Source organism: Mesorhizobium sp. WSM4828, assembly GCF_055811175.1.
Genome location: NZ_JBVVQK010000007.1, coordinates 197,308 through 245,922, shown reverse-complemented (window position 1 = coordinate 245,922; position 48,615 = coordinate 197,308). Strand labels below are relative to the sequence as shown.

Genomic DNA, 48,615 nt, shown 5'->3' with positions numbered 1-48,615 from the left:
TTGGCCAGCGGTCAAAACCGCATCAACAGGCCGGACATATGGATGCAAGCGATCCGATCAGACCTGAGCCACACCTTGCAAGCAGGGGGCCGTCCACATATGGATCCCGGGGTCTGCGCCGCGTCGCTGCGCTCCTTGCTCCGCCCCAGGATGACGATGTGAAGGGAACTAGGAGGCGATTTTGATCACGGCCAGCCAGGCATAGCCGCGATAAAGCGTTTGGAAACGGAAGCTTGCGCCAACTCTTGCAGATTCCGAATCCAGAACCGCGCGCAGCGATTGAGGTGGCTCGACATGGAATTTTTTCAGCCAGCTGCGCAACAGCGTGCGGAACCAGCCGGGCAGGGCTTCCTGCTGGCCAAAATCGACGACATGCAGCGAGCCGCCCGGTGACAGGGCAGCAAGTGCGGCGGACACTGTCTTCTCCCAGCCGGGGATCATCGACAGCGAATACGAGACGAATATCCGGTCGAAACTTTCGACGCCGAACAGCGCCTTCGCGTCGAAATCGGTGGCGTCGCCGCGCGCCAGCGTAACGCGGCCGGAGAGGCTTTCGCGGGCAAGGGCGGCGGTGGCCGTCTCCAGCATCTCGGCCGAAATATCGAGGCCGAAGAAGCGCGCGCCGGGATAGCGGCGGGCGGCGAGGATGATGTTGCGGCCGGTGCCGCAGCCGAGCTCGAGCACGGTCCCGCCGGCCGGCACATCCAGTCCGTCGATAAGCCGGTCGCGGCCGAGCAGATAGTATTTGCGGGTCAGGTCGTAGACATGACGCTGCCAGCGATAGACGCCGTCCATCAGCTCGGCATGGCTGGCCGGCAAGTCGGTCGTGCTCATGCGGCCCGCTTCACATAGAGGTGGAAGCCGCCATAGATGGCCGAGCGGTCGCGCGCCGAAAACTCGCGCGAGGCGTCGTTCTCGTAGCGCCACTGGTCGAGCAGCGAATTCGAGACGCGGCCGGGCAGCAGGCTGGGTTCCGCTGCGGTGCGGAAGATGACGCGGGCGCCGGTGGAGGCGGTTCGGGTGATCTCGGCCCACAACCCGTTGAGCTGGTCGTCGGTCATCCAGTCCTGTGCGTCGAGCAGCACGAAGCGGTCGACCGAACCGGCATCCTTGCCGGCAAGGAACTCGATCAGATTGGCGTGGTGGATGGCGACGCGATCGACATTGTTGCGGATCGTCTCGTAGTTGCGCTTTTCGAGATAGGCGGGCAGGGCGGCCTCGCCCGGGTTGGGATAGCGGCGGGCAAAGGCCTGCCAGGCAAAATAGTTGGTCTTCAGCGGAAAATCGCAGGCGAGCTTTTCCAGCCGGGCCTTCAGCACGCTGGCCATGGTGCCGTCGCCCGAGGTGATCAGCGAATCGTACTGGGCCGGCGGAATGCCGAGGCCGAACAGCGAAGCTTTTCGCGAAGTTGCCCATTTCAGCAGCGGCTTTTCGAAGACCGGCGCCAGCTCCTCATCGAAGAAACGGCGTTGATCGGCGATGCTCTTGGCGTCCATGATGCCGGCCGGGTCGACGCCGAAGAGCTTTGCGGTGCGGTGGCCCATGGCGATGAACAGACCAAGCAGGCCGGTCTGGTAGAAATTGCGGTCGAAGACGGCGATGCGGCGACGGCCGCGCCAGTTGCGCCGCTCCCAATAATGACGGCTGACCGGATCGAGATGCGGCGCGATGAAGCGGTCGTAGGCCTGCGAATTGTGCCCGGTCTCTGCCGCGCCGAAGAAACGGAAAAGGTCGCCCTGCGACGGCAGGTGACGCACGGCTTCGAGCTTCATGCGGTTCAGCGCGATATGGGCGGCGTTGAGGTCGACGGCATCGATCCTTTCCGGCGAGCAGGTGAGATAGGCGAGGATGTTGCAGCCGCCGGAGGCAATGGTGACGATGCGGTGGCCCTTGCCGAGTTGCATCGCGTCCATGTCGATTTCGGGGTCTTCCCAGATCTGCGGATAGACGAGGCCGGAGAACAGGAAGGCGAACAAGCGTTCGGAGATGCCAGCCTTCGACAGCGGGCGGTTCTGGTAGACGGCCTTGCCGACCTCCTTGCCGCGGCGAAAAACCAGTTCCCCAGAAATGTCCGTCATGGCAAGGCGATTCCCCGTTTGCTTTGCCGCAAGCGGGTAGCGCAGGGTCATGACAGGCCGGTGACAGGTTCCTATGTCTGGCCAAATCCGCCAGGGGTCGGCGTCGTCACGATGACCGCCTCGCCGGCGTCGAGCACCGTCTGGTCGCAGGCCTTCAGGATTTCGACGCGGCCATCCTTGCGGCGGACCTTAGTCGAGCCGGCCTCGCCGTCGCCGCCGCCGCCGAGGCCTTGCGGCGGGCGGTTGCGATGCGAGGACAGGATCGCGCATTCCATCTTTTCGAGGAAGCGGACGGTGCGCTTGGTGCCGTCGCCGGCATTCCATTTGCCTTTGCCGCCGGAGCCCTCGCGGATATGGAAATCCTCGAGCAGTACCGGGAAACGCAGTTCCAGCACTTCGGGATCGGTCAGGCGCGAATTGGTCATATGGGTGTGGACGCCGGAGGTGCCGGCAAAGCCGCGGCCGTCGTTCATCCGGCCGGCCGGCGAGCCCGAGCAGATCGTCTCGTAATATTGGTACTGCTTGTTGCCGAAGGTGAGGTTGTTCATCGTGCCTTGCGCGTTGGCCATCGCCCTCATCGCCCCGAACAGCGCGTTGGTGACGTGCTGCGAGGTCTCGACATTGCCGGCGACAACCGCCGCGGGATAGGCGGGCTTGAGCATCGAGCCGTCGGGAATGATGATATTGATCGGCCGCAGACATCCGGCATTCATCGGGATGTTGTCTTCGACCATGACGCGGAAGGCATAAAGCACAGCGGCTCGGGCGACTGGCTCCGGCGCATTGAAATTGTTCTTCATCACCGGCGACGTGCCGGTGAAGTCGACGGTCGCTTCGCGCTTCTCCCGGTCGATAGTCATCTTCACCTTGATCTTTTGGCCGGTGTCGGTCGGATATTCGTATTCGGAACTGTCGGGCAGCCGCTCCAGCACACGGCGCACGCTTTCGGCGGCATTGTCCTGGACGTGACCCATATAGGCTTCGACCACATCGAGGCCGAAATGCGCGACCATCTTGCGCAGCTCGGCGACGCCCTTTTCGTTCGCGGCGATCTGCGCCTTGAGGTCGGCGATGTTCTGGTGCGGATTGCGCGCCGGATAGGGATGGTCGGTGAGCAGCGTCTCGAGGTCCTTCTCGCGGAACCGGCCGCGATCGACGATGCGGAAATTATCGAACAGCACGCCTTCTTCGTCGACGGTTGTGGCAAGCGGCGTCATCGAGCCGGGCGCGGTGCCGCCGATGTCGGCATGGTGGCCACGCGAGGCGACGTAAAAGAGGATTTCCTCCCCCCTTGAGGGGGAGGTGCCGCCGAAGGCGGCGGAGGGGGTCGCTGCGGCAGTGCTCGACGTTCTTGCGGTGCCTTCTGAGAGGACCCCACCCGGCCGCTCCGCGGCCACCCTCCCCTCGAGGGGGAGGGAAAAGACAGGCGTCACGACTGTGATATCAGGCAGATGCGTGCCGCCATTGTAAGGCGCGTTCAGCGCAAAGACATCGCCTGGGTGAATGTCGCCGGAATTGAGCCGGATGATGGTCTCCACCGAGCGGTCCATGGAGCCGAGATGCACCGGCATATGCGGCGCGTTGGCGACCAGCGCGCCGTTCCGGTCGAAAACGGCGCAGGAGAAATCGAGCCGTTCCTTGATGTTGACGGAATAGGCGGTGTTTTGCAGCGTTACGCCCATCTGTTCGGCGATCGACATGAACAGGTTGTTGAAGACCTCCAGCATCACCGGATCGGCTTCGGTGCCGAGTGCGGCGTGCCGGTACTTCTTCTCGACGCGCCGCATCAATACGTGCTCCTTGGCGGTGATCTCGGCCTGCCAGCCCGGCTCGACGACAATGGTCTGGTTAGGCTCGATGATCAAAGCGGGGCCGGCGATCTTGTTACCGGGCTTCAGCGTTTCGCGAGGGAAAATGCCGGCGTCGCGCCAGACGCCGTCGACAAAGATTTTCCGGGTCCCGGAAGGACTTGCGGCCACGTCTTCAACAACTGAATCGCTTTCGTCGCGGCCGGTGCCGCCGGTATCGGTACCTTCGACGCCGACCGATTCGACGATCATCGGCTTGTCTTCGTAGACGAAACCGAACTGCGCCTTGTGCGCCAGTTCGAAGTCCGCCTTGGCCTGCGCGATCGAGCCGTGCCCAAAGTTCACAGGCAGTGCGGTATCGGTGCCGTCGTAGCGGATCTGCAGCACCGGTCTCGAGGCGACCGCGTCTTCGCTGATGCCTTGCGCGGCGAGTTCGTCGATGACGGCTTTGCGCAGCGTTGCGATGAGTTCATCGATTGCTGGCCCGGAATTGTCCGCCAGCGGCTTCAGCAGCGCCTGCTGGCGTGACGCAAACACCGAGGATAGTCCTATGCCGTATGCCGACAGCAGGCCGGAGAACGGATGGATCAGCACCGCCTCCACGCCGAGCGCATCGGCGACCAGGCAAGCGTGCTGGCCGCCGGCGCCGCCGAAACAGTTCAGGAGGTATTCGGTGACGTCGTAGCCGCGCTGCACCGAAATCTTCTTGATGGCATTGGCCATGTTTTCGACGGCGATGGTGATGAACCCTTCGGCGACGGTTTCCGGCGGGCGGCCGTCGCCGATCTCGGCGGCAAGTGCGGTGAATTTTTCGCGAACCGTCTGCACGTCGAGCGGTTCGTCCTGGCCCGGCCCAAAAATGGCCGGGAAGAACTCGGGCTGCAGCTTGCCCAGCATGACATTGGCATCGGTGACGGCCAGCGGGCCGCCGCGCCTATAGGCGGCCGGGCCGGGATTGGCGCCGGCCGAATCCGGCCCGGCGCGGAAGCGGCCGGCCTCATAGTGCAGGATCGAGCCACCGCCGGCGGCGACGGTGTGGATGCGCATCATCGGCGCGCGGATGCGCACCCCGGCGACCTCGGTGTCGAAGGCGCGCTCGTAGTCGCCATCGTAATGGGCGACATCGGTGGAGGTGCCGCCCATGTCGAAGCCGATGACCTTGCCGAAACCGGCGAGTTTTGCCGTCTCGACCATGCCGACGACACCGCCGGCCGGGCCGGACAACAGCGCATCCTTGCCCTGGAACATGTCGGCAGCGGTGAGGCCGCCCGACGACATCATGAACATGAGGCGAGGGGATTGGCCAATCTCGCCCCTTGTGGGGGAGATGCCCGGCAGGGCAGAGGGGGGCGTGACAGACTGAGATGTTGGCGGGACAGCGCCCCCCTCTGGCAGCTGCGCAGCCATCTCCCCCTCGAGAGGGGAGATTGGCGCGGCACCCAGTTCCGCCGCCACCTTCTGCACATACCTTGCCAGGATCGGCGACAGATAGGCGTCGACCACCGTGGTGTCGCCGCGGCCGACTAGCTTGATCAGCGGCGAGACCTCGTGACTGACCGAGACCTGCGAAAATCCGAGCTTTCGACAGACTTTGGCGACCGCCTTTTCGTGCTCGGGATGTTTCCAGGCATGCATGAAGACGATCGCGACCGCATCGATGCCGTCCGCCTTGGCTTGCTCAATAGCCGGGCGTACGGAAGCAATGTCGAGCAGGTGCTCGACACTGCCGTCGGCGCGAACCCTTTCGTCGATTTCGACGACACGCTCATAGAGCTGTTCGGGAAGGATGATCTGCTTGGCAAAGATATCGGGCCTGGCCTGATAGGCAATCCTCAGCGCATCGCGGAACCCTTTGGTGATGAGCAGCAGCACACGGTCGCCCTTGCGCTCGAGAAGCGCATTGGTGGCAACCGTGGTGCCCATTTTGACATCGCCGATCAGAGCGGAGGGGATTGGAGCGCCGGGCTGGACGCCGAGCAGCTCGCGAATGCCCTGGATGGCAGCATCGGCATAGGCTTCGGGATTTTCCGAAAGGAGTTTCCTGGGATGCAGCCCGCCTTCCGGGTCATGGCCGATGACGTCGGTGAAGGTACCGCCGCGGTCGATCCAGAAATCCCATTTTGCGGTCATGGCAGCGGCTCCCGGGATTTTCCCTGTTCGATCTGTTAGCTCGCGAGGCCCTGACCGGCAATCGTCAAGTGATTGGAATATGTTACAGGCAGAAATGCAACGTTACGAAACTCATGCGCGGCTTACGCATTGTGTCCTCGACCGCCGCCGGTAACGGAGGCGTGATTAGAGGAGAGATATCATGAAGAAACTCATTCTTGCGTCGGTGTCGGCGCTTGCGTTGCTTGGCCTTGCCGCCTGCAGCAACAGTGGCACCGACAACACCACGACGCAGAGCACCAACCCGCCGGCATCCGACCAGACGATGAAGCCGGCTGCTCCTGACGCCAACAAGCCTGCCGAGCCGGCTCCGGCTCCGGCGCCTGCGCCGGCTGCCCCGGCGCAGTAGTCGCAGTAGTCAATGTGACAGCCAAGGAAGGCCGGCTCACACGCCGGCCTTTCTGCTGCTTGCGATATCCGCGCCTCGCGGCCGAGTGCGACGACGCGGGTTTGCTCGCAGCGGCTTCCATCGGCCGATTTCCATGCGTAAGCACTAGCGGCAGCCGCCTCAGGCATTGCGCCAAATCGATTGGGCCAGCCCCTGCGGCACTGTCTTGGCTTGATAGCGATGGGCGGTTGGCCCTATGAAGCCCTCATGTCGATTTGGGACCGCCTCGGCGACTTCGTCACACGCGTTTCATCTTCAGCGTCGTCAGGCGTCGCCGAAGTGGTCGAGGCCGTGCGCACGGTTTTCTCCGGCGACGCCGATCTGCGCCGGCGCGTCGCCTTCTCGGTGGCGATGATCGCCCTGTCGGCCAAGATGGCCAAGGCAGACGGCATCGTCACGCAAGACGAGGTGCGCGCCTTCCAGGAAATATTCGAGGTGCCGAAGGAACAGAGGCGCAATGTGGCGCGGCTCTACGATTTGGCCAAACGCGACATCGCCGGTTTCGAGACCTATGCCGAGCGGATGGCGCAGCTTTGCGGTTCGGGTCATTCGAATTGCCTGATGCTCGAGGACATACTCGACGGGCTGTTCCACATCGCCAAGGCCGACGGGCTAGTGCATGAGCGCGAGGGCCAGTTCCTGCATCGCATCGCCGAGATCTTCCGCATCGATGAGGCGCATTACCAGAGCATCCTGGCCCGGCATGTCGATCTGGGTGCCGCCGATCCTTACGTCGTGCTCGGCATCGAGCGTGGGAAGCCGTTCGAGGAGGTCCGCAGGCGCTACCGCAAGCTGGTCTCCGACAATCATCCGGACCGGCTGATCGCACGCGGCCTGCCGCAGGAATTCATCAAGATCGCGACGACCAGGCTGGCGGCGATCAACGCGGCCTATGAAATGATCGAGCGAGGCCTGCGGCACGCATGAGCGGCTTTCCGCCCGACGAGCCGAGCGCCGAGGTCAGGGTATCGCCGAATGTCGGGCCACGACGCGGAACGCTCGGACCAGATATGATCGTGCTGCACTACACCGGCATGGCGACCGGCGCCGGTGCCGAGGCATGGTTGTGCGATCCGGCAAGCGAGGTCTCGTCGCACTACATGGTCCATGAGGACGGCCGCATTGTTCAGATGGTAAGGGAAAGCGACCGCGCCTGGCATGCCGGTAAGAGTTCGTGGTTCGGACAGAGCGACATCAACTCCTGTTCGATCGGCATCGAGATCGTCAATCCGGGGCATACGCTCGGCTATCGCAACTTTCCAAAACCGCAGATCGACGCGGTGATCGGCCTCTGCGCGGGCATCGTCGAGCGCCATTCCATTCCGGCGCAGCGGGTGCTCGCGCATTCCGACGTGGCACCGGGGCGCAAGGTCGATCCGGGCGAGAAATTTCCATGGAAGGCCTTGTTTGCCGCCGGTGTCGGCCATGTTGTGCCGGCAGCGCCGATCCGGCGTGGCGCCGTGCTGAAGCCAGGCGATACCGGAGCCGAGGTCGAGGCGCTGCAGTCGATGCTGGCGCTCTATGGTTATGGCGTCGAGATCACCGGCGCTTTCGACCGGCAGACCGAAATCGTGGTCGAGGCATTTCAGCGGCATTTCCGGCAGCGCCTGGTCGATGGCATGGCTGACGGATCGACGATCCGCACGCTGGAAAGGCTGCTCGCTTCCGCAAGGATAGCCTCTCTCAAATAGTCTTTCCCAAGCTTCAAAGTTACAATCTGTTACCCAAAGTGACTTGCGTCGCCTTCTTTGGCGCCAATTCCGTCGTCAAAGGCGATCCGTACAGATTGTCGGACCTCTATCCCCCAGATGTTCCGATGTTGATTGAGGGTATCTGCGCGAAGTTCTTTGTGCAGATCAAACAGAACAGGATCACATGCAGAAATTGACCGTTTTAACGGCAGCCATTGCTGCCGGCGTAATGACTTTTGCCTTCAGTGCGGCGAACAGCGCACCGCTGAGCCAGCGGGCCGATCAAGGCTTCAGTGCTGCAGCCGGCAAAACCGCCGTGCCGAAAGGTGGTGCAAAAGTAGAGAAGACCGCCACCGCAAAAGTGGAAAAAGCGGCCGTGGTAAAGTCGAAAAAGCCAGCCTCCGCCAGAAAGCCAACCGCTGCCAGAAAGACAATCGCCAAACAGCATGTGAAGCGTAACCGCAAACGCATCGACCACATGGTAACGGCGTCAGTCGCTCCGAAGAGCAGGCCAGTGCCCCAGGCGGCGGTTGTCGGCGGCAACGGACAGTACTCGGCGATCATTGCGCGTTACGCCGCCAGCTATGGCGTGCCGATATCGCTCGCCAACGCCGTCATCAAGATCGAGAGCAACTACCAGCCGAACCAGGTCGGCAGCGCCGGCGAGATCGGCCTGATGCAGATCAAGCCGGCGACGGCAAGAATGATGGGCTATAGCGGTTCGGTTCAGGGTCTCTACGATCCCGATACCAACATCAAATACGGCATGAAGTACCTTGCCATGGCGCAGGATCTCGGCGGCGGCACGACCTGTGGCACGATCCTGAAATACAATGCCGGCCACGGCGCCACACGGATGAACCCGGTGTCCGCAGCCTATTGCGGCAAGGTCAAGGTGCAACTGGCAGCACTTGGAGCGCCCGCCTGACAAGGGATAACTTGCTTTTTCGGGCCTGAACCCCTTTATACGCCTTGCCAGCTGGCCGGGCGGCCGCACCCGCGAAGCCGAAAGGCTGCGGGTGAGGAAAGTCCGGGCTCCATGGAGACACGGTGCCGGTTAATGGCCGGCGGGGGCGACCCCAGGGAAAGTGCCACAGAAAGCAAACCGCCACGATCCAATCGTGGCAAGGGTGAAAGGGTGGGGTAAGAGCCCACCGCGCGACTGGCAACAGGAGCGGCACGGTAAACCCCACCGGGAGCAAGACCGAATAGGGGCGGTGCGAGGGGAAACCCTCGAGGGCTGTTTCCGGCTCACCGTCCGGGTAGGTTGCGTGAGGCGCATGGCAACATGCGCCCAAGATGAATGGCCGCCACGTTCTCGCCCCGCAAGGGGCGAGGGCCATACAGAACCCGGCTTACAGGCCAGCTGGCAGTTTCCCATATCGAAGAAAAATCTTTGAAATCAGTAGGCTGCGCCTTCGGGCGCAGCCATTGATTCACTTTTCGACCCGAATCGAGCGCGGCATTTCCTTGAAAATGGTGCGATTAAATCGTACCATTTGGACAAGACTATCAGGAGAGCCTCATGGGACAGGTCGATAAACGCAGCATCACGCTGTCGCCGGAACTGGCCGCGGCGGTCGACGACGTGGTGGCCGCCGGCGAATATGCCTCGGCGAGCGAAGTGATCCGCGACGCGCTGCGGCAATGGAAGGATCGGCGCGACCTGCTCGGCTACACCGTCGAGGAGTTGCGCAGACTGGTGCAGGAGGGGATCGACAGCGGGCCGGGGCGGTTTGCGTCGATCGACGAAATAAAGGCCGAAGCGCGGAGACGATTGAAACCCGACAGCGCGGCATGAATTTGCTGCCCATCATCCGAACTGCACATGCAGAAGAGGATTTGATCGCGATCTGGCTTTACGTTGCGCAAGACAGCGAGGCTGCAGCGGATCGGTTGCTCGATCGGATCGAAGCCCGCTGGCAGCAAGTGGCCACTTATCCCTTCTCAGGTGCACCGCGCGAAGACATCGCGCCGGGCATCCGTCACCTGATCGTCGGCGAATACCTCACTTTGTACCATGTCAGGGAAGAGGCGATCGAAATCGTTCGCGTGCTGCACGGCCGGCGCAAGATCGACGCCGGCGATCTGAATTCGTGATTGCCGATTCAGCCACCGATTGCGTCTAGCGACGCCTCGATCGCCTGCCAAAGCTCTTCCACCGGCTCGCAGCCGACCGACAGGCGAACGAAGCCGGGCGGAACGGCGTCTCCCCTTTTTGATCGCCGTTCGGCCGAGGTGTGTACGCCGCCGAACGATGTCGCTGCCTGCATCAAGTCGCAGTTGTTGATGAAATCCTCGGCCTTGTCCTCCGAGGCGAGCACGAACGAGATGAGAAATCCGAAGCGCTCCATCTGGGCGCAGGCAAGATTGTGCGATGGATCGCTCTCCAGTCCCGGAAAGCGCAAGCCGCTGATCGCGCGATGGTTTTTCAGCCGTCGCGCTATCATTTCGGCGGAGGTGCACATGCGGTCGAAGCGCACGTCCAGCGTTTCGAGGCCGCGATGCACCAGCCATGCCTCGAACGGCCCGGGGATGGCGCCTGACGTCTCGCGCCAGTCGGTCACCCTCGAGATGATGTCCGCGTCGCGGCTGGCGACATGGCCGAACAGCACATCGGAATGGCCATTTGGCGCCTTGGTGTCGGCAGCAATGACGATATCGGCGCCGAGATCGAGCGGGCGCTGGCCGAAAGGTGTCATCGTCGTGTTGTCGACCACAAGCACCGCACCTGCTCTATGCACGGCCTCGGCGACGGCTGCGATGTCACATATATCCAGTCCCGGGTTGGCGGGCGTTTCGACGAAGGCAAGCCGATATCCGTCGAAGCCGCCGTCGAGGAAGCTCGATGTCGGCCGGACATCATAAGCGACGCCGAAGGATTTCAGGAAGCGCTCTGCCAGCGCTCGTGTCGTATGGTAACCGTCGGAGGGCAGCAGGATACGGTCGCCGGCTTTGAGCAGGCCGAAAAATACCGCCGAGATGGCAGCCATCCCCGAGGGAAAGGCGACGCATGGGGCGTCTTCCAGATGCGCCAGCATGTGCTCGACCGCATCCCAGGTCGGATTGCTGAAGCGGCCATATTGATCGAATCCGGTGGCGTCACCCGGCGCGTGGAAAATGGCGGCCATGGTCAGGGGCAAGGGGATCGGGTCGCCCTTGGCAAGCCTGCCGCGACGCAGATGGGGAAGTGCCGCGGCGCGCGACTTGGCTGTTTCGGACATGGTTTCAAACCTCGTTGCTGACCGGAAAAGAAGATGCCGAGGCTAAGCGCGGCAGCGATCCGCAGCAAGCCGCCTCCGGTTGGACCACACGGCCCTAAACGCTTCGTTAGGCTTAATGGAGGATAAAGACCGGAGTGCCGTCAAAGCTGCTCTCCCCAGTCGTGGCAGGCGCGTTTTGAAGACTGTTCCCGTTGACGCCCATAACACCCCATGATATCCCATTCCGATACTCAAGCCTTCGTTCCGTGTCAGGGTGAAGCGTACGCCAATCGGGCAGCCGCGGCGGCTGCGCGTTTGCCTGCGTTCGCCCGTCATGATGAAGCGGGTTTTGGACGTCGACCGGGCCGGGGCGGCGCGGACAGGAAGATGCAGAGGGGTGCGGCGGCGCAAGCGGCCGTAACGCGTAATGGACCGGTTTCTGTCGAACGCGGTGAACAGGATCGATGCGAAGGGACGGGTGTCCGTGCCGGCGCATTTCCGTGCCGTTGTGCAGAAACGCGGCTATTCGGAACTTTATGCGCTACGCTGCCTGGATCGCCCGGCGATGGATGTCGGTGGGCTCGACCTGCTCGATCGCTACGAGCAGCGTATCGCCCAGGAAGACCCGTTCCTGCAGACGGCGGACGACATGTCGTTCTTCTGCCATGGCGATGGAACGTTTCTGAAGCTCGACCAGGACGGCCGTATCACGATGAGCGATTTCATTCGCGAGCATACTGGCATTTCAGCGGAAGTGGCCTTCGTTGGCCGCGGCAATTTCTTTCAGATCTGGGAGCCGGGACGGCTCAGCGCCTATGGGACGGAAGCACGCGCCCGGCTTTTGCAGCTTCGGCAGCGGACGAAGCCCGGGGAGCGGCCGGAATGATGGCGGGCGACGGCGATGAAGTTCATGCCGTTGGCGGACCAGCCCGTCACATTCCGGTCCTCCTTGCCGAAGTTCTGGAGGCGCTGGCGCCGACAAAAGGCGAGGTGATCGTCGACGGCACGTTCGGTGCCGGCGGCTACACCAAGGCCATTCTGGCAAGCGGAGCCTCGGTCGTCGCCATCGACCGCGATCCGGATGCGATCGTGGCGGGGCGGGCCCTTGAACAGCAGTTCGGCGGCAAGCTCAGGCTTGTCCAGGCACCGTTCTCGACGCTCGACGAGCAGGTTGAAAGTGCCGATGGCGTCGTGCTCGACATCGGCATCTCCTCCATGCAGATCGACCAGCCGGAGCGCGGCTTTTCGTTCCGGGCCGATGGACCGCTCGACATGCGCATGGCGCAGGCGGGCCTGAGCGCCGCCGACGTCGTCAACACCTTCAAGGTGGGCGATCTTGCCCGCATCTTCGGCTTTCTCGGCGAGGAACGCCATGCCGGGCGCATCGCCCGAATGATCGAGAGCCGTCGCGAAAAACGCCCCTTCGAGCGCACGCTCGACCTTGCCGATGCCATCGAGACGCATATCGGCCGCGCGCCGAAAGACAAAATCCATCCGGCTACCCGCGTTTTCCAGGCGCTGCGCATCTTCGTCAATGATGAACTCGGCGAACTTGCCAAGGCACTGTTTGCCGCCGAGCGCGTGCTGAAACCGGGCGGCCGGCTTGCCGTGGTGACCTTCCATTCCCTCGAGGACCGCATCGTTAAGCGCTTCATCGCAGACAGGGCCGATTCAGCGACCGGATCGCGGCATCTGCCCGAGGCGCAGGCGCGCGCCGCCACCTTCACCAAGAAGGGCGGCGGCGTGACGCCTGGCGATGCCGAGATATCGGCAAATCCGCGAGCGCGCTCGGCAAGGCTGCGCGCTGCGATCCGTACAGAGGCGCCGGCGCGTGCCGGCGATTTTTCGATTTTCGGCCTGCCAAAACTGCCTGGCCCAAAGCTTCCCGGCGCCGATCGACCGGGAGAGAGGTGAGCACGTGTTTCGTACCAGCGACATAGTCCTGATCGCCGTCATGGTTTCGGCGGCTGCCCTGACCTACAAGACCAAGCGCGAGGCCGAGGAGCAACTGGCGGCAGTGCACAAGATCCAGGCGCAGATCCGTTATGAAGACGACACGATCGACCTGCTCAAGGCGGACTGGAGCCTGCTTACCCAGCCGTCGCGCCTGCAGAAGCTCACCGAAATCTACAAATCGCAACTCGGACTCGAGCCGGTCAATGCGCGGCAGATCGTTGGGCTGGACGATCTGCCGGCGAAACCCGTCAACATCGAGGACCTTTCATCGCAGCGGCTGGGCGGCATGGCCGATGTCGGCGGCAAGGATCCCGTGGTGACCGGAGGCATCGTCCAATGATCACCGGATTTCCAATCGCCGCCAGATTTCCAAAGATTGTGAGGCTGCTGAAGCGCGGCTCGAAGCCGAATGCGGGCGGATCGATCGTGGTCGAAGGCGCCCGCAAGGCGACCGGTGGCAAGGGCCGGACCCGCATCGTCATGACGATGGCGGTGTTCTTCGGCATCTATTCGACCATTGCCGGGCGGCTGGTCTATCTGGGTTTCCAGAATCCCGACCTGTCGGGCGGGCCACAGAGCCGGGTGACGGCGTCGCGACCAGACATCGTCGACCGTAACGGCGAAGTGCTGGCGACCGACATCAAGACGGCGTCGCTGTTTGCCGAGCCGCGCCGTATCGTCGATGCCGACGAGGCGATCGAAAAGCTGTCGACGGTGCTTCCCGAGATCGACTACGAGCAGACATATAACAAGCTGAAGAGCGGCGCTGGCTTCGTCTGGCTGCAGCGGCAACTGACGCCGAAGCAGCAGGCCGACATCATGCAGCTCGGCATCCCCGGCTTCGGCTTCCGCACCGAGAAGCGCCGGTTCTATCCGGCCGGCGAAACCTCGTCCTACATTGTCGGCCTCACCAACATCGACAATCAGGGCATCTCCGGCATGGAGAAATACATCGACGAACAGGGTTTGAGCGACCTTCAGGCGTCGGGCCTGGCGGTGGCCAAGGATTTGAAGCCGGTGCAGCTCTCGATCGACCTGCGCGTCCAGCATATCGTGCGCGACGAGGTCGCCACCGGCATGGAAAAATACCACGCTATCGCCGCGGGCGCCGTCGTGCTCAACGTCAAGACCGGCGAGGTGCTGGCGATGGCCTCGGTTCCGGATTTCGATCCGAACAACCCCTATAACGCGCAGGACAAGGACCGGCTCAACCGCATGTCGGCTGGCCTCTACGAAATGGGGTCGACCTTCAAGAGCTTCACCACCGCAATGGCGCTCGATTCCGGCAAGATAACGCTGCAAAGCCGTTTCGATGCGTCGCGCCCGATCAGGATCGGCCATCAAACGATCCATGATTTCCATGGCAAGGGCCGGGTACTGTCGGTGCCGGAAGTGTTCATCTACTCGTCCAATATCGGCTCAGCCAAGGAAGCCGAAGCGGTTGGCATCGACGGACACCGCGAATTCCTGCATCGCCTGGGAATCCTCGAGAAGATGCAAACCGAACTGCCGGAAGTCGCCCGGCCGACCGAGCCCAAGGTCTGGAAGCAGGTCAATTCGATCACCATCGCCTTCGGCCACGGTGTGTCGACGACGCCGCTGCAGACGGCGGTCGGCTGCGCCGCGCTGATGAATGGCGGCTATCTGATGGACCCGACCTTCCTGCCGCGCACGCAGCAGCAGGCGATGGCGGTGGCCAAGAAAGTGGTCAACGACAAGACTGTCGAGGGCATGCGCTATCTCTATGCACTCAATGCCGAAAAGGGATCCGGCCGCAATGCACGGGTGCCAGGATACCGGGTGGGCGGCAAGACGGGAACGGCGGAGAAGGTCGTCAACGGCCGTTACTCGAAGGAAAAGAATTTCAACGCCTTCGTCGCGGCTTTCCCGATGGACGATCCGCAATACATAGTGCTTACGATCGCCGACGAACCGAAGCCGGAAAAGCCCGGCATGGGTGCTACGGCCGCCTCGAACGCGGGCATCATGGCTGCAAACATCATCCGACGTGCGGCTTCCATGCTTGGCGTGAAGCCAGATTTCAGCCATGAAAATGGTGCAACGCTGGTTTCCTATCAGTGATTCTTGGGGCGCGCCGGCAACTGCGCGCTATTTTGTTGCGATGAACGGGGTTCGATGAAGCTGAAAAATCTAGCCGGTATCCTGCCTGTCGAGGGGACAGCTTCCTTCGACATGGAGGTTACAGGGATTTCGTCGGATTCCCGCCAGGTAACACGGGGGGTCGTCTTTTTCGCGCTGACCGGCTCCAAGGCGGATGGCGCAGCCTACGCAGCCGAGGCCGCGAGCCGCGGCGCTGCAGCGATCGTGGTCGGCAAGGGCAGTACGGTCGCCGGGCTGCCAGTTCCGGTTCTTGTCGTAGACGATCCGCGCCTTGCGCTTGCGCTGAGTGCGGCCCGTTATTTCGGCAAGCAACCGCAAACCATGGTCGCGGTGACCGGAACCAGCGGCAAGACCTCGGTCGCCGCATTCACCCGGCAGATATGGGAGCAGGCGGGCCTCGCCGCCGCTTCGATCGGCACGACCGGCGTGGTGGCGCCGGGCCGCAACGAATATGGCTCGCTGACCACGCCGGATCCGGTGGCACTGCACAGGCTGCTCAAGGAGTTGGCGGAGGCCGGCGTCACCCACGCCTCGATGGAAGCGTCCAGCCATGGCCTCGACCAGCGCCGGCTCGACGGCGTCAAGCTTGCGGCCGGCGGCTTCACCAATCTCGGCCGCGATCATATGGACTATCATCCGACGGTCGAGGACTATCATCGCGCCAAATTGCGTCTGTTCGACGCGCTGCTGCCGAAGGGCGCGCCGGCCATCATCTTTGCCGACGACCCGTGGTCGGAGCCGACGATCAAGGCGGCGCATGCAGCGGGACTGAACGTGCTGACGGTCGGACGCCACGGCGATTTCCTGCGGCTGAAGCGGGTCGAGCACGAGCGCCACCGCCAGCGCGCCGAGGTCGAAGCGGACGGCGTTCTCCATGAAGTCGACTTGCCGCTGGCCGGCGACTTCCAGATTGCAAATGCGCTGGTGTCGGCCGGCCTCGCCATTTCGACTGGAACATCTGTTGCCAAAGCGCTGATGGCGCTGGAGAAATTGAAGGGTGCACCGGGGCGGCTCGACCTCGTTGGGACGGCCGCCAATGGCGCGCCGGTCTATGTCGACTACGCGCACAAGCCGGATGCGCTGGAAAACGTGCTGGCTTCGGTGCGCCCCTTTACCACCGGCCGCGTCATCGTCGTATTCGGTTGCGGCGGCGACCGGGACCGGGGCAAGCGGCCGATCATGGGCGAGATCGCCACAAGACTGGCCGACGTCGTCATCGTCACCGACGACAATCCCCGCTCGGAAGTACCCGAGACGATCCGCGCCGCGATTCTGGCGGCCGCACCGGGTGCGATCGAGGTCGGCGACCGGCGCAAGGCCATTCACGAGGCAGTGGGGATGCTTCACGCTGGCGACACGCTGATCGTGGCCGGCAAGGGCCATGAGGAAGGCCAGACCATCGGCACCGAGACGCTGCATTTTTCCGATCATGAGGAAGTTCGCTCGGCGCTCAGGGAGCAAGCAGCGTGAGCTATCTGTGGACCTCCGAGGCGCTGGTTGCCGCCATGGATGGCCGGCCGCTCGGTCCGATGCCTGAAGGCATCGCCGGCATTTCCATCGACAGCCGCAGCCTGCAGCCGGGAGACGCTTTCTTCGCCATCAAGGGCGAGGCCATGGACGGCCATGATTTCGTCACCGCCGCCATCAAGGCGGGTGCCGGCGTGCTGGTCGTCGCCGAGGGCAAGCTGCCGTCGCTGGGGCGGCTGACGGCACCGATGATCGTCGTGGAGGACGTGCTTGTCGCTCTGGAAAAGCTTGGCGTTGCCGCGCGCGCACGCTCAAAGGCGAGGGTGATTGCCGTGACCGGGTCGGCGGGCAAAACCACCACCAAGGAAGCGCTACGCCACGCTCTGTCCGCAGTCGGTACGGTGCATGCATCGGCCCAGTCGTTCAACAATCACTGGGGCGTGCCGCTGACGCTGGCGCGCATGCCGCAGGATTGCGACTATGCCGTCTTCGAGATCGGCATGAACCATCCGGACGAGATCCGGCCTCTGGTCAAGATGGTCCGGCCGCATGTCGCCATCGTTACGCTGATCGCGGCCGCTCACCTCGGCTTCTTCCGCAACCTGGATGAGATCGCCAAGGCCAAGGCAGAGGTTTTCGAGGGACTGGAGCCCGGTGGCGCCGCCCTTCTCAACCGCGACGACCAGCGCTGGAAGCTGCTGGAGAAGATGGCGAAAGAGGCCGGCGTCGAGCATGTCTACGGGTTCGGCGAGAATGCCCGGGCGACCTTCAAACTGATCAAATGCGAGCTCAATGCCGATCACTCGGTCATCACCGCCAAGATTGGCGGGCACGAGATTGTCGCCAGGATCGGCGCGCCGGGCCGCCATATGGTGCAGAATGTGCTCGCGGTGCTTGGCGCCGCGCATCTGGTCGGCGCCGACGTCACCAGGGTTGCGCAGGCGCTGGCCGATCTTTCGCCCGAACGCGGACGCGGCAAGCGCTATGTGTTGCGTCATCCCAAGGGGCCGATCACGCTGATCGACGAGAGCTACAACGCCAATCCGGCGTCGATGAGCGCAGCAATGGCACTGCTCAACACGACGCCGGTGTCGGGCGAAGGCAGGCGCATTGCCGTGCTCGGCGATATGCTCGAGCTCGGCAGCCATTCGGCGAAATTGCATGCCGCGCTTGCCGACCTGATCGTCGGCACCGACACGCGCACGGTCTTTCTCGGTGGCCCGGAAATGCGGGCGCTGGCCGACGTTTTGCCCGGCGAGATCAGGACGGAGTACCGCGCCGGCGCGGAAGATCTGAAGCCGGTTCTTCTATCGGAATTGAAGCCCGGCGACGTGGTCATGATCAAATCGTCGAAGGGCATAGGCTTTTCAAAGCTGGTCGAGGCGTTGCTCGGCAAGTTTCCGGCGGAAGCCGCAACCAGCAGACAGACCTAGGATCGGTCCGGGGGACGCAAGCGCATGCTAACACTGCTCGTCGAATTTGCGGACAAGATCTCGGTCTTCAACGTCTTCCGCTACATAACTTTCCGCACCGGCGGAGCGCTGATCACAGCGGCGCTGATCGTGTTCATCTTCGGACCGACCATCATCAATTCGCTGAGGCTGCGGCAAGGCAAGGGCCAGCCGATCCGTGCCGACGGGCCGCAGACGCATTTCAAGAAGGCGGGAACGCCGACCATGGGCGGACTGATGATCCTGTCCGGCATTGTCGGTTCGTCGCTGCTGTGGGCGAACCTGTCGAGTATCTACGTCTGGGTGGTGCTGCTGGTGACGCTGGGGTTCGGCTCAATCGGCTTTTACGACGATTATCTCAAAGTAACCAAGCAATCGCATCTCGGCTTTTCCGGCAAGGCGCGGCTGGGGCTCGAATTCGTCATCGCAGGCATCGCCGCCTGGGTGATCATGCATAACGGCCAGGCGCCCTTCTCGTCATCGTTGACATTCCCTTTCGCCAAGGAGTTTCTCGTCAATCTCGGCTGGTTCTTCATCCCATTCTCGTGCTTCGTCATCGTCGGCGCCGGCAATGCGGTGAACCTGACCGACGGCCTTGACGGGCTGGCGATCGTGCCGATCATGATCGCCGCCGCATCCTTCGGCGTCATCGCCTATCTCTCCGGCAATGCGGTGTTCGCCGAATATCTGCAGATCCATTTCGTGCCCGGCACCGGTGAACTTGCAGTGGTCCTTGGAGCGGTGATCGGCGCCGGGCTTGGCTTCCTCTGGTTCAATGCGCCGCCGGCGGCGATCTTCATGGGCGACACCGGCTCGCTGGCACTGGGTGGGCTGATCGGCACGGTCGCGGTGGCAACCAAGCACGAGATCGTGCTGGTCATAGTCGGCGGCCTGTTCGTCGTCGAGATATTCTCGGTCATCATCCAGGTCGGCTACTTCAAGATGACCGGCAAGCGCGTCTTCCTGATGGCGCCGATCCACCATCATTTCGAAAAGCTCGGCTGGACCGAAAGCCAGGTGGTGATCCGCTTCTGGATCATCGCCGTCATCCTGGCGCTGGTCGGCCTGTCGACCCTGAAGCTCAGATAGGAGGCCGCTTGATCCCCGCCGCATCCTTTTCAGGCAAGCGCGTTTCGCTCTTCGGGCTCGGCGGCTCGGGGATCGCTACGGCGCGCGCGCTGATCGAGGGCGGCGCGGATGTGCTGGCCTGGGACGACAATCCCGACAGCGTCGCCAAGGCCGGCGCGGTCGGCATCACGACAGCGGATCTGCGCGGCGCGGACTGGGCGAGGTTTTCCGCCTTCGTGCTGTCGCCCGGCGTGCCGCTGACGCATCCCAAGCCGCACTGGACCGTCGAGCTCGCGCGGGGCTCGGGCGTCGAGATCATCGGCGACGTCGAGCTTTTCTGCCGCGAGCGGACCTTGCTGTCGCCGGCAGCGCCGTTCATCGCCATCACCGGCACCAACGGCAAATCGACGACGACGGCGCTGACCGCGCATATCCTGAAATCGACCGGTCGCGACACGCAGATGGGCGGCAATATCGGCCGCGCGGTGATGACGCTCGATCCGCCGCAGCCGGAGCGGCACTATGTGGTTGAGTGCTCTTCCTACCAGATCGATCTTGCCCCCTCGATCAATCCGACGGCCGGTGTGCTGCTCAATCTGACGCCGGACCATCTCGACCGCCATGGCACGATGCAACACTACGCCTCGATCAAGGAGCGGCTGGTGGCCGGCAGCGAGACGGCAATCATCGGTGTCGACGATTCCTGGTGCGCCCAGATCGCCGATCGGCTGGAGCGAGCCGGCCGGCAGGTCATTCGGATTTCCAAGCGCCTGCCGCTGACCGACGGCTATTTCGCCGACGGCACCAACCTGATGGAAGCCGTGCACGGCCGCTACAGCCGTGTCGCCTTCCTCGAAGGCATCGGCTCGTTGCGCGGCCAGCACAATGCGCAGAATGCACTGGCTGCCGCCGCCGCCTGTCTCAAGGTCGGGCTCGAACTCGGCGAGATCCAATCCGGACTGGAGAGTTTCCCGGGGCTGGCGCACCGCATGGAGCAGGTCGGCCGCAAAGGTCATGTGCTGTTCGTCAACGATTCCAAGGCGACCAATGCCGATGCGGCTGCACCGGCGCTGTCGAGCTTTGCGCGTATCTACTGGATTGCCGGCGGCCTGCCGAAAGAGGGCGGCATCGAGCCGTTACGCGGCTTCTTCCCGCGCATCGCCAAGGCCTATCTGATCGGCGAAGCCGCACCGGCCTTTTCGGCGACGCTGGGCGAAGCGGTGCCTTACGAGATATCAGGCACGTTGGCTGCGGCGGTCGAACACGCCGCCCTCGATGCGGCCAGGGATAATAGCGGCGAGGCAGTGGTGCTGCTGTCGCCGGCCTGCGCCAGTTTCGACCAGTTCAAGAATTTCGAAGTCCGCGGCGAGGCGTTCAGGCAAGCCGCAACCGCCATTGATGGCGTGAAGCCCATCGGAGGGACACGATAATGCAAAGCCGTCTCGACAAAAGCCCTGTGGCGACCTGGTGGTGGACGATCGATCGCTGGTTCCTGGCGGCGTTCCTGTCGCTGATGGGGCTCGGCATCGTTTTGTCTTTCGCCGCAAGCCCGGCGGTGGCCGAGCGCATCGGGCTAGACAGTTTCCATTTCGCCACACGCCAGATTATCTTCACCATTCCGGCGCTTGGGGTAATGCTGGCCGTCTCGTTCCTTGAATCCAGGCAGATCCGGCGCATGGCGCTGGTCATGTTGTGCATCATGCTGTTTCTGATGGTGGCAGTGCTCTATATCGGCGTCGAGGTGAAGGGCGCGCGGCGCTGGGTGTCGCTAGCCGGCCTGTCGATCCAGCCGTCCGAGTTCCTGAAACCGGCCTTTGTCATCATCTGCGCCTGGCTGTTCGCCGAGCACAAGCGCCAGCCCGACATTCCGGGCAATCTGTTCGCCATGTTGCTGCTTGCACTGGTCATCTCGCTGCTGGTGGCGCAGCCTGACCTTGGGCAGACCATGCTGGTGCTCGGCACCTGGGGGGTGATGTTCTTCATGGCCGGGTTGCCGTGGCTGTGGATCGTCGCGCTGGGTGCTGCAGGCGTCGGCGGCGTGTTCGCCGCCTATGCGGTATTCCCGCACGTTGCCGGCCGTATCGACCGCTTCATGACCGGCGAGGGCGACACGTTCCAGGTCGACATGGGCCGCGAGGCGCTGATCAATGGCGGCTGGTTCGGCGTCGGGCCGGGCGAGGGTACCGTCAAGCGGGTCATCCCCGACAGCCACGCCGATTTTGTCTTCTCCGTCGCCGGCGAGGAATTCGGGCTGATCATGTGTTTCTTCATCATGTCCATCTTCGGTTTCATCGTGCTGCGCGGTCTCAACACGGCACTCAGGGAGCAGGACGATTTCACCCGCTACGCGGTGGGCGGCCTGGTTACGGTCTTCGGCCTGCAGTCGGTCATCAACATGGCCGTCAATCTGCAGCTGATGCCGGCCAAGGGCATGACGCTGCCGTTCATCTCCTACGGCGGCTCTTCGCAGATCGCGATCGCCATCTCGATGGGCATGGTGCTGGCGCTGACGCGCAAGCGCCCGGAAAAGCGCAAGCAGCTGGGCTTCATGCCGTCGCCGCGTGCGATGCCGGCGGAGTGAGATGGCGAAGGGGGTTATCCTTCTGGCGGCAGGCGGAACGGGCGGACATCTGTTCCCGGCCGAGGCGCTGGCACATGAACTGACCAAGCGCGGCTGGACGGTGCATCTGGCGACGGACGACCGCGCCGAGCGCTTTGCCGGGCAGTTCCCGGCGGCCGCCATCCATCCGATCCAGTCGGCGACGATGGGCTCGAAGAATCCCTTTGCTATGCTCACCGCGTTTTGGAAAATCTGGCGTGGGGTTAGGCAGGCATCGGCCGTCATCGCAAGCATCAAGCCCGCCATCGTGGTCGGCTTCGGCGGCTATCCGACACTGCCGCCGCTTTACGCGGCGACCCGGCGCAAGGTGCCGACGCTGATCCACGAGCAGAATGCGGTCATGGGCCGCGCCAACCGGGCGCTCGCCGGCCGCGTCGACGCCGTTGCCGGCGGGTTCCTGCCGGAAGACATCAGTGCCACTGGCGCAAAGACGGTGACCACCGGCAATCCGGTCAGGCCGCAAGTATTAGAGGCCGCGAATACACCCTATGCTGCTTCGGCCGGCGAAGAGCCGTTCCGGTTTCTGGTATTTGGAGGCAGCCAGGGCGCGCAGTTCTTTTCCGACGCGGTGCCGGCGGCGATCGCCCGGTTTTCCGATGCCCAGCGTGGGCGACTGGCGATCACGCAGCAGGCCCGCGCCGACGATGTGGCGCGGGTGAAAGCCGCCTATGCCGCGCTTGGCATCGAGGCCGAGGTGTCGCCCTTCTTCACCGACATGGCGGCGCGGCTCGCGGCGGCGCATCTGGTGATGTCGCGCTCCGGCGCGTCGACCGTATCGGAAATCGCGGTGATCGGCAGGCCGGCGCTGCTGGTGCCTTATCCGCACGCGCTCGACCACGACCAGGCGGCGAATGCGGCGGCCCTTGCCGCAGCGGGTGGCGCCGAGGTGCATCCGCAATCCACGCTTTCGGCGGAGCGGATCGCTGCGCTTGTCGGCGGGCTGATGGATGATCCAGGCAGGGCGGCGACAATGGCTGCGGCGGCGAAATCGTCCGGTAAACCGGATGCCGCGCGGTTGCTCGCCGATCTGACAGAGGCTATTGCGTCCAGGAAATCCGTTTCGGAATTCAGGAAGGAGACGCACGCATGAAGATGCCACAGACGATCGGCCTCGTGCATTTCATAGGTATTGGCGGCATCGGCATGAGCGGCATCGCCGAGGTGCTGCACAATCTCGGCTACAAGGTGCAGGGATCCGATCAGGCCGACAGCGCCAATGTGCAGCGGCTGCGCGACAAGGGCATCGAATGCTTCGTCGGCCATCAGGCCGAGAACCTCGGCGAGGCCGAAGTGGTCGTCGTCTCCACCGCAATCAAGAAATCAAACCCGGAGCTGAAGGCGGCGAGAGAGAAGTTGCTGCCGATCGTGCGGCGCGCCGAAATGCTGGCCGAGCTGATGCGCTTCCGGCAGGCGGTCGCGATCGGCGGCACGCATGGCAAGACGACGACGACTTCGATGGTGGCGACGCTGCTCGAAGCCGGCGGGCTCGACCCGACGGTGATCAATGGCGGCATCATCAATGCCTATGGCACCAATGCCCGCATGGGCGACGGCGAATGGATGGTGGTCGAGGCCGACGAGAGCGACGGCACCTTCCTCAAGCTGCCGGCCGAGATTGCCGTCGTCACCAATATCGACCCCGAGCATCTCGACCATTACGGCTCCTTCGACAAAGTGCGCGAGGCGTTTCGCCAGTTCGTCGAGAATGTGCCGTTCTACGGCTTCGGCGTGATGTGCACCGACCATCCCGAGGTGCAGGCGCTGGTCGGGCGCATCGAGGACCGGCGCGTCATTACCTATGGCGAAAATGCGCAGGCCGACGTGCGCTTCACCAATCACCGCATGGACGGCCCGACCTCGGAATTCGACGTGGTGATCCGCGACCGCAAGACGCACGGCCAGATAACGATATCAGGTCTGCGGCTGCCCATGCCCGGGCGCCACAATGTCTCCAATGCGACGGCGGCGATTGCAGTCGCGCATGAGCTCGGCCTTTCGGCTGAGGCAATCAAGAAGGGCCTGTCGTCCTTCGCCGGCGTCAAGCGGCGCTTCACCCGCACCGGCTCGTGGAACGGTGTCGATATCTTCGATGATTACGGCCATCACCCGGTCGAGATCACGGCGGTGCTGAAGGCGGCGCGCAGCGCTACTAAGGGCCGCATCATCGCCGTTACCCAACCGCACCGCTTCACCCGGCTGCGCGATCTGTTCGACGAGTTTTCCGTCTGCTTCAACGACGCCGACACGGTAATGGTGGCGCCCGTCTATGCGGCCGGCGAGGAACCGATCGATGGCGTTACGTCCGACGCACTGGTGTCGCGCATCCGCTCCGGCGGCCATCGCGACGCACGGTACATCGAAGGTCCGGCGGCGATAGCGCCGATCGTGCGCGAGGTGGCGAAGCCGGGCGATTTCGTCGTCTTCCTCGGCGCCGGCAACATCACCCAATGGGCCTATGCGCTGCCCAAGGAACTCGGCGGGACCATCTCATGATGCGCGGCCAGGCGTTGATCGAGAAGCTTGGCGACCGGCTTGCCGGACTGCGCGGCCGCATCACGCCCAATGCCGAGATGGACAAGATCACCTGGTTTCGAGCCGGCGGGCTCGCGGACGCATTGTTTCAGCCGGCCGACGAGGACGATCTTGCCACGTTCCTGAAGGCGGTGCCGGAGGAAATTCCGCTGACCATCATCGGCGTCGGCTCGAACCTGCTTGTCCGTGACGGCGGCATTGCGGGCTTTGTCATCCGGCTTTCGGCCAAAGGCTTTGGCGAGACCGAAGTGATTGCGCCGACCACGATCAAGGCGGGCGCCGCGACACCCGACAAGCGCCTTGCGGCCGTCGCCTACGAGGCCGGCATCGGTGGCTTTCATTTCTACCACGGCATTCCCGGCGCCATTGGCGGAGCGCTGAGGATGAACGCCGGCGCCAATGGCGTCGAGACGCGCGAGCGCGTGGTCGAGGTGCGGGCACTCGACCGCAAGGGCAATGTTCATACGCTGAGCAATGCCGATATGGGCTATGCCTATCGCCATTCATCGGCGCCGTCCGGGCTGATCTTCACGTCGGCGCTGTTCGAAGGCGTTCCCGAGGACAAGGCGGCGATCAAGGCCGCGATGGATGCTGTCCAGAACCATCGCGAGACCGTGCAGCCGATCCGCGAAAAAACCGGTGGCTCGACCTTCAAGAATCCCGAGGGCACCTCGGCCTGGAAGGAAATCGACAAGGCCGGCTGCCGCGGCCTGATGGTCGGCGGGGCGCAGATGTCGCCGATGCATTGCAACTTCATGATCAACACCGGAACGGCCACAGGCTACGAGCTTGAATATCTCGGTGAGACGGTGCGCGCGCGTGTGCTCGAAAAATCGGGCATCCGGCTGCAGTGGGAGATCAAGCGCATCGGTAATTTTCGGCCGGGCCATGCCGTCCAGGAATTTCTCGGGCAGTTGCTTTAGGCAAGCCGACCGCCGTTGCCTCTCGGACTCATGAATTCACATTTTGCTGCCGTTTTTGCGGAAAGTGAATCCATCGGAATCGTAAGCACTTGCCAGCGAATCAACTCTCTGATTCTCTGCCCTGAAGCGTTTCCTGATTTGAGTCGTTTCGACGCGTTACTCGCGTTTCCGTCTGGGGGGCAACCTGCCGGGAGACTCGGACTCAATGTTGCGGAAACAAGGGAGCGAAGTTGGTCGGGCGCATTTGAGTGCGCGCGATGCTTTTCGGGGCATGCACGATGGTGCAGGCCTGCTGTGAGAGGAAATGACGGGGAATGACAAGCAAGCATGTGGCCGTCCTACTGGGGGGATTCTCGTCCGAGCGGCCCGTGTCCCTGTCGTCGGGTAAAGCCTGCGCCGATGCGCTCGAGGGAGAGGGCTACCAGGTCACCCGTGTCGACGTCTCGCGCGACATCGGCTCGGTGCTGAGCGCGCTCAAGCCTGACGTCGTCTTCAATGCGCTGCACGGCCCCTTCGGCGAGGACGGCACCATCCAGGGTATCCTCGAGTACCTCGCCATTCCGTACACCCATTCCGGCGTGCTTGCCTCGGCGCTCGCGATGAACAAGGAACAGGCCAAGAAGGTCGCCAAGGCGGCCGGCATTCCGGTGGCGGAATCGAAGGTGGCCAATCGCTTCGCCATCCAGAACAAGCACCCGATGAAGCCGCCCTATGTCGTCAAGCCGGTCAGCGAAGGGTCGAGCTTCGGTGTCGTCATCGTCCATGAAGGCCAGTCGCATCCACCGCAGATCATCGGCTCGTCCGAGTGGAGATATGGCGATACGGTGATGGTCGAGCGTTATGTGCACGGGCGGGAATTGACGTGCGCGGTGATGGGCGATGTGGCGCTCGGTGTCTGCGAGATCATCCCGACCGGCCATTCCTTCTACGACTACGATTCAAAATACGTCGCGGGAGGATCAAAACACGAATGCCCGGCAAAACTTTCACCGAATATTTACCAAAAAATACAGACACTGACGCTCAAGGCTCACCAAGCTATCGGCTGTCGGGGCGTTTCCCGGTCGGACTTCCGTTATGACGATCGTCACTCCGAAAACGGCGAAATTGTCTGGCTCGAGGTCAACACCCAGCCGGGCATGACGCCGACGTCTTTGGTGCCGGAAATCGCCGCGCAAGCGGGACACTCGTTCGGCGATTTGTTGAGTTGGATGGTGGAGGACGCTTCGTGTCTGCGTTGAAGTGGGGACAGGGCAAGGGGAAGGGCGCGGCCGGGCCGGCGCTGTTCGGCATGCCGTTGTCGTTCGACCATTTCGTGCTGCCGCGCCTGCTCCGCCGGCCGGTGCGCGTGCTGGCGCGCCTCGGCGAAGGCGACTTCGAAGCGCCTCCCTATTGCGCTGCCATGCTGTCGGCGGCACTGCTTGTTTCGAGCAGTGCCTATGGCGCCTATCTCGGCGGATATTCCGACGCCATCGTCCAGAGTGTCACCGCCCGCACCGGCTTTGCCGTCGACCAAGTCAAGGTCGTCGGCAACCGCGAAACGTCCGAGATCGATATTCTCGACAGGCTGGAGCTCGACGGCTGGACCTCGCTGATCGGCTTCGATGCCGAAGCCGCGCGCGAACGCATCACCACGCTACCCTGGGTCGAAGCCGCGGCAGTGCGCAAGGTCTACCCGCATACGCTGGAAGTGCGCGTCGAGGAGCGCGAGCCGTTCGCGCTGTGGCAGCAAGGCAGCGCGCTTTCGGTCATCGAGAAATCCGGCACCGTCATTGCGCCGTTCTCCGGCGGCAAGCAGATATTGCTGCCGCTGATCATCGGCACCGGCGCACCGGCTAAAGCGCCGGATTTCCTCGCCAAGATCAAGAATTATCCGGAGCTTGCCGCGCGGATCAAGGGCTATATCCGCATCGGCGAACGGCGCTGGGATCTCAAGCTTGAAAACGGCATCACGATCAAGCTTCCCGAAGACGGTGAGGACCAGGCGATTGCCGACCTGGTCAGGATGGACCACGAGAACGGGCTTTTGACGCGCGACATCGCCGCCGTCGACATGCGCCTTTCTGATCGTCTGGTCGTCCAGTTGACGCCGGAAGCGGCGACACAGCGCCAGGCCGCGTTCGACGAAAAGCCCAAGATGCTGAAGCGCAAGCCGGAGACGAAGATATGAGCTGGCTTGGCGGCAATAGCGATGCCTCGTCGCGCCGGTCCGGTATCCTGACGGTGCTGGATGTCGGCTCCAGCAAGGTCTGCTGCGTGGTGGCCAAACTCAAGCCGCGCGATGATGGCAAGCTGCTGCGCGGACGCTCGCATCGCGTCCAGGTGATCGGCATCGGCCACCAGAAATCGCAAGGCGTGAAATCGGGCGTCGTCATCGATCTCGACCGCGCCGAGCACGCCATCCGTCTGGCCGTCGACGCCGCCGAACGCATGGCGGGACTGACGGTCGATTCGCTGATCGTCAACATGACTGCCGGTCGGCTGAAGAGCGAGGCTTTTTCGGCCACCATCAATCTCGGCGGCCATGAGGCCGACGAGGCCGACATCAAGCGCGTGCTTGCCGCCGGTGCCAAGCAGGCGCTGCGGGCCGAGCGCGAGGTGATCCATTCGCTTCCCGTTGCCTTTTCGCTGGATGCCGAGCGCGGTGTGCGCGATCCGCGTGGCATGGTTGGCGACCAGCTTGGCGTCGACATGCACGTGCTGACAGGCGATGCAGCGCCCTTGCGCAATCTCGAGCTCTGCATCAACCGCTCGCACCTGTCGGTCGAGCGCATGGTGGCGACGCCCTATGCCAGCGGGCTTGCCGCGCTGGTCGACGACGAGCTCGAAATGGGCGCGGCCTGCATCGACATGGGCGGCGGCACGACGACGATCTCGGTGTTTTCGGAAGGCAAGTTCGTCCATGGCGACGCCATCGCGATCGGCGGTAACCACGTCACGCTGGATATGGCCAAGGGCCTGTCGACCTCGCTCGATGCCGCCGAAAGGCTGAAAGTGATGCATGGCTCGGCGCTGCCTGGCAGTGCCGACGACCGCGACCTGGTTTCCATCCATCCGATCGGCGAGGACGGCGAGGTGCCGTTGCAGATCCCGCGTTCGGTGATGACGCGCATCATCCGCGCCCGCATCGACGAGACGCTGGAATTGCTGCGCGACCGGCTGAACAAATCCGGCTACGGCAACGCGGTTGGCAAGCGTGTGGTGCTGACCGGCGGCGCCAGCCAGCTTGCCGGCCTGCCCGAAGCAGCACGCCGCATTCTCGGCCGCAATGTGCGCATTGGCCGCCCGCTTGGCGTGGCAGGCCTGCCCGAGGCGGCCAAGGGGCCGGCTTTCTCGACGCCCGTCGGGCTTCTGATCTACCCACAGATGGCGAGCTTCGAGAGCCGCCCGGCGAAGGGAATTTCCGGTCTTCGGATGACCGGAACAGGCGGAAAACTGCATCGAATGAGTCAGTGGTTGAGAGACAGTTTTTAATTTGACGGGGACAGCCCCATAGGCGGCCGCGGCGGCGAAGCGGCGGGAAAGGCAAAGGACGAAGACAATGACCATCAATCTGCAGAAGCCGGACATCACCGAGCTCAAGCCGCGCATCACCGTGTTCGGTGTCGGCGGCGGCGGCGGCAATGCCGTCAACAACATGATCACCGCCGGCTTGCGCGGCGTCGAGTTCGTGGTGGCCAACACCGACGCGCAGGCATTGACGATGTCGAAGGCCGAGCGGCTGATCCAGCTCGGCGCGCATGTCACCGAGGGTCTCGGCGCCGGATCGCAGCCTGAAGTCGGGCGCGCGGCGGCGGAAGAGTGCATCGACGAGATCATCGATCATCTCTCCAACACGCATATGTGCTTCGTCACTGCCGGCATGGGCGGCGGCACCGGTACCGGGGCGGCCCCCGTCGTTGCCCGCGCTGCCCGCGAAAAGGGCATCCTCACCGTCGGCGTCGTCACCAAGCCGTTCCACTTCGAAGGCCAGCGCCGCATGAAGACGGCCGACATGGGTATCGAGGAACTGCAGAAATGCGTCGATACCCTGATCGTCATTCCCAACCAGAACCTGTTCCGGCTGGCCAATGACAAGACCACCTTCGCCGATGCCTTCGCCATGGCCGACCAGGTGCTCTATTCGGGCGTTGCCTGCATCACCGACCTGATGGTCAAGGAAGGCCTGATCAATCTCGACTTCGCCGACGTCCGCTCGGTCATGCGCGAAATGGGCAAGGCGATGATGGGAACCGGCGAGGCTTCGGGCGAGGGCCGCGCAATGGCCGCGGCTGAAGCCGCCATCGCCAACCCGCTGCTCGACGAGACCTCGATGAAGGGCGCCAAGGGCCTGCTGATCTCGATCACCGGCGGCCGCGACCTGACCCTGTTCGAAGTCGATGAGGCGGCAACCCGCATTCGCGAAGAGGTCGACCAGGACGCCAACATCATTCTGGGCGCCACCTTCGACGAGGAACTCGAAGGCGTTATCCGCGTGTCGGTGGTCGCCACCGGCATCGACAAATCGGCGGCCGAAATCGCTGCGGCGCCGATCGCCATCCGCACCGCTCCGCCGAAGCCGGTCAGTCGGCCGGCGGCCCAGGTCACGGAAATGCGCCCGGCGCCTGTCCAGCAACCGATCTATGAACCACGTGCTGCCGATCCGGTCGCCGAGGCCATTCAGCTGGCCGAGGCGAATGCGGCAGCGATGGCGCAGGCCCGCCCGGCACCGGTCGCCCATGCGGAAGACTTCCGTCCGCAGAGCAAGATCTTCCAGGCGCCTCCGGCTCAGCCGCAGCCGATGATGCAGCCAGCGGTTCAGCAAGCGATGCAGCCCGCTCCGCATCGTGAAATGCCGCAGCCGGTTGCCGCGGCACCCCAGCGCATGCCGCGGGTCGAGGATTTCCCGCCGCAGGTGAAGGCCGAAGTGGAAGCCAAGGCCCGCCCGGCCGACCACGAGAACAGCGGCCCCATGGGCTTGCTCAAGCGCCTGACCAACGGCTTGACCCGCCGCGAAGAGGAGCCTGCACGGTTGCAGCCGGCGCAGCCGCGCGAACCGAAACTGCGCCAGGCGCCGGCGGAAGTGCGCCGCCTAGCCAGCCAGGATCCGCAGCTTTACGCACCGCGCCGCGGCCAGCTGGACGAGCAGGGCCGCCTGACGCCGCAGAGCCGGGCTGTCCAGGAAGACGATCAGTTGGAGATTCCCGCCTTCCTGCGCCGACAGGCCAATTGATCTGTTAACGGTTCGTAACAGTTGTTAACAGGCGAGCAGGAAGCTGTTCGCCTGTTAATATTAAAAGCAATTTTAAAACAAGGACTTATGGGGCAATCCCGCGCTGGACCGCGGTTACAACGAGTAAGAAACCGTGATTTGGAGTCTCCCTGCGGGACCATTATCTTCGCCACCGACCAAAGTCGGTTTGCTGGGAGTCTCGGGGAAGTGGCCCTGCCTGCCGATCAATCAAGAGCCGCGCCCTCAGGGCAGATGAAGCGGACCTAGGCAGTACGGGCTATGGGGATTGTTTTGCACGACTATCAGACGACACTTAAATCGCGTGCGACGCTGACCGGCATCGGCGTCCACAGTGGCAATCCGGTCACCGTCCATTTCCTGCCGGCAGATGCCGATACGGGTGTCGTCTTCCAGCTTTCGAATGCGAGCGGAAGCCACGAATTTCGCGCGCTCGTTTCCGAGGTCGGCGCCACCGACCTCTCCACCATGCTTGGCGATCCGCAAGGTGAGCACATTGCCACAGTGGAGCATCTGATGGCGACGCTTTTCGGGCTTGGGATCGACAATCTCGTCATCGAAATCGACGGCCATGAGGTGCCTATCCTCGACGGCAGCGCAGTGATGTTCGTCGAGGCCATTGACCAGGCAGGCATCGAAACGCTGCCGGTCAAGCGTCGCTACATCAGGGTGGTCAAGCCGGTTCGTATCGAGAACGGCGCCTGCTGGGCGGAGTTCAGGCCCTATGACGGCACGCGCTTCGAGATCGAGATCGATTTCGAAAGCCCGGCGATCGGGCGCCAGCTTTTTGCATCCGACATGAATGCCGACATTTTCCGCCGCGACGTCGCGCGGGCTCGCACGTTCGGTTTCATGAAGGACGTCGAGCGGCTATGGGCGGCCGGCTATGCGCTCGGCTCCTCGTTGGAAAACTCCCTGGTGATCGGCGACGACAACCGCGTGATCAACATGGGCGGCGTGCGCTATCCCAACGAGTTCGCGCGCCACAAGACGATGGATGCGATGGGCGACCTGGCGCTCGCCGGTGCCCGGTTCATCGGCTGCTTCCGCTCCTATCGTGGTGGCCACAGGCTGAACGCCGCTGCGCTGCGCCGTCTCTTGTCGGATCGTTCGGCTTTCGAGATCGTCGAGACGACGCGCCGCGAGCGCGGGCGTACCGCCGAGATGAGCGCCGTCAACGCACCCCTCTATGCGCCCTGGATGATCTGATTCTTAAGGTCTTACGGCCTACGTTGCGGTCAAGCTGTGTTGCATGGATGCATCACCGGCCGGCCAAATTACAGAGCTTTCCAGGTGGCGCCAAACCGCCACAAAAATGTGCGATTGGCCGGGGATAGCGTTGCCGGGCAAGGCAATTATGGTTTATGGCTGCTGCCGTTGACTGAAATGACGCCGAAAGGGCGGAATCCAAACATGTTTTTCAAGCGAGTTGGTCAATCGAAGGCGCTGCGGCGGGCTGTTTTCCTGGCGCTTTCGGTGGTCGTTCCATCGCTGTTTCTGTCGGCCTGCATGTCGTCCGAGAAGGACGTCGATCTATCGACCTATGTCGATCAGACCGAGCCGGCCGACGTGCTCTACAATCAGGGTCTCGCCAATCTGAATGCCGGGCGCCTGCAGGAGGCCAGCCGCAAGTTCGATGCCGTCGACCGCCAGCATCCCTATTCCGAATTCGCCCGCAAATCGATGGTGATGGGTGCCTTTGCCGACTACCGTCAGGGCAATTACGATGAGGCGATCGGTTCGGCCAAGCGCTACCTGACCCTTTACCCGTCGACCGACGATGCAGCCTATGCCCAGTATATTATCGGGCTGAGCTACTACCGCCAGATCAAGGACGTCACCCAGGACCAGAAGGAAGCGCGTCTTACCGCGCAGACGATGCAGGACCTGGTGACGCGCTGGCCGACTTCCGAATATGTCGACGATGCCAAGGAGAAGATCCGCTTCGCCAACGATCAGCTCGCCGGCAAGGAGATGCAGATCGGCCGCTACTATCTCGAGCGCCGCGAATACATCGCGGCCGTCAAACGGTTCCGCAACGTCGTGGAGAACTATTCCAACACCCGCCATGTCGAGGAGGCGCTGGCGCGCCTTACCGAGAGCTACTATGCGATGGGGCTGACGTCGGAAGCGCAGACCGCTGCGGCCGTGCTCGGCACCAACTATCCCGACAGCCAGTGGTACAAGGACTCCTACAAGCTCCTGCAGAGTGGTGGGCTCGAGCCGCGCGAGAATGCCGGATCGTGGATCTCCAAGGCCGGGAAGCTGATCACCGGCGCCTGAGCGGCGCGTCACCATGCTCTCCAGGCTGTCGATCCGCGATATCGTTCTGATCGAGAAGCTGGACATCGACTTCTCGTCCGGCCTTTCGGTCCTTACCGGCGAAACCGGCGCCGGAAAGTCCATCCTGCTCGACGCTTTGTCGCTGGCGCTTGGCGCCCGCGGCGACGCGTCGCTGGTGCGGCATGGCGCGGCACAGGGCCAGATCATCGCCGTGTTCGACGTGCCGCGCAACCACGTGGCTCGCATGCTGCTTGCCGAGAATGCCATCGAGGACGACGGCGACATCATCCTGCGCCGCGTCCAGACGGCGGACGGCCGTACGCGTGTGTTCGTCAACGACCAGCCGTCCAGCGTGACGCTGATGCGCGACATCGGCCGTGCGCTGGTCGAGATCCACGGCCAGCATGACGAGCGCGCTTTGGTCGATCCCGGCGCCCATCGCGAGTTGCTCGACAGTTTCGGCGGCCATCTCGGCGCTGCTCGGGCAACCGGCGAGGCGTGGCGGCATTGGCGTACCTGCGAGCAGGAATTTTCACGACACCGGGCCAAAGTCGAGGCAGCTGCCCGCGAGGCCGATTATCTGCGTGCAGCGGTCGCCGAATTGACCAGGCTCGATCCGCAGCCGGGCGAAGAGACGGAGCTGGCCGAACTGCGCGCCGCGATGATGCGAGCCGAAAAGATCGCCTCGGAAATCCACGATGCGCAGGATGTGCTCTCGGGTCCGTCCTCGCCCTTGCCGCAATTGGCCAGCCTGCTCAGGCGGCTGCAGCGCAAGGTGACCGAAGCGCCCGGGCTGCTCGAGGATGTCGTCAAATCGCTCGACGAGGCGATGCTGTCGCTCGACGCGGCGCAGTCGGGCGTGGAAGCAGCACTTCGCGCCACCGAATATGATCCGCAGCGGCTGGAAAAGGCTGAGGAGCGGCTGTTTTCGCTGCGTGCCGCCTCGCGCAAGCACAGCGTCGCCGTCGATGACCTGGCGCAATTGCGTGACACTATGGCTGCCGACCTTGCCGATCTCGATGCCGGCGAGGAACGCCTGCATGCGCTGGAGAAACAGGCTGCAGCGGCGCGCCAGGCCTATGACATTACGGCGGCCCAGCTGTCGTCGCTTCGCCATGCGGCGGCCGTGGGGCTGACCAAGGCGGTAGTGGCCGAACTGCCGGCGCTAAAACTCGAACGGGCCGAGTTCATCGTCGAGATCGCAAGCGATGCCGAAAGCCGCACCGAAGAAGGCATCGACCAGGTCGAGTTCTGGGTGCGCACCAATCCCGGCACCAGGCCCGGCCCAATGATGAAGGTCGCTTCCGGCGGCGAGCTTTCGCGCTTCCTGCTGGCGTTGAAGGTAGCACTCGCTGACCGGGGCTCGGCGCCGACCTTGGTCTTTGATGAAATCGACACCGGCGTCGGCGGCGCGGTTGCCGACGCCATCGGCCAGCGGCTGGCGCGGCTGGCAAAACGCGTGCAGGTGCTTTCGGTCACGCATGCACCGCAAGTGGCGGCGCGCGCGGCGACGCATTTCCTGATCTCCAAATCGGGCGGGGCCGACCGGGTCTCGACCGGCATCGCCGAGATGGACCGGGCGGCGCGGCAGGAAGAGATCGCACGCATGCTCGCCGGCGCCACCATCACCGACGAGGCGCGCGCGGCGGCCGAGCGGCTGCTGCGGGAGAACACCGCGGCAGCCTAGAGTGGTTTACCGTTTCACGGAAACGCCGAACCGCTCTATTTCTTCGTTCTGCGCAATTCCGGACGGAAAACCGTTTCACAGTTTTCCTGGAATTGCTCTAGACGAGTTCGTTTCCGGCGTTCGTGACCTGAGTCAGGGTCTGGCGCCATCCTGCTGTTCAGGAATGATTTTCCGTGTCTGGTCTCTCCCTCATGAAAGAATCCTGTTCTATTGTGTCGCGTCACCGTGGAGGGAGCAGTGCATGGACGAAAAACCAGTCGATTCGCTCAGCGAAAGCGAGGCGGCAAGCGAATTGAAGCGGTTGGCGCAGGAGATCGCCGAGCACGACCGGCGCTACCATGGCGAGGACGCGCCGATAATCACGGATGCGGAATATGACGCGCTGACCCGGCGCAATCTCGCCATCGAGCAGCGGTTTCCGCATCTCGTGCGCGAGGATTCGCCCTCACGCAGGGTCGGCGCGCCGCCGGCGGAAGGTTTTGCCAAGGTGCGCCACGCGGTGCCGATGCTCAGCCTCGCCAAGGCCTATACCGACCAGGACGTCGCGGACTTCATAGAACGGGGCCGGCGATTCTTTGACCGCGACAAGGATCTGAACATCGCCTTCACGGCTGAGCCGAAGATCGACGGGCTATCGGCTTCCCTGCGGTATGAAGGCGGTGCGTTCGTACAGGGGGCAACGCGCGGCGACGGTTTCGTCGGCGAGGACATCACCGCCAATCTCAAGACCATCGCCGACATTCCCAAGACCTTGAAGGGATCGGACTGGCCCGAGGTCATCGAAATACGCGGTGAGGTCTACATGACCTACGCGGAATTCGAGGCGCTGAAGCAACGTTCGGCGGCGATCGGCGGCCAGGATTACGTCAATCCGCGCAATACGGCGGCCGGGTCGCTCCGTCAGAAGGACCCGTCCGTTACCGCCAGCCGCAACCTCAAATTCTTTGCCTACGCCTGGGGCTATACCACAAAGGATCCGGCTCCGACCCAATACGATTCCGTGCAGAAATTCGCGGAGTGGGGATTCAAGGTCAGTCCGCTGATGGTCCGGGCAAAGTCGGTCGAGGAACTGGTCGCGCATTATCACCTAATCGAGACCCAGCGCTCATCGCTGGGCTACGACATCGACGGCGTCGTCTACAAGGTGGACCAGTTGGAATTGCAGCGCAGATGGGGCTTCGTCACCGGCGAACCACGCTGGGCCATCGCCCACAAATTTCCGGCCGAACAGGCGATGACGACCGTGCTGAGGATCGACATTCAGGTCGGCCGTACCGGTACGCTTGCGCCCGTTGCCCGGCTTGCGCCCGTCACGGTCGGCGGCGTCGTGGTCGAAAATGTCACGCTTCATAACGAAGATTACATCAAGGGTCTGGACAGCAACGGCCAGCCGATCCGCGACGGCTATGACGTGCGTATCGGCGACACAGTGGTCATCCAGCGGGCAGGGGACGTCATTCCGCAGATCGTGAGCGTCGTAGCCGACAAGCGTCCGCCAGATGCCATGCCCTACGAATTCCCGCACAAATGTCCGATCTGCGGCTCACCCGCGACGCGCGAGATCAACGAGAAGACCGGCAAGGAAGATTCCCGCCGACGTTGCACCGGCGAACTGATCTGCCCTGCGCAGGCCGTGGAAGGATTGCGCCACTTTGTGTCGCGCGGCGCCATGGATATCGAAGGCCTGGGCGCCGAAAACATAGACCTGTTCTTCAATGCCGGGTTGGTCAAGACAGCCGCCGATATCTTCACTCTCCGGGACCGCCGTCCCGCCGTCACCAAGGCGCTGGCGGAACGGCGGGAGGAGCAGGCAAGGCAGCGTGAGGCCGCATCGGGCAAGACGCGCAAGAATGTACGCAGTGTCGAGGAACGCAACTACGACGGCCTCGACAAGCTCTTCGCTGCCATCGACGCTCGCCGCGAACCGGAACTCGATCGCTTCATCTTTGCGCTGGGCATCCGCCATATCGGCGAAACGACAGCCGCTGTGCTGGCCCGAACCTTCTCGACGATCGAGGAGTTGATCCGCATTGGCAAGGAGACAGCAGCGGCAGCCGATCCACACACCGTTTTTCCTTCGATCAACGGCATCGGCGATACGGTGATAGGCGCGCTTCGCGATTTCTTCGGCAATGAACGCAACGACGCCGTGCTTGAAGCGCTGCTCACACAGGTCCACCCGAAGCCGTACATTGTGAACGTCTCAGCCGATAGTGCGGTCGCCGGCAAGACAATCGTGTTTACAGGCACGCTGGAAAAGATGACGCGCCCGGAGGCCAAGGCGATGGCCGAACGTCTAGGCGCGAAGGTCGCCGGCTCGGTTTCCGCGAAGACCGATCTCCTCGTGGCAGGGCCAGGCGCCGGTTCCAAGCTGAAAGATGCGACCAAATTCGGCATCGAGGTGATCGACGAGGACACCTGGCTGCAGCGGATCGGCAAGGGCGGGTGATGGCGGCTGCGTTCAACGGTTTTGGGCAAAAGGCCATTCCCTTCCTCAAGGCGCTGGATTTTCATCAGAGCCGGGAGTGGTTTTTGGAAAACCGCGACCTTTTCGAACGCGACCTGCGCGATCCCTTCGGCGATCTGGTGGAAACGCTCTCCGAGCGCTTCACGGCCGCGGGGCTCGGCCTGCGCGGCGACCGCAAGAAATCGCTGTTCCGAATTAATCGCGATGTGCGTTTCGCCAAGGACAAACGGCCTTATAACCGGCATTTGTCGGCGATCCTTTCGCCAGACGGCACCAAGATGGAACAGGGCGTGTTTTACGTCCATATCGGGCTCGAGCGCTGCTTTGCCGCCGTTGCCTGGTGGCAGCCCGGACCCGAGCTATTGCTGGCGCTGCGCAACGCGATCGCGAAACGGCCCGCTGAATTCCGCGCCCTCGTCGCGGCGCTGAAGAAGAACGGCCTCGAGCTTGATCCGGACGGCTGCATGAAGCGCACGCCGCGTGGCTTCGAGCATATCGCCGAGCCCGATCTCGCTGCCGCGATCCGCAACCGGCATTTTGCCGTCCGGCACGCAATCGAGCCCGCGGATATCTACGGAGCTGGATTGGTCGACGAACTCGTCGACTTCGTCATGCGGGCAAAACCGCTCCTCGACTGGGGCAGGGCGATCGAAGGCAACGCTTCGCCGCGCTAGGCACTGGAGCGCACTTGCCCGCGCGCCTCAGCCATCACTTCCGCTGATCGTTTGCCTCAAGCGAATTGGTGTGACAAGCCGGACCGCCCTCCCTACATAGGCCCTTCCCGAGGAGCGGTCGATGTCGGCGGAAGCAATCTCCGAAAACAGTGCGAAAAGCGATTTCTGGGACGGCGTGCGGCTCAGCATGCCCGTCGTGGTCGCGTCGGCACCGTTTGCGTTGCTGTTCGGGGCGCTCGCAGTCGATAACGGGTTTTCCGTGCTCGAAGCGTTCCTGATGAGCGCAACGGTGTTCGGCGGCGCCAGCCAGATGGTCGGCATCGAGCTGTTCGGCCAGCATGTCGCGCCGTGGCTGATCGTGCTGTCGATCTTCGCCGTGAATTTTCGCCATGTGCTCTATTCGGCCGATATCGGCCGGCGCATCGCGCATTGGCCACTGATGCAGCAGGCGATAGGCTACTTCGTGCTTACCGATCCGCAGTTCGCGGTGGCCGAGCGCAAGGCGGAGGCCGGCGACACCGTCGGGTTCACCTGGTATATGGGGCTTGGGCTGCCGGTCTATGTGTTCTGGATCATCGAAAGCGCGCTCGGCGCGATGTTCGGCAAGCTTATTCCCGACACCCATGCGCTGGGCATCGATTTCCTGCTGCCGATCTATTTTCTCGGCCTGGTCATGAGCTTCCGCAAGCGGCCGCTGTGGCTGCCGGTGGTCGTCGCCAGCGCTGCCGCCTCCATCATTGCCTACAAGACGGTCGGCTCGCCCTGGCATGTCTCCATAGGTGCGCTGGCCGGCGTGCTGCTCGCCGTCATCCTGCCGCCCCGCCACTGCGGCGTGGAGGCACGGCCATGAGCACGACCTTGTGGATCATCATCGCCGCTTCGATCGCGACCTATCTGACCCGCATCGGCGGTCATCTGGTGATCTCTCGCTTCGATCATATCCATCCGCGCGTCGACGCAGGGCTCAGCGCCGTGCCGGCGGCGGTGCTGACTACGCTGGTGGCGCCGGCGGCGCTCAGCGCCGGGCCGGCGGAATGGGCAGCTTTGATCGTTGCCGGCCTTGTCTCACTGCGCGGCGGTCTGATGGCGATGTTCCTGGCGGGTGCTGCCGTGCTGATCCTCGCGCGGCAGCTCGTCGGCTGATCGACTTTTGCCTTGGCGGCGAGAGCACACATGCGCTTTACCGCAGCTACTATTGCCGGGCCGACCCGCAACAGGCTCAGCCGGATCGCCTCCGCTCTCTCCTGGTGGGCGCAACGCACGGCGTCGCTATAGAGCGCTTCGCGCTGCTTCGGCGTCAATGCGCTTAGATCGATCGGCTGGATGCCGAAGGGCTCACGCGACATTTCCATCTCCCCTGGTTTGCCGTGTTGATCGGCAGCTACACCGGCGATTTACGGGAAAGGCATAATCAGTTAAAATGAATAATTAAGATCGTTATGTTCTCCAGGAGAGATGTATGGATTTGGCCGATCTGCGCATCTTCCGCACGGTGGTGCGCGAGGGCGGAATCACCAGGGCAGCGGAAAAACTGTTTCGCGTGCAGTCGAACGTGACCACACGCATCCGGCAGCTCGAGGAGGATCTCGGCGTGCAGCTGTTTATCCGGGAGGGCAAGCGCCTGCACGTATCGCCGGCCGGTCACAAATTGGTCGGCTATGCGGATCGGCTGCTGGCGCTGGCGGAGGAGGCGCGAGCGGCGATGCTCGATCCACGCCCGCGTGGCACGCTTCGCCTAGGTGCCATGGAGAGCACCGCCGCGGCCCGGCTTCCAAGTCTGCTCGCCGATTATCACGCACGTTATCCCGAAGTGGAAATCCAGTTGCGCACCGGCAATCCGCAGGTTCTCGCGACCGCCATGCTTGCCGGCGAACTCGATGCAGCCTTTGCCGCCGAGCCGATCGCCGACGCTCCGTTCGAAAAGCAGTCAGCATTCCAGGAGCAGCTGGTCATTGTCTCGGCCGCATCGCGCGTCTCGATCGACGACCGTCTGGACATGCCCAAAACCATGATAGCCTTCGAGCACGGCTGCCCGCACCGCAAGCGGCTGGAACAATGGTATGCGCGCAGAGGGTTCATGGCCGAGAAAACCATCGAGCTTGGTTCATACCATGCCATCCTTGGTTGCGTGGTGGCTGGCATGGGCATAGCGCTGATGCCGAAAAGTGTGCTTTCGGGCTTCCCGGAGAGCCGCTGGCTAAAGCTGCACGAACTGCCCGCTGACGAAGACAACGCCATCACGGTGTTGTTCTGGCGCAAGGGAGCCGGTTCTCCTAACGTCACGGCTTTGCAGGAACTGCTTGCGGAGCAAAGCCTGTCAACCGGCGTTGCGACCGCGGCTATTGCTTGAAGTCGTGCGGCAGCGGGGCGGTTGCTTTTTCCAGCCAGGCCAGCGTTTCGCCGTCGAGCATCGGTCCGATCTCGGCCAGCACCCGCGCATGGTATTCGTCGAGCCAATGGAGCTCGTCACGGGTTAAGAGGTCCGATCGGACCAGCCGCTTGTCGATCGGGGCCAGCGTCAGTGTCTCGAAGCCATGCATGGCGATGTCGCCGCCCTCGATTGTCTCGGCCGGCGTCACCAGGACCAGGTTTTCGATGCGGATGCCGTAAGAACCTTCCTTGTAATAGCCGGGCTCATTGGAGACGATCATGCCGGCCAGCAGCTTTTCGGTGCCGGTCTTGGCGATACGCTGCGGTCCCTCATGCACGGCAAGATAAGAGCCGACACCGTGTCCGGTGCCATGGGCGAAGTCGCATCCGTGTCTCCATAGCGCCAGGCGGGCTACGGCATCGATTTCGGAGCCGCGCGTGCCTTGCGGGAAGCGCAGCATGGAGATGCCGATCATGCCTTTCAGCACCAGCGTGAAGCGTTCGCGCATCTCCTCGGTCGGCGTGCCAATCGGAACCGTGCGGGTGATGTCGGTGGTGCCGTCCTGGTACTGCCCGCCGGAGTCGAGCAGGAACAGCTCGCCATCCCCCAGCTTGCGATTGGTGGCGCGGGAGACGCGGTAGTGCATGATGGCGCCGTTAGGACCAGCGCCGGAGATGGTGTCGAACGACACGTCGCGCAGCGGCATTTGCGTTTCTTGGCCGGTCTGACGGCGCGTCTCCTCAAGCCTGGTGACAACGGCGATTTCATCGAGCGTGCCGGGCTTCTGGCGGTCGAGCCAGCACAGCAGCTTGGCGACCGCAGCGCCGTCGCGGCGATGCGCAGCGCGTGCGCCGGCGATCTCAGCTTTGTTCTTTGTTGCGCGTGGAATGCGGGCCGGATCGGGCACGGCAATGACGGTGCCGCCATTATCCTCGACCAGCATTCTGAGCTTGTCCGCTGCGAGAACCGGGTCCAGCGCGATTTTTGCGCCGCCCTTGGCCCGGGTGACGATTGCCGTTTCGAATTCACCTGGTTCGTGCAATTCGGCGAGCTGCGTCAGGTAGGCCGCGACGGTGCGCGAAAACTTACGCTGGTCCATGAAAAGCAGATGCGAGCCGTCGGCGGCGAGCACGGCAAAGCCGAGCGCCAGCGGTGTGTGCGGTACGTCGCCGCCACGGATGTCGAAGGCCCAGGCAATGGAGGAGGGGTCGGTCAGCACGGCATGGGTGGCGCCGTCCTTCGCGATGGCCGCCGCCAGCCGCGCCAGCTTGTCCTTGGCCAGTTCGCCGGCAAAGCCGATCGGGTGGATCTCGACCAGCGCCAGTGGCGGCCCGGGCTGGTCCTGCCAGATTGCGTCGATCGGATTTTCTTCGAGCGGCACCAGTATCGCGCCGGATTTCTCGGCCGAGGCTTTCAGCGCCTTGACGTCACTGATCGTATGCAGCCACGGATCGAAGCCCAACCGCACGCCCTTACCGAGATTGTCCTTGATCCAGTTGGCCGGCGGGTTGTCGACAAGGCTCTCGATCGAAAAGATGTCGAGATCGACTTCCTGGCGCACCTGCAGCGTGTAGCGCCCGTCGACAAACATGACGGCGCGCTCGCCAAGCACAATGGCGACGCCGGCCGAGCCGCTGAAGCCGGTCAGCCATTTCAGCCGTGCCGAGCGGTCGGCGACATATTCGCCCTGGTGTTCGTCGGCGCGAGGCACGATGAAGCCATCCAGCCCGTTCGCCGCCAACCATTGGCGCAGCATTGCCACGCGCGGCTTGCCAACGGCCGGATCGCCGGCGGAATCGAAGGTCTGGAACATGTCGGCTCTCCTCGAATGCTGGCGCGACCGTAGCGCATGACTTCGAAAATCGGAATCGATTTTCGGACCGATCGTGGCTGGCCGCTACAGTGTCTTTTTGCGCATGGAGGCCATGCAGAATCGGCGATTTCAAAAAGCGTCAGCAGGGCTTACCTTCTTCACGTGGAGGAAGAGTCCTATTGCCCTGCAAAGGAGACTGTCATGTCCACGATTTCAGCCAGACGCGGATTTTTCAGAAACGCTGTGAACGCGCTGATCGAAGCTCGCCAGCGCGAAGCGAGCCGGTATGTGAGCGGCGTTCTGCTTGGCTTTGACGACGAAACGCTGAAAGCTCACGGCTACGATCGCGAACAGCTGAAGAAAGCGGCGAACTCGCGCTAGGTCCGAGCTGATTCCGGCTTGCGCTGAAAGCGCTATTCCTCAGCGCTTGAGGTGAATCGTCACCCAGCCCTCGCGGTGCAAGGTGCGGACGTGCCGGAATTTCTGGCCGATATAGGCTGCGATTACCGCGTCGCGCTGGCGCTCGAGGATGCCCGACAAAACGATCGAGCCACCAAGCGCGATATGTCCGGCCATTTGCGGCGCCAGCCGCATCAGCGGCCGCGCCAATATATTGGCGACGATCAGGTCGAAGGGCGCACGCGCGGCAAAGATCGGATGATGAAAACCGGGTGCCGCCATTGTTTCAATGAGCCCCTTGACCTGGTTCAGCCGCGCATTGGCGGCGGCCACCTTGACGGCGACCGGGTCGATGTCGGTCGCCAGCACCCGAATATGCGCGAGCTTGGCCACCGCGATGGCGAGCACCGCGCTGCCGGTGCCAAGGTCGAGCGCGTTGCGCGGATGCTCGCGCCGTACGACCTGCTCCAGCATTTCGAGGCAGCCGGCGGTGGTGCCGTGATGGCCGGTACCAAAGGCAAGGCCGGCCTCGATCTCGATGGCGAGCTCGCCGCTGTGGCGCTTCCTGCGGTCATGCGCGCCATGGACGAAGAAGCGCCCGGCCCGCACCGGCTTCAATCCCTCTAGCGAGCGCGCCACCCAATCGATGTCGGGCAGCGCTTCGCGCGCTATCGATTTCGACAGCGACAGTCCGGCAAGGATGTCCCTAAGCCGCGCCTCGACCGCATCGACGTCGTCGTCGGCATAGAGCGATACTTCGTGGATGTCGCGGTCCTCATCGACCTCGAGCACCGCAACCGGCAGGGCCTCATCATCGAACGCCGCACCGAGCGCCGCGAAGATGCGATCGGCCTCGATCTTGCCCGCGGTGAAATACAAACGCGTCTGCGTCATTACCGGATGTGTCAACCTTCCGCCGCCAGCCGCTTGAGCTTGGCGATGGCGGCGTCCGGGCTTTCGCCATAGGCAATGGTGCCGGCGAAATCGCCCTTGGCATTGAGCAGCAGCACCGAAGCGGTGTGGTCCATCGTGTAGTCGCCATCGTTCGTGTCGACTTTCTTCCAGTAGATGCCGAACGACTTGGCCATGGCGTGGACCTTATCCGGATCGCCTGATATGCCGAGGATGCGATCGGAGAAATTGCTGACATAGGTGTTCATGATTTCGGGCGTATCGCGCTCCGGGTCGACCGTAACGAAATAGGCGCGCAGGTTCTTGCCGTCGTCGCCCATCGTCTTCAGCCAGCCGGCCAACTCGAAAAGCGTGGTCGGGCAGACTTCCGGACAGTGCGTGAAGCCGAAGAAGACGACGCTGGGGTGGCCGCGAAAGGCGGCTTCGGTGACCGGCGTGCCCTTCTGGTCGACCAGCGTGAAAGGTGCTCCGAACGGCTCGCCGCCATAATGTCCGCGGTACCAGTCGAAGGTGAGCCAACCGATTCCTGCGGCCATCAGGACGAGAATACCGACCAGAATTGAACGCATCATCAGTGAAGTCCGTCGTTATTTCCATCGGGCGCCGGGTTGGCGCCGTAAGCCCTGGCTTGGCGAACACTCTTAGCGGTTCGGTCGCGCCGACGCAAAGATGTCGCGTTGCCGCAACCGGCAATGCTGTGGGAGGCGATCTGCTTGCAAAGCGCTGCCGTTCGTCCCACCTGAGGTCGGCAAAATTCGAACCGCAGGAGGCCTCTTTGCGAAAACTGATTGGCGGCGCGTTGGCCGCATGCCTGGTCATTGGTGCCGGCTCGGCCGTCGCCGAGGAAGTCGGCAAGGTCGGCGTCGATTGGCTCGGCAACGACATCATCGTCGAGGCGATCAAGGATCCGAAGGTCGAGGGCGTGACCTGCCACGTCTCCTATTTCGACCGTGGGGTGATCGACCGCCTGCAGAAAGGCAACTGGTTCGAGGACCCGTCCGATTCCTCGATCTCCTGCCGCCAGACCGGGCCGATCACCATTGGCGACATCGACATGAGCGAGGCCGGCGAGGAGGTGTTCAAGCAAGGCATCAGCCTGATCTGGAAAAAGCAGGTGGTGAACCGCATCTACGACAAGGCCAACGAAACGCTGATCTACCTGTCGCATTCGCGCCAGGTGCAGGATGGCTCGGCAAAAATGTCGGTCACCACTGTGCCGCTCTACGGCCAGAACGTGGTGTGGACCAGCGGCAAGCCGAAATAGAGACTTAAGGTGCTACAGGGTCCTTGGCGCCCAAACGGATGTGCGGCGCTGCACTCGGCTTGCGAGACTATGCGCGCGGGCGTAAAGCGCCCGCATGGACCGTCCCGAACACCTTGTCCTGAAAGATCCCGAGCCGCGCATCCATCCGACGGCCGAGTTGAAGGCGTGCAAGCTTGGACGCTACGCGTCGATCGGCGAGCGGGTCATCCTGCGCGAGGTGACGGTCGGCGACTTCTCCTACTTCGAGCGCCATGCCGAGGCGATCTATACGACGATCGGCAAATTCTGCTCGATCGCCGCCAACAGCCGCATCAATGCGCTGGAGCATCCGGTCGAGCGGCTGACGCAGCACAAGATCAGCTATCGGCCCAACGAATATTTCCGCTGGCTGGGTGTCGATCAGGCGTTCCGCGACCGGCGGCGGGCGAAAGCCGTCAGCATCGGCCATGATGTCTGGATCGGCCATGGCGCCGTGATCATGCCTGGCATAGTGATCGGCAATGGCGCGATCGTCGGTGCCAACGCGGTGGTGACGCGCGACGTGCCGGCCTATGCGATCGTCGCCGGCGTTCCGGCCAGGCCAGTGCGGCAGCGCTTCAGCGCGGAAACTGCGGCACGGATCGAACGTCTTGCCTGGTGGGACTGGCCGGTCGAGAAACTGGCCAGGGCAGTCCCCGACATGCAGGTCTTGCCCATCGAGGCTTTCCTCGACCGCTGGGAAAACGACGCCACCTGATCTTTGCAAGCGCGGCGCGCGCGGTTTGACCGTGAATTCCACCTCACAGGGAACTCGAGGGAGCTGCCGATTGTTTCTCCCTGCCATGATCGAGAAGCTGTTCACCAGGATCGCCAACTATGTCGCCCATCTTGCCGGTCTGCCGCCGACGTTTGCCGTCTGTTTCCTGATCATTGTGGTCTGGGCGGTAAGCGGTCCGGCCTTCGGCTTTTCCGACACCTGGCAACTCGTCATCAATACCGGCACCACGATCGTCACCTTCCTGATGGTGTTTCTCATCCAAAACACCCAGAACCGCGACAGTGCAGCGATCCAGGCCAAGCTCGACGAGTTGATCCGCGTCAGCAAAGCCAAGAATACCTTTATCGGCATCGAACACCTGACCGAATCCGAAGTCGAGGAAATCCGCGCCAAATGTGAACGTGCGGCGAAGCGGCACGACGAACAGATCGCCGACATGGCCGCAGCCAAAGCGGTGGCTAAGAAGCGCAACGCGAAGAAGCACACGGCGGCGTGAGCGAGCTTGTTGTTCGGCTTCCCAACAGCGCGAATGGTCGCGGGATCATTTCATGAATGCTGCAAAGGCTTCCTTGTAGTCCGGGTGCCAGCGCGACAGAGCGGGGCGGTTCTCGATGATGTCGCCAATCGCCCAGGCCATGCGCTTTTCGTCCATGGACCGGGTCGCCTCGTTATCGGGACACAGGATGTAGAAATCGCCGCGCAGCAGCGAGGCTAGCATGAAGTCGATGACCTGCTCGCCCGTCCAGGCGCCGGCCGGCTTTTCGGTCGCACCTTCGGTTAGGCCGGTAAAAGTGAACCCGGGAATGAGCAAATGCGCCGCGACACTGGCGCCGGGCTCGTTACGCAGCGCGTGTGCAAGGCCCTCGGTATAGGTCTTCACGCCAGCCTTGGAGACGTTGTAGGCGAGGTTGCCGGGCGGCGTGGTGATGCCTTGCTTGGAGCCGGTGTTGACGATCAGGCCCGGTTTTCCCGCCGCCAGCATGCCCGGCGCGAACGCCTCGACGCCATGCACGACACCCCAGAAATTGATGTCCAGCAGTCGCTTCCAGGCGTCACGGTTCTCCCACGGCTTGCCGGGGTTGTTGCCAACGCCGGCATTGTTCATCAGCAGCGAGACGTCGCCGAAAGTGCCGGATGTCCTTTCGGCCAGCCGGTCGAGTTCGTCGGCTTTCGAGACGTCGGTGGCGACGGCAAGCACGGCGCTGTCGCCGGCGATAGCGGCGACGGCGTGCCGGGCCTCATCGAGGCGTGCGCCGGCGATATCGGCCAGCACGATCTTCATTCCCATCGCCGCCAGCCGTTTGGCCGCGGCAAGGCCGATGCCGCTGGCCGCGCCGGTGATGACGGCGACATTACCGGAGGCAAATGCGGGCAGGGCGGTCTGGATCTCGGCGTCGGTGGTCATGATTTTCTCCTGTTCTGGCCGCGGCGAACTTAGCGCGGAAAGAGGCTCGCGCAAGACGGTGCAGGCATCTTCGGGTTGACCGCGTCGGCGGGCGCTGCGCATGCTGATATCGAAAAGGAGACCTAGCGATTGACCGACTGGATCGAGATCCTGAAAGAACAGACCGCAACCGGCGACCAGATGAGCCGCGAAGTGCCGCAAATGCTTGCCAATCCCGACATCAGCGAAGCGCAAGTGAAAACGCTGTTTTCGGCGCTCGAAAAACAGGCGGAGTTCGTCGAAAAGCTGCGTATGGCGCTGGAAAAGTTCGGCCACGATTTTTCAGTGATCAAGGCGGCCGAGCGGCTGGAGGAGCGCTATGCCGACCTTGCCGCTTCGGTAGCGGAAAAGCTGAAAGAAATGCGGGGCTAGAGCCTGTTCCATCCGATAAAATTCGGTATGGGGCTCTGTCTTCTCATGATCTTTTCCGAAAACTGGCATCCACTTTTCGCTGACGCGGTCCTTCGGTTCGGGATCATGGTCTGTCTATTTCTCGATTAGCCGCTCGAAGCGCCTGTCCGGCACTAACCAGATCAGCGCCACGAGAACGTAGATCGAGACACCGATCCAGTGATTGACGAAGGTCAGTGCGACGCCGGAGATATAGAGGGCCAGCGAGATCTTTCCCTTGAGGTCATTGCCCAACGCCCTGGCGAAAAGGGTCTCGCTGCCGTGCAGCCGATGCAGAGCCATGGTGAGGATGTTGAAGCCGACGGCGCAGAGCGCCAGGCCGATGCCATAGACGGCGACAGGCACCGGCGCGAAATGGTTCTCGCCCATGAAGGCTGTCGTCGCCGGCATCAGCGACAGCCAGAACAACAGGTTGAGGTTCGCCCACAGCACGCGGCCGTCGACCCGCTGCACGGCATGGAACATGTTGTGCAAATTGTTCCAGTAGATGCCGACATAGATGAAGGACAGCACATAGCTGAGGAATATCGGCCAGAGTGGTGCAAGCGCGGAAAAATCCTCGCCATGCGGCACCTTCAATTCCAGCACCATGATGGTGATGATGATGGCGACTACGCCATCGGTGAATGCCTCGACCCGTCCTTTGCCCATGAATCTCCCCTGACAATCCGCTGAAGTTAAAAGAGGATCTCGCTCAGCGCCATCGGCAAAGCTGCCAAACTTGTCAGGAGCAAGTCGGGGAGGGGAACGGCTGACGCGAAAAAGGCGTTAGGATTTCAGATCCCGAACAGCAAAAGGTCGAAAAAATGACAGCTCACGCTCAAGTCATGACGCGCGATCACGAACTCGTCGGCAGCGCCGCAGCGGCCGCCGTGGCCGCCATGATCGCGGCTCTTTTCGCCGGCAGCACGGCGCTGACGCCGCTTTATATCATCTACAAGCAGGTCTTCGGTTTCTCGCAGATCACTTTGACGCTGGTCTACGCCGTCTATGTCATCGGCAATCTGGCAGCGCTTCTGATGTTAGGGCGTGTGTCCGATGCCATCGGGCGCCGTCCGATGGCATTAGCGGGGATGGCGGTGGCCGTCGTCAGCGCGGTGGTTTTCCTGTTCGCCGAAAATGTCGCCTGGCTCGAGACCGCCCGAATTCTGAGCGGATTGGGAATTGGCGTCGGCGCGGGTACCGGCACCGCCTGGCTCGCCGAATTGCTCCCGACCGACGACAAGTCACAGGCGGCGACGATTGCCACCAGCACCAATTTTCTCGGCCTCGGCCTTGGTGCGCTGGGGGCCGGGTTGCTCGCCGAATACGCGCCTTGGCCGCTCAGGCTGACATTCGTCGTCTACCTGGCGATGCTCGCGACTGTAACCCTGCTGGTCTGGCGCACGCGGGAAACCGTTTCGCGGCCGGGGAAACTGGCTGACGTTT

General features: G+C 63.0%; 45 protein-coding genes and 1 other RNA gene (1 of these 46 only partly in view). 37 read left to right on the top strand and 9 right to left on the bottom strand.

All coding sequences use genetic code 11. The features are described from left to right. Window positions 1-168: 168 nt before the first annotated feature. The 3 genes from AC0L2X_RS11440 to AC0L2X_RS11430 are packed head-to-tail and all read right to left on the bottom strand — an operon-like array spanning window position 169 to window position 6,016. Entirely contained in the window at window positions 169-834 is a 666-nt protein-coding gene (locus tag AC0L2X_RS11440; RefSeq protein WP_473557226.1) for a class I SAM-dependent methyltransferase, read from the bottom strand. Next, a complete protein-coding gene (locus tag AC0L2X_RS11435; RefSeq protein WP_473557228.1) occupies window positions 831-2,129 on the bottom strand; it encodes a BtaA family protein in 1,299 nt (432 codons plus the stop codon). The genes AC0L2X_RS11440 and AC0L2X_RS11435 overlap by 4 nt, the downstream gene beginning before the upstream one ends. 20 nt (window positions 2,130-2,149) lie before the next feature. Further along, window positions 2,150-6,016 carry a hydantoinase B/oxoprolinase family protein gene (locus AC0L2X_RS11430; RefSeq protein WP_473557230.1) on the bottom strand — a complete coding sequence of 1,289 codons (3,867 nt, stop codon included), beginning with the start codon at window positions 6,014-6,016 and terminating at the stop codon, window positions 2,150-2,152. A 181-nt stretch (window positions 6,017-6,197) separates the two neighbouring features. Here AC0L2X_RS11430 and AC0L2X_RS11425 point away from each other — a divergent pair, with 181 nt between their 5' ends. The 7 genes from AC0L2X_RS11425 to AC0L2X_RS11395 all read left to right on the top strand — a co-directional run bounded on the left by AC0L2X_RS11425 (window position 6,198) and on the right by AC0L2X_RS11395 (window position 10,234). Beyond that, on the top strand, window positions 6,198-6,404 hold the full coding sequence (locus AC0L2X_RS11425; protein ID WP_023676780.1) for a hypothetical protein: 207 nt from the start codon (window positions 6,198-6,200) through the stop codon (window positions 6,402-6,404). Between the two features lie 246 nt (window positions 6,405-6,650). Next, the gene (locus AC0L2X_RS11420) at window positions 6,651-7,370 is read left to right on the top strand and encodes a DnaJ family molecular chaperone (RefSeq protein ID WP_352453144.1); all 720 of its coding nucleotides are present in this window, start codon (window positions 6,651-6,653) and stop codon (window positions 7,368-7,370) included. Further along, window positions 7,367-8,134: an N-acetylmuramoyl-L-alanine amidase gene (locus AC0L2X_RS11415; protein ID WP_473557233.1), complete on the top strand. Its 768-nt coding sequence runs from the start codon at window positions 7,367-7,369 to the stop codon at window positions 8,132-8,134. Before AC0L2X_RS11420 ends, AC0L2X_RS11415 begins: the two co-directional genes overlap by 4 nt. 184 nt (window positions 8,135-8,318) lie before the next feature. Continuing rightward, entirely contained in the window at window positions 8,319-9,062 is a 744-nt protein-coding gene (locus AC0L2X_RS11410; RefSeq protein WP_352492710.1) for a lytic transglycosylase domain-containing protein, read from the top strand. 47 nt (window positions 9,063-9,109) lie between these two features. Then, an RNA gene (gene rnpB, locus AC0L2X_RS11405) (RNase P RNA component class A) lies at window positions 9,110-9,508 on the top strand. A 151-nt stretch (window positions 9,509-9,659) separates the two neighbouring features. Then, window positions 9,660-9,935, top strand: coding sequence for a type II toxin-antitoxin system ParD family antitoxin (locus tag AC0L2X_RS11400; RefSeq protein ID WP_352492709.1), 276 nt, complete (start codon window positions 9,660-9,662; stop codon window positions 9,933-9,935). Beyond that, window positions 9,932-10,234 carry a type II toxin-antitoxin system RelE/ParE family toxin gene (locus AC0L2X_RS11395; RefSeq protein WP_352492708.1) on the top strand — a complete coding sequence of 101 codons (303 nt, stop codon included), beginning with the start codon at window positions 9,932-9,934 and terminating at the stop codon, window positions 10,232-10,234. The genes AC0L2X_RS11400 and AC0L2X_RS11395 overlap by 4 nt, the downstream gene beginning before the upstream one ends. A gap of 8 nt (window positions 10,235-10,242) precedes the next feature. On the opposite strand, the gene AC0L2X_RS11390 is transcribed toward AC0L2X_RS11395, so the two are convergent. Further along, window positions 10,243-11,358: a cystathionine gamma-lyase gene (locus AC0L2X_RS11390; protein ID WP_352709678.1), complete on the bottom strand. Its 1,116-nt coding sequence runs from the start codon at window positions 11,356-11,358 to the stop codon at window positions 10,243-10,245. A 406-nt stretch (window positions 11,359-11,764) separates the two neighbouring features. Between AC0L2X_RS11390 and mraZ the strand changes: the two genes are divergently transcribed. The 24 genes from mraZ to AC0L2X_RS11270 all read left to right on the top strand — a co-directional run bounded on the left by mraZ (window position 11,765) and on the right by AC0L2X_RS11270 (window position 40,166). After that, window positions 11,765-12,223, top strand: coding sequence for a division/cell wall cluster transcriptional repressor MraZ (gene mraZ / locus AC0L2X_RS11385; protein ID WP_473557236.1), 459 nt, complete (start codon window positions 11,765-11,767; stop codon window positions 12,221-12,223). Then, window positions 12,220-13,251, top strand: coding sequence for a 16S rRNA (cytosine(1402)-N(4))-methyltransferase RsmH (gene rsmH, locus AC0L2X_RS11380; protein ID WP_473557239.1), 1,032 nt, complete (start codon window positions 12,220-12,222; stop codon window positions 13,249-13,251). Before mraZ ends, rsmH begins: the two co-directional genes overlap by 4 nt. A 4-nt stretch (window positions 13,252-13,255) precedes the next feature. Further along, window positions 13,256-13,633, top strand: coding sequence for a cell division protein FtsL (ftsL, locus tag AC0L2X_RS11375; protein WP_473557241.1), 378 nt, complete (start codon window positions 13,256-13,258; stop codon window positions 13,631-13,633). Then, the gene (locus tag AC0L2X_RS11370; RefSeq protein WP_473557244.1) at window positions 13,630-15,375 is read left to right on the top strand and encodes a peptidoglycan D,D-transpeptidase FtsI family protein; all 1,746 of its coding nucleotides are present in this window, start codon (window positions 13,630-13,632) and stop codon (window positions 15,373-15,375) included. The genes ftsL and AC0L2X_RS11370 overlap by 4 nt, the downstream gene beginning before the upstream one ends. Before the next feature lie 54 nt (window positions 15,376-15,429). Then, on the top strand, window positions 15,430-16,884 hold the full coding sequence (locus tag AC0L2X_RS11365; RefSeq protein WP_473557246.1) for a UDP-N-acetylmuramoyl-L-alanyl-D-glutamate--2,6-diaminopimelate ligase: 1,455 nt from the start codon (window positions 15,430-15,432) through the stop codon (window positions 16,882-16,884). After that, the gene (locus AC0L2X_RS11360) at window positions 16,881-18,314 is read left to right on the top strand and encodes a UDP-N-acetylmuramoylalanyl-D-glutamyl-2,6-diaminopimelate--D-alanyl-D-alanine ligase (protein ID WP_473557248.1); all 1,434 of its coding nucleotides are present in this window, start codon (window positions 16,881-16,883) and stop codon (window positions 18,312-18,314) included. The genes AC0L2X_RS11365 and AC0L2X_RS11360 overlap by 4 nt, the downstream gene beginning before the upstream one ends. A 24-nt stretch (window positions 18,315-18,338) precedes the next feature. Further along, window positions 18,339-19,421 carry a phospho-N-acetylmuramoyl-pentapeptide-transferase gene (gene mraY, locus AC0L2X_RS11355; protein ID WP_023676767.1) on the top strand — a complete coding sequence of 361 codons (1,083 nt, stop codon included), beginning with the start codon at window positions 18,339-18,341 and terminating at the stop codon, window positions 19,419-19,421. An 8-nt stretch (window positions 19,422-19,429) separates the two neighbouring features. Then, window positions 19,430-20,830 (top strand): UDP-N-acetylmuramoyl-L-alanine--D-glutamate ligase, encoded by a 1,401-nt coding sequence (gene murD, locus AC0L2X_RS11350; RefSeq protein WP_473557251.1) that lies wholly within the window; start codon window positions 19,430-19,432, stop codon window positions 20,828-20,830. Further along, the gene (ftsW, locus tag AC0L2X_RS11345) at window positions 20,830-21,981 is read left to right on the top strand and encodes a putative lipid II flippase FtsW (protein ID WP_352456168.1); all 1,152 of its coding nucleotides are present in this window, start codon (window positions 20,830-20,832) and stop codon (window positions 21,979-21,981) included. Before murD ends, ftsW begins: the two co-directional genes overlap by 1 nt. A 1-nt stretch (window position 21,982) precedes the next feature. Further along, complete coding sequence (gene murG, locus AC0L2X_RS11340; RefSeq protein ID WP_473557253.1) at window positions 21,983-23,110, top strand: undecaprenyldiphospho-muramoylpentapeptide beta-N-acetylglucosaminyltransferase; 1,128 nt, start codon at window positions 21,983-21,985, stop codon at window positions 23,108-23,110. Further along, window positions 23,107-24,513 carry a UDP-N-acetylmuramate--L-alanine ligase gene (gene murC, locus AC0L2X_RS11335; protein WP_473599817.1) on the top strand — a complete coding sequence of 469 codons (1,407 nt, stop codon included), beginning with the start codon at window positions 23,107-23,109 and terminating at the stop codon, window positions 24,511-24,513. The genes murG and murC overlap by 4 nt, the downstream gene beginning before the upstream one ends. Further along, the gene (murB, locus tag AC0L2X_RS11330) at window positions 24,510-25,475 is read left to right on the top strand and encodes a UDP-N-acetylmuramate dehydrogenase (protein ID WP_473557258.1); all 966 of its coding nucleotides are present in this window, start codon (window positions 24,510-24,512) and stop codon (window positions 25,473-25,475) included. Before murC ends, murB begins: the two co-directional genes overlap by 4 nt. 314 nt (window positions 25,476-25,789) lie before the next feature. Continuing rightward, on the top strand, window positions 25,790-26,716 hold the full coding sequence (locus AC0L2X_RS11325) for a D-alanine--D-alanine ligase (protein WP_473557260.1): 927 nt from the start codon (window positions 25,790-25,792) through the stop codon (window positions 26,714-26,716). Continuing rightward, a complete protein-coding gene (locus AC0L2X_RS11320) occupies window positions 26,704-27,645 on the top strand; it encodes a cell division protein FtsQ/DivIB (protein ID WP_473557262.1) in 942 nt (313 codons plus the stop codon). The genes AC0L2X_RS11325 and AC0L2X_RS11320 overlap by 13 nt, the downstream gene beginning before the upstream one ends. Further along, window positions 27,642-28,949 carry a cell division protein FtsA gene (ftsA, locus tag AC0L2X_RS11315; protein WP_023676759.1) on the top strand — a complete coding sequence of 436 codons (1,308 nt, stop codon included), beginning with the start codon at window positions 27,642-27,644 and terminating at the stop codon, window positions 28,947-28,949. The genes AC0L2X_RS11320 and ftsA overlap by 4 nt, the downstream gene beginning before the upstream one ends. 67 nt (window positions 28,950-29,016) lie before the next feature. After that, complete coding sequence (ftsZ, locus tag AC0L2X_RS11310) at window positions 29,017-30,687, top strand: cell division protein FtsZ (protein ID WP_023676758.1); 1,671 nt, start codon at window positions 29,017-29,019, stop codon at window positions 30,685-30,687. Between the two features lie 279 nt (window positions 30,688-30,966). Then, window positions 30,967-31,914 carry a UDP-3-O-acyl-N-acetylglucosamine deacetylase gene (gene lpxC / locus AC0L2X_RS11305; protein ID WP_352492693.1) on the top strand — a complete coding sequence of 316 codons (948 nt, stop codon included), beginning with the start codon at window positions 30,967-30,969 and terminating at the stop codon, window positions 31,912-31,914. 204 nt (window positions 31,915-32,118) lie between these two features. Further along, entirely contained in the window at window positions 32,119-32,988 is an 870-nt protein-coding gene (locus AC0L2X_RS11300; protein ID WP_254818981.1) for an outer membrane protein assembly factor BamD, read from the top strand. 13 nt (window positions 32,989-33,001) lie between these two features. Continuing rightward, window positions 33,002-34,675: a DNA repair protein RecN gene (recN, locus tag AC0L2X_RS11295; protein ID WP_473557268.1), complete on the top strand. Its 1,674-nt coding sequence runs from the start codon at window positions 33,002-33,004 to the stop codon at window positions 34,673-34,675. Window positions 34,676-34,916: 241 nt separating this feature from the next. After that, window positions 34,917-37,124, top strand: a complete 2,208-nt coding sequence (gene ligA, locus AC0L2X_RS11290; RefSeq protein ID WP_473599816.1) for an NAD-dependent DNA ligase LigA — start codon at window positions 34,917-34,919, stop codon at window positions 37,122-37,124. Beyond that, the gene (locus AC0L2X_RS11285; RefSeq protein WP_473599815.1) at window positions 37,124-37,816 is read left to right on the top strand and encodes a DUF2461 domain-containing protein; all 693 of its coding nucleotides are present in this window, start codon (window positions 37,124-37,126) and stop codon (window positions 37,814-37,816) included. The genes ligA and AC0L2X_RS11285 overlap by 1 nt, the downstream gene beginning before the upstream one ends. A gap of 121 nt (window positions 37,817-37,937) precedes the next feature. Then, window positions 37,938-38,666, top strand: a complete 729-nt coding sequence (locus AC0L2X_RS11280) for an AzlC family ABC transporter permease (RefSeq protein ID WP_473599814.1) — start codon at window positions 37,938-37,940, stop codon at window positions 38,664-38,666. Beyond that, entirely contained in the window at window positions 38,663-38,959 is a 297-nt protein-coding gene (locus tag AC0L2X_RS11275; protein ID WP_473599813.1) for an AzlD family protein, read from the top strand. The genes AC0L2X_RS11280 and AC0L2X_RS11275 overlap by 4 nt, the downstream gene beginning before the upstream one ends. A gap of 316 nt (window positions 38,960-39,275) precedes the next feature. Next, window positions 39,276-40,166, top strand: coding sequence for a LysR family transcriptional regulator (locus tag AC0L2X_RS11270; RefSeq protein WP_473599812.1), 891 nt, complete (start codon window positions 39,276-39,278; stop codon window positions 40,164-40,166). Here the strand turns inward: AC0L2X_RS11270 and AC0L2X_RS11265 are convergent. Further along, the gene (locus AC0L2X_RS11265) at window positions 40,156-42,000 is read right to left on the bottom strand and encodes an aminopeptidase P family protein (protein WP_473599811.1); all 1,845 of its coding nucleotides are present in this window, start codon (window positions 41,998-42,000) and stop codon (window positions 40,156-40,158) included. The genes AC0L2X_RS11270 and AC0L2X_RS11265 overlap by 11 nt on opposite strands. A 36-nt stretch (window positions 42,001-42,036) precedes the next feature. On the opposite strand from AC0L2X_RS11265, the gene AC0L2X_RS11260 reads away from it, so the two are divergent. Further along, window positions 42,037-42,381 (top strand): hypothetical protein, encoded by a 345-nt coding sequence (locus AC0L2X_RS11260; protein WP_473599810.1) that lies wholly within the window; start codon window positions 42,037-42,039, stop codon window positions 42,379-42,381. Window positions 42,382-42,420: 39 nt separating this feature from the next. Here AC0L2X_RS11260 and AC0L2X_RS11255 read toward each other — a convergent pair whose 3' ends face one another. Further along, on the bottom strand, window positions 42,421-43,293 hold the full coding sequence (locus AC0L2X_RS11255) for a 50S ribosomal protein L11 methyltransferase (RefSeq protein ID WP_473599809.1): 873 nt from the start codon (window positions 43,291-43,293) through the stop codon (window positions 42,421-42,423). Between the two features lie 11 nt (window positions 43,294-43,304). Next, on the bottom strand, window positions 43,305-43,883 hold the full coding sequence (locus tag AC0L2X_RS11250) for an SCO family protein (protein ID WP_473599808.1): 579 nt from the start codon (window positions 43,881-43,883) through the stop codon (window positions 43,305-43,307). Window positions 43,884-44,086: 203 nt separating this feature from the next. Here AC0L2X_RS11250 and AC0L2X_RS11245 point away from each other — a divergent pair, with 203 nt between their 5' ends. The 3 genes from AC0L2X_RS11245 (at window position 44,087) to AC0L2X_RS11235 (ending at window position 45,828) form a co-directional block, all read left to right on the top strand. Then, complete coding sequence (locus AC0L2X_RS11245) at window positions 44,087-44,575, top strand: CreA family protein (RefSeq protein ID WP_352912770.1); 489 nt, start codon at window positions 44,087-44,089, stop codon at window positions 44,573-44,575. Window positions 44,576-44,669: 94 nt separating this feature from the next. Further along, window positions 44,670-45,311: a DapH/DapD/GlmU-related protein gene (locus AC0L2X_RS11240; RefSeq protein ID WP_473599807.1), complete on the top strand. Its 642-nt coding sequence runs from the start codon at window positions 44,670-44,672 to the stop codon at window positions 45,309-45,311. A gap of 85 nt (window positions 45,312-45,396) precedes the next feature. Continuing rightward, entirely contained in the window at window positions 45,397-45,828 is a 432-nt protein-coding gene (locus AC0L2X_RS11235) for a low affinity iron permease family protein (RefSeq protein WP_473599824.1), read from the top strand. Between the two features lie 45 nt (window positions 45,829-45,873). On the opposite strand, the gene AC0L2X_RS11230 is transcribed toward AC0L2X_RS11235, so the two are convergent. Further along, window positions 45,874-46,737, bottom strand: coding sequence for an SDR family NAD(P)-dependent oxidoreductase (locus AC0L2X_RS11230; protein ID WP_473599806.1), 864 nt, complete (start codon window positions 46,735-46,737; stop codon window positions 45,874-45,876). A gap of 129 nt (window positions 46,738-46,866) precedes the next feature. Between AC0L2X_RS11230 and AC0L2X_RS11225 the strand changes: the two genes are divergently transcribed. Further along, a complete protein-coding gene (locus tag AC0L2X_RS11225; protein ID WP_023721174.1) occupies window positions 46,867-47,148 on the top strand; it encodes a hypothetical protein in 282 nt (93 codons plus the stop codon). Window positions 47,149-47,262: 114 nt separating this feature from the next. On the opposite strand, the gene AC0L2X_RS11220 is transcribed toward AC0L2X_RS11225, so the two are convergent. After that, entirely contained in the window at window positions 47,263-47,838 is a 576-nt protein-coding gene (locus tag AC0L2X_RS11220) for a TMEM175 family protein (protein ID WP_292663948.1), read from the bottom strand. 155 nt (window positions 47,839-47,993) lie between these two features. Here AC0L2X_RS11220 and AC0L2X_RS11215 point away from each other — a divergent pair, with 155 nt between their 5' ends. After that, window positions 47,994-48,615 carry the 5' portion of an MFS transporter gene (locus AC0L2X_RS11215; protein ID WP_473599805.1) on the top strand. Its footprint extends 587 nt past the window's final position, so 622 of the gene's 1,209 nt are visible here — the first part of the coding sequence; it begins with the start codon at window positions 47,994-47,996; the stop codon falls past the right edge of the window.

Coding starts and splice junctions, on each gene's coding strand:
- ftsW (WP_352456168.1), top strand. CDS start 20,830: ATGCAAAGCCGTCTCGACAAAAGCCCTGTGGCGACCTGGTGGTGGACG.
- AC0L2X_RS11235 (WP_473599824.1), top strand. CDS start 45,397: ATGATCGAGAAGCTGTTCACCAGGATCGCCAACTATGTCGCCCATCTT.
- AC0L2X_RS11430 (WP_473557230.1), bottom strand. CDS start 6,016: ATGACCGCAAAATGGGATTTCTGGATCGACCGCGGCGGTACCTTCACC.
- AC0L2X_RS11400 (WP_352492709.1), top strand. CDS start 9,660: ATGGGACAGGTCGATAAACGCAGCATCACGCTGTCGCCGGAACTGGCC.
- AC0L2X_RS11265 (WP_473599811.1), bottom strand. CDS start 42,000: ATGTTCCAGACCTTCGATTCCGCCGGCGATCCGGCCGTTGGCAAGCCG.
- AC0L2X_RS11440 (WP_473557226.1), bottom strand. CDS start 834: ATGAGCACGACCGACTTGCCGGCCAGCCATGCCGAGCTGATGGACGGC.
- mraZ (WP_473557236.1), top strand. CDS start 11,765: ATGGACCGGTTTCTGTCGAACGCGGTGAACAGGATCGATGCGAAGGGA.
- AC0L2X_RS11260 (WP_473599810.1), top strand. CDS start 42,037: ATGACTTCGAAAATCGGAATCGATTTTCGGACCGATCGTGGCTGGCCG.
- AC0L2X_RS11435 (WP_473557228.1), bottom strand. CDS start 2,129: ATGACCCTGCGCTACCCGCTTGCGGCAAAGCAAACGGGGAATCGCCTT.
- AC0L2X_RS11240 (WP_473599807.1), top strand. CDS start 44,670: ATGGACCGTCCCGAACACCTTGTCCTGAAAGATCCCGAGCCGCGCATC.
- AC0L2X_RS11275 (WP_473599813.1), top strand. CDS start 38,663: ATGAGCACGACCTTGTGGATCATCATCGCCGCTTCGATCGCGACCTAT.
- lpxC (WP_352492693.1), top strand. CDS start 30,967: ATGGGGATTGTTTTGCACGACTATCAGACGACACTTAAATCGCGTGCG.
- AC0L2X_RS11370 (WP_473557244.1), top strand. CDS start 13,630: ATGATCACCGGATTTCCAATCGCCGCCAGATTTCCAAAGATTGTGAGG.
- AC0L2X_RS11255 (WP_473599809.1), bottom strand. CDS start 43,293: ATGACGCAGACGCGTTTGTATTTCACCGCGGGCAAGATCGAGGCCGAT.
- AC0L2X_RS11365 (WP_473557246.1), top strand. CDS start 15,430: ATGAAGCTGAAAAATCTAGCCGGTATCCTGCCTGTCGAGGGGACAGCT.
- AC0L2X_RS11300 (WP_254818981.1), top strand. CDS start 32,119: ATGTTTTTCAAGCGAGTTGGTCAATCGAAGGCGCTGCGGCGGGCTGTT.
- AC0L2X_RS11420 (WP_352453144.1), top strand. CDS start 6,651: ATGTCGATTTGGGACCGCCTCGGCGACTTCGTCACACGCGTTTCATCT.
- AC0L2X_RS11395 (WP_352492708.1), top strand. CDS start 9,932: ATGAATTTGCTGCCCATCATCCGAACTGCACATGCAGAAGAGGATTTG.
- murG (WP_473557253.1), top strand. CDS start 21,983: ATGGCGAAGGGGGTTATCCTTCTGGCGGCAGGCGGAACGGGCGGACAT.
- mraY (WP_023676767.1), top strand. CDS start 18,339: ATGCTAACACTGCTCGTCGAATTTGCGGACAAGATCTCGGTCTTCAAC.
- recN (WP_473557268.1), top strand. CDS start 33,002: ATGCTCTCCAGGCTGTCGATCCGCGATATCGTTCTGATCGAGAAGCTG.
- AC0L2X_RS11410 (WP_352492710.1), top strand. CDS start 8,319: ATGCAGAAATTGACCGTTTTAACGGCAGCCATTGCTGCCGGCGTAATG.
- murB (WP_473557258.1), top strand. CDS start 24,510: ATGATGCGCGGCCAGGCGTTGATCGAGAAGCTTGGCGACCGGCTTGCC.
- AC0L2X_RS11220 (WP_292663948.1), bottom strand. CDS start 47,838: ATGGGCAAAGGACGGGTCGAGGCATTCACCGATGGCGTAGTCGCCATC.
- AC0L2X_RS11390 (WP_352709678.1), bottom strand. CDS start 11,358: ATGTCCGAAACAGCCAAGTCGCGCGCCGCGGCACTTCCCCATCTGCGT.
- murC (WP_473599817.1), top strand. CDS start 23,107: ATGAAGATGCCACAGACGATCGGCCTCGTGCATTTCATAGGTATTGGC.
- AC0L2X_RS11250 (WP_473599808.1), bottom strand. CDS start 43,883: ATGATGCGTTCAATTCTGGTCGGTATTCTCGTCCTGATGGCCGCAGGA.
- AC0L2X_RS11325 (WP_473557260.1), top strand. CDS start 25,790: ATGACAAGCAAGCATGTGGCCGTCCTACTGGGGGGATTCTCGTCCGAG.
- rsmH (WP_473557239.1), top strand. CDS start 12,220: ATGATGGCGGGCGACGGCGATGAAGTTCATGCCGTTGGCGGACCAGCC.
- AC0L2X_RS11425 (WP_023676780.1), top strand. CDS start 6,198: ATGAAGAAACTCATTCTTGCGTCGGTGTCGGCGCTTGCGTTGCTTGGC.
- ftsA (WP_023676759.1), top strand. CDS start 27,642: ATGAGCTGGCTTGGCGGCAATAGCGATGCCTCGTCGCGCCGGTCCGGT.
- ligA (WP_473599816.1), top strand. CDS start 34,917: ATGGACGAAAAACCAGTCGATTCGCTCAGCGAAAGCGAGGCGGCAAGC.
- AC0L2X_RS11230 (WP_473599806.1), bottom strand. CDS start 46,737: ATGACCACCGACGCCGAGATCCAGACCGCCCTGCCCGCATTTGCCTCC.
- AC0L2X_RS11285 (WP_473599815.1), top strand. CDS start 37,124: ATGGCGGCTGCGTTCAACGGTTTTGGGCAAAAGGCCATTCCCTTCCTC.
- ftsZ (WP_023676758.1), top strand. CDS start 29,017: ATGACCATCAATCTGCAGAAGCCGGACATCACCGAGCTCAAGCCGCGC.
- AC0L2X_RS11270 (WP_473599812.1), top strand. CDS start 39,276: ATGGATTTGGCCGATCTGCGCATCTTCCGCACGGTGGTGCGCGAGGGC.
- AC0L2X_RS11415 (WP_473557233.1), top strand. CDS start 7,367: ATGAGCGGCTTTCCGCCCGACGAGCCGAGCGCCGAGGTCAGGGTATCG.
- AC0L2X_RS11280 (WP_473599814.1), top strand. CDS start 37,938: ATGTCGGCGGAAGCAATCTCCGAAAACAGTGCGAAAAGCGATTTCTGG.